Genomic DNA, 57671 nt, shown 5'->3' with positions numbered 1-57671 from the left:
ACTTTTGTCCAGAAGGACAAGAGTTAGTTTCAAGAACAACCATCTTACGATTCCCCTTCTCCGTCGTAACATAGAATAAATCGGCCCCACCCCAAAAGAAGTGCTTACACTGATACTTTAAAACTTCTTCAAGCTTCTTCTCATCAACTTGAGGATGTAAATGTCTATACCTTTTGATAATTCTCTTAGAGTCTAAATTTAAAAAATGACTGACCATAGGATGCAACTGAGAATTCAGCGCTTTTGGATAGAAGTGATCCTCTGCCTCAAAATTATCCGGTGACATAACTTCAATTTTTCTGCTCATAACTATTTTCCCTTACTCAGTAATTTATAACCTGGACCCTTATAACTCTTTTTAATAATCCCCCAAACATAGGTTTGGAATTCATCAAGTTCTCCTAAAACAACAACATCTTTATTTCTACAGATTCGATTCTTCGCAACTTCTGGAACAATAGTGAAGGCCAAGGCCTGTTCTGTTATCACCTGAAATAAGTCAATATCATCTCCCTCACCAATAACTCTTGGAGAAATGCCACTTTTTGAGAAAAATAAATCGATTTCGTATTTTAAAAATGTGTCATTAGTATAATTAAAAAAAGGAATTGAGTTAAGACATTTCGGAAATGTTTTTTTGCTATTTACGAAATCTTTATGTGCAATTGCAAAAGTTCGATTTACTCCAATTCTATAAGCATCCATATTATTAGTGAGACCTTCTTTTGAATCAGTAAAGACCATGTCAATTTTCTCTTCCTCTAAGTCTGCCAATAGAAGATGTCTTTCATTTTCCTTAACGTTGACAGACAACTCCTTACTCTTAAATAGAGGAAGAATCGAGTCATAAAGAAAGTAATGCCCCATCATATGGGTAATTCCAATATCTAAGGCCTTCTTCGGTCCTTCGACATTATTTCTAAGTCTATTTGTTAGCTCACTACCGAGATCAAAAATTTGCTGTGCGTATTTCAGAGCTAATTTTCCTTGTTCAGTGAGAAACAAAGATCTATTCTTTCTCTCAAAGAGAAGGCAATTAAAGTGCTCTTCTAGCAGCTTAATTTGATCACTGATTGTGGGCTGACTCACGTGTAGTTTTAAGGCAGCGTCCTTAATCGAACCTTCATTAGCAACAATGTAGAAATAGTATAAGTGATTGAAATTAAGTCGATCCATATCTTCCTCGCCTCTTTTTAGTTAGCTTTAAACTAATTATAATAGATAATAAAACGATTTTACTTAAATTCCAAGCTGAACGATAATTCTAATACGTTATGCGTTATTAGCAATTGAATACCGAGGGGTTCAAAATGAAAAATGTTCTACTTATTGCAAGCTTACTTTTACTTTCAACTGTTAACGTTTATTCAAATACAGAGTCTGAAGCAAATACTCAAGATACATCAGCTCTATATGAAACAGCATCAAATGACCAAGTTGCTCCAGTAGTCGACACGTCACTTGATAGTGAAGAAACAATATCAGAATCATCTCTAGAAGAAATTCCAGAAGATGTTAGTAGTGATACTGAAATTCAAACAACGTCATTCGACGACCTTTAATCAACTCCTGGTCCTAGTTCATCTAGGACCGTTTTATTTTATCTTTGATTCAACAAAATAGTCATTGGCAAATCCATTTTTTTTATTTGTAATAGAGTAAGTAATTAAAACGGATTTAATATGAAAAATAAGACTTCTTTCAATTTTGAGAAAGGAAGAATCGTTTCTTCTAAATATGAAATAATCAACAAGCTAGGACAAGGCTGGGAAGGCGAAGTCTATCTTGTTAAAGAAATTGATACTCATATTGAAAGGGCCGCTAAGTTTTTTTATCCAGAAAGAAATCCTAAGAACAAGACAGTTAAGGCCTATGCTAAGAAACTTCATAAGCTGAGGGCCTGTAACTCACTTATTAAGTATATTGCTAAAGATACTCTAGAAATCAATGATGAAGTGATCACTTATCTACTTTCTGACTTTGTAGAGGGATACACATTTGATACCTATATCAATAGTTGGCACCCAGAAGGAATGCCATTCTATCAGGCACTACACTTATTCTACAGTGTAGTGAAGGCACTTGAAGAAATTCATATAAATAAAGAGTGGCACGGTGATGTTCATTCGGACAATATTATCATTCAAAAAAGTAGTCTCTCCTATGATTTAAAACTCGTAGATGTCTTTCATTTGGCCCACGGTGAAAAAGGAAGTATACAGCAAGATGTCTACGATCTATGTTACCTACTCTACGACTCTATTGGTGGAAAATTAAACTATAAGTCGCAGCCTAAAATTGTTAAAGATATATGTTGTGGTCTAAAGAAAACTCTCATTAAGAAGAAATTTAGAAATGCCACTCAGATACGTGTCTTTCTAGAGAACTCTACCTGGGAATAGTTAGGGACAAGTTCCAATTGTGATTCTTGTTCCGAACTTACCTCTTGCGAAATGCCCCTTGGTTTTATGAACTTGCTTATAACGACTTTCATTACAAAGCTTTGAAATCTTTCTAATACATTCTATTTCATGTGTTCTCCCAATTGAATGATAGGGCCCTCGACCATCTGCATTTCTGATAGAACACTCTTCAATGATTCTCCCACTAGAGTCATACTCAATTTCTTTAGGAGCTTCTTTTGAACATGAGGATAGTAGAAGTAGAGTGTTAAAAATTATTAGATTCTTTAGCATCTTATTGACCTATTTGGTGTTGTCTGGCGCTAAATTCGAATAGATTATAGCTAAAGCTCCAGGCCGCATAAATTAAGGCCGCATTTCTAAACGCTTTAGCTGGATTATTCTTTCCCATACAGATTGTATTATAAATAAGTGCGGCGACACCAACATTAATAGAATGGTAAATAGGTGCAACCTCGGTAAAGAAAAACAAACGATCTTCACCTTTATTTCCAGTATGAATTAGAGTTGCTAGAGCATCATCTTTTTCATTCTTATCTTCTTCGTACATTTGCATAGTGATTGCTTTTAAAACGGCATCTCTTGCTTTGGGATCTTCAAGCTCTTCTATTGAGAGTTTTGAAATATCGATAAGCTCATCCTTTTCAGTAGAAAGGTTCAGCATAGAAGCTAGCGAGTTATAGATATTCCTTTTAAAGTTTTGATAAGTATTTTCCTTACTTAAAATTTCGTTTAAGTCCACGAGCATTTTCTGATAGTCTTCACTGTCTTTAAGTGTATTAAATCTTTTCAAAAGTGCATCATCAGATGCGGCAAAGATTCTATCATAAATAAGTGCATCAACTTTTATTAAACCTAAGTCAGAAGAAGCCCCCTTCCAGACCTTAGAAAAATAACTTCCCGTTGGCTCGGCCATAATTTTAGACAGGATCATATTTAGTGTAGACATAAGTACAACTTCATAACCTAACTTCTTCATCCAAGTCTGCAATCTCTCATTATCATCTTCTTCAAGAGAGTTCATAAGCTCTTCCCTATTTGCATAGGTAAACATAGACGCTGTACTAATTGGAGTAACCACTAGAGCAAATTTTTGAAACCTTACCCCAGCAACAGCATTGTCAGTAGTCTCTACTTTAGCACTACAAGCGTAACTCAGGTTTTCAAACTCCTTTCTTGCCTGTACGGCCTTAGAGCGACTAATTCTCTTAACTTGTTCAGAGCTATACTTACCTTCTGATTCAAGTTCTGTAACAAGTTTAGAATATTGCTTATCTTCGAATTTCGAAAACTTCTTTCGCGAGTTTTTGAATTTCTTATAATACTTACTTTTTTTAGACTTACCGGTCTTAACAAATCTTAAATCATCTAAGACTCTTTCTTTTTCCTTGGCATGAAAAGAGTTTGCATAGGAAAGATAAAGATAGAGCTCATCCTTTTTCTTATTTGTTTTTGGAAAAGATGGATATAGAGAAATTATTTTTCCAAATTGCTCATTGGAAAATGGCAAAGAAGAGAATTCCTTGTGTAGTGAAATAATTTGCTCTGAGGTTCTATTAGAATCATGAATCCAGCTGTAAATAGCTTCTTTAGTCTCAACCGAGGTAGACTCTACAGACTTCTTGGTAAAGGGGATTTTATCCATAACCTTATCTTTCCAAGAAACTTTCGAACTCATAAGAGATTTAATCGCTGAATTACAACTACTCTGCTCCTGAGCAATGGAGCTTGGAACCCTTATAAGAGTCGTTTGCCTTGAACAAGAACTAAGACAGAGAAGTAGAATAAGAGAAATAACCTTTATTAGCATTGTAAATTTATCGGCTTAAAAGGTCTTGTCCTAAAGGAAGGTAACCCTCTGAAAATACGAGGACCAATATCAATAGATAAAACCTATCGAACAAAAGAAACATTCTATTATCATTTATGAACTCAATCCATTAATCTATTTTTAGAAACAATAATTGCTAGGAGGCAAATTATGACTTTTAAAAATAGCGAAGGAAATCAAATTCCAAATGTAACGTTTAAGATTGTTAATGACAAAGGACTTAACGCAGTAACTACGGACGAGCTTTTCAAAAATAAGAAAGTAATCGTTTTTAGCTTACCAGGTGCTTATACGCCTACTTGTTCTTCTACGCATTTACCAAGATATAATCAACTTGCAAAAGTTTTTGAAAAAGAAGGCGTCGATGACATTATCTGTATGTCAGTGAATGACGGATTTGTAATGAAAGCATGGGGCGAGGCCCAAGAAGCTGCAAATATCACTTTAATTGCAGATGGAAACGGTGAATTTACTGAAGGTATGGGACTTTTAGTTGATAAGAGTGACATTGGATTTGGTAAGAGATCGTGGAGATACTCGATGCTTGTAAATAATGGTGTCGTAGAGAAGATGTTTATTGAACCAGACAAGCCAGGCGATCCATTTGAAGTAAGTGATGCTGATACTATGCTTGAATACATCAATAGTGATGCAAAGAAACCAGAAGCAATTTCGATAATCACTAAACCTGGTTGTCCATACTGTAAAAAAGCAAAGGAATTATTAACTTCGAAATCATTAGAGTTTGAAGAACTAATTCTAGGTAAAGATGCTACTAGTGTTTCTTTATTAGCTATGACTGGATCTGAGAAAGTTCCACAGGTATTCATAGCTGGAAAACTTATTGGTGGTAGTGACAAGCTCGAAGAATATTTTTCCTAGAAGCTAGACTTTCAATATCGCACTAACCCTAGTAAAATAGGGTTAGTGAACTTTTTAAAATCAAAATTATATTCTTATATACTCATATTTTTTCTAATATTCCAAGTATCTGCTAGTACTTTAAATCCATTTGATACTGATGGTTGCTCAATGGTTCCAGATGGGACTCCAAGAAATCCACAAATGTGGAAACAGTGTTGTCTCTGGCACGATATCGCCTACTGGAAAGGTGGAACGAGAAAGGATCGCAGAACTGCTGATAAAAACTTCAATCTATGTTTAAAAGAGTTTGGACCTAATTTTATAGGATTCATTTACTACTACGGAGTCAGAGTTGGCGGACATCCATCTGCTCGTCTTCCTTTTAGCTGGGGATATGGGTGGGAGTCCTATAGAGGTTACCGAGAACTTAATCAACAAGAACTAGAACAGGTTCAAAAGCTCACCCCTCTCATAGATCAATAAAAACTCTCCATGCCTACAAATTATAGACATGGAGAACTTTAGAAGCTTCCCCCCGGTAGCAACAACTCCATTTTAAAACAAGAATATGAATAAATAGTAAAGCATTTCCATCGGATTCTTCAGATTTTAAGCTTAAGATTAAAAGTAAAATAGTCGATATTTAATAGATGTTAAGAATTTTACTACTAACCCTTCTATTAAGTTCCTGTGTCGATGAACACTTCCCAAGGCATTCAAAACTTGGAGAAATTTCTCGTGAAGATATTTATGAATATCAACAGGCCCAGCTTGATTTAGGAAGTATTCAAAGAGAAACTGAGTTTAACCATATTCCAAGCTCAACTGAAGTTAATAACTACTTAAACACCCAATTATCAGCAAAAGTAAGTGATTGTAATAGAGAGGCCCCTATTTCAATGCCTGCTCCCAAGAAGTCCCCTGATAAACTATCCCTTGAAAATAGACTAAGAAAGAATCTTCTCCACCTTGGCGGTGATAGTAAATCGTTAACACAGGCCCTATGTTTTTTCAATAAGCACAAAGACTCTACTTTTCAAAAGAAAATAAATGGAACATATTCCGGTAGCACAAGTATAAATAATAAAGACTATATGGTTATTCAGGACTTCAACCTTCCGTCTTCTAAAAAAAGATTATTCCTTCTCAATATGAAAACAGGTGAAGTAGAAACCTACTTTTCTGCTCATGGCATGGGAACAAAGAACGGAATGAATAATAGCGCACTCAATGCACAATACTTTAGCAATAAGAGTGGAACCAACTTAACTCCTAGAGGATTTATGGTTTCAGCAGAAAGACGAGATGGTCTTAGTAGTGGTTGGAAATGGCATATGAAATTTGATGGCCTAGAAAAGGACAAGAATGACAATAGCCGTGATAGGCTCGTAGTTTTTCATCAAGGTGTTTCTAAAGACGGACAGAGAAAGATTGTTTGGGAAGGCAAGGCCAATTCCAATGAACAAGACCCACATCTATTCCAGCGTTCAAAATCTGGAAGTAGAAAGTATGAAAACTGGGCCCAAGGAATGACTTGGGGTTGTACCGCAGTAGCTTCAGAACATGCTGAAGAAGTATATGAAAAAACTAAGGGTGGAGCGCTCTTTTACAATTACACTGATCATGAAAAAAATGCTTCATACGACTACTGTGGAGAGAAGCCTCTTACCAAGAAGTCCTTATAAATTATCGGCCACAGTATTTACGACATCGCTATCAAAGTGATTACAGCTCATACCAGCGTCAATAAGAATACCTGTTGCATTTATCCCACTTGAAAGCTCACTTAATAGAAAACAGATGGTATTAGAAACTTCTGTTGTTTTTAAAGCTTTCTTTCTAAGTGTCAATTTTTCAGCAAAGATATAATTATTAATATACCCAGGTATTCCAGCAGATGCCGAAGTCTTTAGAGGACCAGAGCATACAGCATTACACCTCGCATTTGAAAAGCTACTTAGAGACTTTGCTAAGTACGCCACCGTAGCATCAAGTGAGGCCTTAATAGGTCCCATATAACCATAACTAGTTGCTCTTGTATCAGAAATAGACACCGTCACAATAGAGGCATTTTCATTTAACAAATCCTTAACTGAGTTTGTTAAAGAGACAAGAGAAAAGGCGGAAATATTCGTAGCTTGTAGATAATCTCTAAGCTTAGTTTCATGAAAAGGCTTTATTCCTTCAGAATAGTTCGCAAAGGCAATCGAGTGCACAATCCCATCAAAACGGTAACCTTCAGCACTCATTTTCTTTCCAAACTCTTCAATCGCTTCTTCGCTCTCAACGTCTAAGACATAAACTGGGGAGTCTGCAAATAGTTTCTTAACTCTTGCTTCATGCTCAGTAGATTGAACAGTAAAGACACATCTCGCACCGCTTTCGATTAAACTCTTTGCGCTGGCATAAGCAACACTTTTCTTATTCGCAACTCCAGCAATGAGAAAACATTTTTGTTCAAATTCAAAATTAAGCATTAGTATCTCCAACTAGAGCGCAAGTGAATTCAATGGCCATAACAACCTTACCTGCAACTTTAGACTTTGCTTTCATATAATAAGCATTAGAAACAACTTCAACGAGTTCAACATCCATTTCCAACAAATCCCCTGGTTTAACAAAGTTTTTAAACTTAGCATTTGAAACTTTTGCTACAACTCCAAGTCCACCATTACCTACACTTGCCATAAGCAAAGCACCTGATTGAAAGGCAGCTTCTTGCAGTAGAACTCCAGGCATGATTGGATTACCAGGAAAGTGTCCCTTAAAGAAATCCTCTTGTCCTGTTACTTGAAAAGAAGTGGAGATTTTCTTTTCTTCTCTTGAAACGACCTTGTCTACAAAGAGAAATGGTGGTTTTTGTGGAATTGACTCAAGAACCTCATTAGAAAACTTGCTCACTATAGACCACCTGAGATTTCTAAAGTTGTACCAGTGATATAACCACTTTCTTCAGAACTTAGAAAGAGAACAGCATTGGAAACTTCTTCAACCTTTCCAAATCTTCTAAGTGGTACCTGTTTCTTATATTCTTTAACTTGTTCAGCAGGAAGATCAGCAATTAGCTCGGTCTCAATAAAGCCAGGGCAAATATTATTAATCGTAATTCCTTTTTTTCCAACTTCCTTTGCAAGGGATTTTGATAAGGCAACTTGACCAGCTTTTGAAGCTGCGTAATTCGCCTGTCCGGCAAGACCGAGAGAGCCACCAACAGAGCTCATATTTATAATACGTCCAAATCTATTTCTCATCATCACCGGGATTGCTCCTTTGGACATGAGAAAAGTCCCTTTAAGATTGATATCCATTACACGAGACCAATCTTCTTCAGGCATAAGAGCAAGAACATTATCTTTACGAATTCCAGAGTTATTTACTAGAATATCAATTTTAGAAAAGCTCTGTTCAACTTCTTCATAGAAAGCAAGAACCTCTCCTTCTTTGGATACATCGAACTTTCTAAGAGCAAGCTTATCCCCAAACTGAGCTAGCTCTTCTTTAAATGCTTGGGCAGCGTTATCGTTAGAAGCATAAGTTGCAATGACAGTTGCTCCACTTTTTAAAAAGCTCTCAACAACTCCTCGTCCTATACCTCTAGTACCACCAGTTACGACAACAACCTTTTCATTAAAATTATATGTAATCATGTTAAATCCTTATTTTGATAAATATGTCTCTACTTCGTGTGATTGAATAACTCCATAATTTGCAGCTCCCAACCAACCCGACATTATGATTCCTACCGATCCAGAATGGAAGAGTCCCTTAACCTGCTTATGCATTTCCATACTGATAGGTAGACCTTCAAACTTTGTTCCAAAGCTGGCTCCCTTATTATGATGAGTATATTTCTCCACAGTCAGAGGAGTTGAACAATCTACGTAGTCAATTTTTTCACGAACACCTGGAATAAGTTTCTCTAAAGTTGAAAGGGCCTTTTCGGTGACCTGCTCTTTTCTTTTTTTATAGTCTTCTTCGCTTAGGCCACTCCAATCTTCATATCTGGCATTACTAGAAGAAACCACAGCATAGCGATTTGGCCTTTGAGGACGAATTTCAGGATAATAGACGGAGAAAGTTTGGGAACCTACTTCTGGAGACAGAATGAGATCAGTGTTAAATTGATCATCATCAGAATAGAAAACAAGTTCTCCAATATCAGGGATAGACTCCCCTTCTTTGATTCCCATAAAGACCTGACAACTAGAGGTATTAAGACGAACCTCTTGCGCCTTAGCTATATAGTCTTCATCAAAGTTCTCACTACCCGCTAATTTAAAAACAGTGCTTAATAAATTTGAATTCGAAAGAACAGACTTAGTTCTTACTAATGTCTCACCAATTTTTACGGCCTTGACTTCTCTATTTTCAATTTGAATATCATCAACTTTGGAATGAAGCTTAATATCAACTCCATTTTTAATAAGCTCATCTTTCATCATCGAAATAAGCTCGTCTGTTCCGCCTTTGAAGATATATACTCCCTTACTCATGAAGTTTGAAAAAACAATTCCATAAGTAATGGCAGGGTCTTCCAAAGTGGATCCATTAGCATAGACAATTGGCTCCATTAAAAAACGATGAACATCATTTCTATTTGGAAAGAACTTTTCGAAGAGTTCTCCATTGGTCATACCGCTATCATCATAGAAATTCATAGCAGCTAAGTAATCAAAGAACTCAACCACACATTTTTCATCTATTCCAAACTTATCTCTTAGAACACTTATATAATGTTCTTTCGTAAAGTCTGTCTCTATTTCAAATTGTGGGTTAACAAAGCGAACACTATGAACCTGAACAATTCGTTGTGCTATTTCTCTAGACCAGTACTTCTTGCATGTTTTAATCATTCCCACAGGAAAACCATGGAGAGAAACGTCAAAGATATGATCTCCCTTTTGTCTTTTAAACCAAGTAGCAAATCCACCTAATTTATTGTGCGACTCCAAAAGCAGAACACTTCTACCATTTCTGGCCAATTTATTAGCGGCCGTCATTCCCGCTAGTCCAGAACCAATAACTACAACATCATAGTCTTTTGTGATGATGTCTTTCTTTTTCAAAAGCATTAATATTAACCTTAAAATTGTGAGTAATCGCGAAGAAGATTACCAAGAAAGGGCCATAAAACCAATGAAATCTAATAATAGTCCACCTGCTTAATGCGTCATATTATTTAGATATTTGATCTATTCGCATAGCGTAATTCATAGTAGTATACGCAACAAAAAAAAGGATATGAAATATATGATTATTCACTCAAACTTTAATGAAGTATTTAAGGAAATTCGCGATTACGATAGTGTCGTCATACACGGAGGAATGGCCACTCCTACATCTCTTTTGGAGAGCTTTAAAGAATATGCAAAGGTACTAAAGGGCATAGAAATTATGCACTTACATACTCACGGGAATGCATTTTGGTGTAGTCCTGAGTATAAGGATTTTAGAGTTACAAACTTCTTCGTTGGTGCAAATGTGAGAAAGTCGCTAGACTACGACCGCGTTGATTACCTGCCTTGTTTTCTATCTGAGATTCCAAACCTCATAAGTAGTGGCGTTAAGAAAGTAGATATAGTCTTCATCCACGTATCTCCTCCTGACAAGCATGGTTATTGTACACTAGGAACAAGTTTAGACATTATGCAAGCGGCAACCTCCGCGGCCAGAGTTGTGATTGCTCAGATCAACCCCAATGTTCCTAAAGTTCATGGGGATGCATATATTCACGTCTCGAAGATCCATCATGCGATAGAGGTTACTGAAGAGCTGCACACTGTTAAAGAAAGTTCATTATCAAATGAAGAACTTCGCATCGGAAAGAATATTGCTGAAATTATTGAGGATGGGTCAACTTTACAAATGGGAATTGGCTCTATTCCTGATGCTGTCCTTAAGAGTTTAGACACCCATAAGGACCTTGGAATTCATACAGAAATGTGGTCTGACCAGGCCATGCATCTTATGAAAAAAGGCGTCGTGAATAATAAACTTAAAAAAGTTCATCAAGGAAAAACAGTAGGTTCATTTATAATGGGATCACAAGACGTTCTAGACTTTGTAGATGATAACCCTGAGACTATTCTTATTGGTGCAGACTATGTGAATAATCCAAGTATAATTAGAAGAAATCCAAAAGTGGTCGCTATTAATAGTGCTATTGAAATTGATCTCACTGGCCAAGTTTGCGCGGACAGTATTGGTCATAGTATTTATAGTGGTGTTGGTGGTCAGATGGACTTTATTAGAGGCGCCTCTCTAAGCACAGGAGGAAAGCCAATTATTGCGATTACTTCTAGAACTAAGAAGGGCACTTCCAAGATTATTCCAACTCTCAAGCCAGGAGCAGGTGTGGTTACAACTCGTGCCCACGTCCACTATGTTGCAACCGAGCATGGAGTAACTAATCTATACGGCCTGACTCTTAAGCAAAGAGCACAAGAGTTGATACGAATAGCTCACCCAGATGATAGAGAAACTCTCTCAAAGCAATGGCACGAGTTATTTAAAAAGAGGCCTTAAGAACAACTGTTCCAAGGTCTTTTTCTAATTCTTTAGTAAAGACCTTGGCCTGAAAAACAACTTCGTCTAATTCGTTAATTGTTAATCCGCCACCAAAACTAGGTCCCCTAGCGGCATGAATTTTAGCAGTTGTAATATCTGTATCGATTAAGTCACCGGCCTTCAAATAACTCTTAACAATCTTACCATCACTCCAAAAGATTCCTCTTTTGCCTTGGTCATCTATTGCCCTAAAGGCAATATTTCCAGAGGAGTTAATAGATGGTGCAAAGTACTCAAGTTGTTTAATTCCCTGCTTACCTTCTTCAACAATAAGTTCAAGCTTATTTCCGACGCTTCTATATAACGCTCTTGAAGAGTTTGAATTTGTCCCGATAAAAGCAAATTGTGAACTCTTAGCACTAGAGCCAATAGTATTATTAAATTGAATGATAGAAGATCGCTCATCCGAGTCTCGGTCCTCGGCCCTTACTACTCTATCCCCAGCAAAAGTCACTTGTGTAATGTGGTCTGGTTGTCTTTCGGTAACTTCTCCAGCAAGTCCTCTACGAGTCTTTAAAATAATAGAATCTTCATTCAAGAAATTTGCAGAGAAGATATAAGAAACTCCTACATCCTTAGAAGAGATAATAGTGCTATCAACACCATCTCTTTGATAAATAATACTTTTAACCCCTGCCTTATCTGAAGCTCTAAAGATTACTCCACCGTGACTATTAATTTTAGGATCTCTAATTGAAATAAATCTTTTATCAACTAGAAGTGATCTTACTTGATCAGTTGAGCTAGAGTATACGAATAGTCCTTGAACTTGGGCTTCATTATATTCAGCAAAAACGAGATCTCCACTTTCATTAAGACTTGGATCACTGAGGGTATTATCTTTTTTTGCTATGTGTATAATGCGTCCTTGCTCAGAATTCATAGGCGAATACCAAATACATGTTCTGACTTCATTATCGATAATTGCTACAAAACTAAAGGCCGTATCACCTTTACTATTATGAGTAACTGTAGCATTAGTAATATAGCTCACAAGTGGTAATCGATAAGACTGAAAGCTGTCTGCTCTTGCAATCAGCTCAATCTTCGCAGCATAAGAATTTTGTCCAAGCAGTAAAAATAAAAGTAATAATATTCTAGTCATGTTTAACCTTTTTGAAGAAGTATGCTCTTATATCGTGAAAGAAAGAGTACAAGCATGGAATCAGTATAAGTGTAATACCTGTGGCAATAAGTAATCCCCAACCCATTGTAAGCATCATTTCTGCAAGCATTGAATCATATCCAGCAATTCCATAGGCAGTCGGAAGAACCCCGGCAACAGTAGTTAATGTAGTCACAATAATTGGTCGTAATCTAGTTGAAGAAATCTCAGCGATCCCACTATCGGCATCAGTTCTTGTAAAATCTAGTTCTTGCTCTAACTTAGTAACCATAATAATAGCATCGTTTACCACAACACCGATCATACCCAAGGCCCCAACAGCGGCAAAAAATCCATAAACAGTCATTCCATGAAGCAGCAGAACATATACAACTCCGCTTAGGCCAAATGGAACTATTCCCATGATGAGTAGAGGTGCACCTAGAGAGTTGAACATGATTACTAAGATAAAATAAATCAAACAAATAACCATCAGTAAGGAAACAGCAAAATCCCCACTAGACTCTCTAGTATCCTTAACTTCACCTATGAAAGAAAGAACTGCCGTAGGATGGTCTTTTAAGATCTCTGTAAAAGTCGAAGACTCATGATTTTCTGCTACTTCAAGAGGAGTGAGTTTCACCCCATCTTTAATATTTGCATAAAGAATAGTAGTTCTTTTATAATCCTTTCTTTGAATATTAGATGGTTTTTTAAGCTCCTCGATTGATACAATCTTATCAAGAGTGATATATCCTCCAGAGCTATTTTCAATTCTAAGTTTTCTAAGAGTATTTAGGTCAAATTTAGATTTACGATCCACAGTTAGTCTAACTTCAACGTCTTCATTTCCTTTACTAATTGTATAGAGAATATTTCCTTCAATGAAAGCACGCAAAGAAGTCGTCACTTGCGAAGGCTGAAGATTAAATCGAACAAGTTTTTCCTGATCGATTTTAAAATTATATTCACGCTTTACTAGAGGCTTTTCAATTTCTATATCAACAAGCTTGCCAGACTTTTCAAATGCCTGCTTTACTTTTTCAGCAATGAGGTTCCGAGAGATATCGTCATTTTCTTGGATCTGAACTTCAAGAGCAGCACCACTATCTCTTCCCCATCTCGACTTAAGAAACTTAATGCTCTTAAACCCTTCTAGCTTACTAGTTGACGCTTCCCACTTCTTAATAAATTGATTGAGAGATAGTTCTCTATCTTCTTTTGCGAGAAGTTCAATATTTATACTTGCTTGATTTTCCTTAACACCAGAACCTCTTCTACTTTCACCAATAGTTGTCGTTACGGCAACAACCCCTTTGTCTAAGTCAGCTAAAATAATATCTTCAACGCTTTCAACTAATGCAGACATCTCAAATCTATTTAAATCCTCTTTGGCGATAACTTTTAAATGAGCTTCTTTACCTTCTTCTCTTGGGAACATAACAAATTTCATTTTTGTTTTAAACAGATAGCCAGAGACACCTAAGATTAACAATGAAAAGATAAGAACAATTGAACGAAAGCGTAACAATTTAAACAAGAACTTAGAATACTTTGCTTCATACTTTAAAAACCAAGATGTTGGCCTAGAAGAATCGTTCTTATTAAATTTCTTTCTATCCATTAAGTGCGAAGGTAAAATAGTCACAGACTCTAGTAAACTGGCCACTAGCATACAGATTACAACAAATGGAATATACTCGACGAACTTACCAAAGAATCCTTCAAAAAAGAGAAGAGGAATAAAAGCGACACAAGTTGTAAGGATACTACCAAAGACAGGTTTAACGATCTCAAGCGTCCCACCAACGGCAGCTTCAAACGGTGCAATACCTTGAATTCTCTTTCTAGAAATATTTTCTGCTACAACTATGGCATCATCAACCACAATTCCCATTACTATAATAATCGCAGCAAGAGTCATATTATTAACTGTATATCCAATAATGGTCATGCAAATAACTGTAAAACAAAGAGTGAAAGGAATCCCTAAACCAACCCATAGCCCTGATTTAAAATCTAAGAAAATAAAGAGAACTATAAAGATAAGGATAAAGCCTATAAGACCATTACTGGCAACAATCGAGAGCCTATTCTTAACATCATAGGACTCATCATCCATTAGAACGATCTTGAGATTACTCTTTGAATGAAGACGATTGAAATTTTCCACAAATTTTAAAACAATCTCTTGGGCCGTTAAAATATCTGTAGAAACATTCTTTTTAACATTTATTACAATTCCTTCATGACCTTGAATCTTATTTATGACTGTAGACTTTTCAAACCCATGAGACACAGTGGCGACTTCATTAAGTCTAACTCCCTTTCCATCATAGTTTCCCTGTACAAAGAGATTTTGAAGATCTTCTTTAGTCTCTAATTCATTAATAGCTGTAACTTTAGACTGTTCTCTATCTTCTAATGTTCCGAGTGGTACACGAATATTATTATTTTCAATAATGCTTACAAGTCTATCGATTGATAAGTCATTTCTCTCAATCTTTTCAGGATTTAGAAGAATATGTAACTCAGGTTCTAAATATCCTTTTTTTGTAACTCCACTAATTTCAGGAAGAACTTTAATCTGGCCTTCAAAATTTAAAACAAATTTTTGCAACTCCTCTCTTTGTTCAACACTTAAACTCTTGTGCCCTTCAAGATAGAAGCCTATATCGATGATCGCTTTTTCGGCGGACTTGAATTGCCTAAAACTAGGCGTCTTAACAATTCGTGGAAGAGATGCTCGCAAAGTGGCATCTTTAATATCTTGGACAACTTCCCTAGTATCTGGAAAATTTTCATCCAGAACAATCCTAAAAGATGAACTTCCAACCGATGAGGTGGAATAAACTTCTTTAATACCTGTCACTTCTTTAATTTCATCTTCAATAGGCTTTGTGACAAAGAGTTCAACATCTTCTGCTGAAGCTCCTGGATAGCTTGCTGAAATACGTATCCAGTTTGACTCAAACTCCGGGAGCTCTTCTTTCCCAATCTTCTGCCAACTAGCAATGGCCAAAATAAAGACACCAACAAATAAGACATTTGAAATTAGGTGATTCTTAGTAAAATAACTAACAATCCCTCTCATAGCTCACTCTTTTTAATGTGAAGATCTCGTTGAGGAAATGGAATAACAATATCTTGCTCTCTAAAATTCTGATCGACCTTGAATCTAATATCTGACAAGATTTTTCTTTGTTCCCATATGTCATCTATCCATACTGATAAGGAGAAGTCCAACGATGAATCACCAAATCCTTCAAAGAAGACTTTAGGTTCTGGATTTTTTAAGACATGTTGATTTGAGCGAGCAATATCCATGAGGATACTCTCTACTTTCTGCGTGTCGCTTCCATAGGCCACCCCAACATTCATATGCACACGCATCTTCTCTCCAGTAAAACTCTGATTTACAACCTGTTCAGAGATAAACTGACTATTTGGTACAATGATGGCCACATCATCTCTAGTATGTAGTAGAGTTGACCTTGCTCCAACCTCAGATACTCTTCCAGAAACGCCATTTACAGTGACGTGATCCCCAACCTTAATAGGCCTTTCAAATAAGATAATAAGTCCGGAAATAAAGTTTTGAGCAATATTTTGGAGACCAAAACCAATCCCGACCATTAAAACTGCACCAAGTGCCGTCAGAGAAGACAAAGAGATACCAACAGTATCTAAAGTGATTAAGATCCCCGTTGTTAAAACAACATACCTAGAAATTGTAGCGATTGATCCTCTGACACCAGACTCAAGCCCCTTATCTTTAAGAATCCTCAGCATAAATCTCTCAGTCATTTTCGCCAGTCGTGTCGTTAAAAAGAAAACAACACAAGCAAGTAAGACAGAAACCAAAGAAATTTTATTTCCACTAATTTCAAATAAGGGTGTCGATAGGTATTTTAAATTATCTTTAATCCAATTCATTTTATTCCTTTAAACAGATCATTCTCAACCGATCTGGATCAGTCGGAAGAGATTCACTTCTATGTGAGTACGGTATAAATTTTATCTTTTCATCAACTCGGAAGTAAACTATTTTTAAGCCACAGGCCTGGACAATTTTCTCTAATTCAAAAGTTGGCAGAATGACTCTATGAACGAGACCATTGTGACTCAGAGTGAATTGGTCTTCATCAAATAAATAACCTTCATCTACAACTAGCCGCTGAGGTTTAACCATACACTCTAGAAGAAAGTGTCCACCACAATTTAAAAGTCCACTCACCACTTCAAAGTACTTTTGCACTTCAGATACTGAACTTAGACAGTGAAGTAAGTGTGAATCAAATAAAATATCAAACTTACCACTACCTTGATAATCGAATATAGAACTACAAGTTATTCTCTCAGAGTGAGACAGCTCGGCCATCTCTATTGCTGCACTAGAGAGCTCAACTCCAATTGATCCTTCATTATAGAAATGAAGATATGGACCACAACCTAGTTCTAAGATTGAAGGTCTTTCATGAGTGTTAAAACTCTTTTTATAGAATTCACAGAACTCTATTAAAGAATCGGAAGGTGTAAAAGTATAACCCTTTGATTTTAGGTTACTAAAAGCCGTATCGTACTTATTCATGCTTCATACTAACAAAGTGTAACCCTATCTTAATTACATGATGCGTCAAAACTAATTTTATCTAGCACCAAGTCATGGCATTATCTTTGCTAAGTAATTAAATAACAAACCCAAAAGATAGTAATGGATAACTTCTAGGGCCAATAAGTAACTAAACTGGTTCAGTTTGAAACCAGTTAATGGAATTATTGTCTGAAGTGACACTAGTTTAATGAAGAGGAGAAAACAAAAATGAAGAAACTAAGGCCATCAATTACAACCAAGAAAATGTGTTCCCTAACCTTAGCGATCTTATTTTCCATCTCCCCCTCAGTTCTAGCGAATAATCCTGAATGGGCAAGAGACTATATAGGTAATTTAAATTTTCAACTTAAAGATGATCCAGATCTAGCACGTAGAATACAAAAACTAGATACAGCACAAAATGAGTTTAATAAAATAAGCGCTAAAGCATCAGTACTTAAAGATAAAGTAAAAAAACTAGATACAGAAAGAGATTCAATCGTTAGCTCTATTGACTCACTTGAAAAACTTATATCTAAAGAAGTCATTCAAAAAAATGGTCTAACGAATCAGAAAAAAGTTGCTACTCAAAAAAAACAAGCTGCAAAGTCTGAACTTGATCTTGCTAAAGCGGCACTAACTCAGGCCACAGCAGCAGCGACAGAGGCCCAAAACGCTGTAACAAATCTTGAAAAGAAACTTGCTGATGCAAAAACAGAATGTACGGCGTCCCCATCAGCTCAGTGCCAGAAAAAAGTTGAGCGCTTGACGCAGAAACTAGCACAAGCAAATAAAGAACTTTCAACGAAGAATGAGTTTAAAAGTACAGCTCAAAAAAATGTAAAGACTAAAACACAAATTCTTGCAAGAGTTGACGCTCAAATTGGAAAACTAACTGAAAGCATTGCAAAGCTTGATAACTCTATCTCTAGTAATGGTGTGAAGCTAGTTACTTTAAAAAATCAAAAGAAAACAAAGATCGAACAACTAAGAGTTGCCAAGCAAGAGCTTGCTCCAGTTGAGAAGCAATTAGAAAGTTCAAGAAATGTTCTCACTCTTGCTAAAGAAGATAAGCAAAAATACAGACAAAGACTTATCGCAAGAGTTTTAGATGTAAACCGAAGAGGCGCCCTTGAAGGAGCAGACGATGGACATTCTGATGGTCGTTTCTTAGCTGATAGACTTGGTTCGTACCATGGCTCTAGAGATGGCGACAGTGATGGGCAAAATGATGGTTTAAGAGAAGGTAGAGAAAGAGAACGCTCTATTGGTTATAGCAATGGTCAAGTAGATGGAGCAGCGCGAGCACTTAGCGAAGGATCTGAAGACGGAACAATAGATGGAACTCGTCAAGGTAATATTGATGCAGCAACAAGAATTGGAAAGGACGATGGAACAAATAGAGCAAATAGCTCAGATGCCGCATCTGTTGGTAGAAACCAAGGGAACCTAGCAGGAATGCAAAGGGCCATCAATACAGGAAATAGCCGTGGTTCACAAATTGGACAAACTCAAGCTATTCAAAAATTTGAGTCTGCTGCTCTAAAGAAAGTTCAATTAAATGGAGATTTTGCAGGAGCATTCGCAAGAGTCATTCCAAACTTCCCTGTCAATCACCAAGGAAGAAATTTTGATCCTAATGGAAAGTTCAATAGAAGAATCGTTAATAGTGCATTCTCTGATGGATACAAGGCAAGATACAGAAGAAGATTAAGAGCTTCTTACGAAACAAATATTACAAATATCTATAACTCAGTTTATGATACAAATTATAATGAGACTTTCGATGATTTCTTCAATAGATCATATCCTGATATGAGAAGAAGCGGTTATGAAGCCGGTGAAAGAGACGCTTATAACAGAGATTATCAAAGACACTTTGACAATGCTTACAATAGAAACCGTACGCAATTCTCGATGAATCCAAATAGAAACTCTAATGAGTTCAAGCAAACTTATGCCAAGGTTGAAGCTGATACTTACAACTCAGTTTATGAGTCTATTAGAAGAGCGAATTACGCAAGTGCTGAAGAGCAAACTTTCAACGCTAATATTGCAGCTCAAACAGAAATATTCAGAAGCAAGAGACACGCTGAAGTATCTAAAATCTACTCTGAAAAACCAGTTCTAAAATTTGAATCATCTTCTATCGAAGACGTAGGTATAAATGGTGTTGCTGCAAGAGATGGGGTTTTCCAACCAAGTGAGAACACTCTTCACTCAATTGTCATCACTAACTACGGAAAAGTAGATGCAACAAATGTAAAAGTTGTAATGGAAAATGGAAAAGAGTTTAAAGTTCCAACAATTCCAGCAGGCTCTACAGCAACAGTTAAAGGTGTTTCAAAGTCTAGTGTAATTGCACAAGACGGATCTGTTGATACGAAGATCATCACTGCCTACTCTCCTCTTAGTGCCGAAGTTGGTATTCAAGGTCGTCACTTTGCGAATCCTTCTCAAGGACAAATCAACGCAGGAGACAAGAAACAAAATAGAGTAAAGTTTCCACTTAAGCTTACTGCTCTATCTACAGCGAAAACTCCAATCATTGGACAGGCAAATAGTCTACAAGTAACAATGGTAAATGAGTCAAAGAGAAACTACACAGGAGAGATCAAAGTAACTTTAGATGTTAATTCTAACTCTAAGATCATCACTAAAGGATTTAATCCAGTAGCATCACTAGGAAAGTCTACGACTCTTAAAGATGCAACTCTTCTTATAAATGATGAATCAGATATCTTCACACCTCTAACTTTTAGAGCGATTATATCTAAAAATGGGGTTACTCTAGGTCACTTAGATTCGGCCTTCACGACTATGGCAAAAGCTCCTTATATTGAAAAAAGAGGAAAGCCAATCGTTGTAGCAAACTCAGAAACTTCAACTAGAGATCTAGTCGACTTATTATCAACGATGGGAGGTCTATCTGGAGCTTCTGTACTAGATGTTTCACTAGAGCAACTTAATCGTTCAGTACTAGGAAATGGTCTTAAGGGACAAACACTTCTACTGCTTGAAAAAGGTGCTTTAAAGCAAATTGACGGAATGCTTAAGAAGTCTGAAAACACATCAGTTGTTTTAATCGATGAGTTAAAAAATGGTACTTCAGGTTTAAGAAAAATCTCTACTTTTAAGGATGCCGAAGAGTTTGATTTCAACGTTGCAGGTTTAGGTAACGGAATTAAGATGATCTTTGCAAATCCAATGAGAGTTGGAGGATTAAAGAGTCCAGTGCCAGTAGCGATTGCATCAATGAATAACTACAAGAACTTCCTTTCTTTTTCTGAACTGATGAAGTTGAGCAATGATCAAATTCTTTCAAGAATTCAAACAGGTGTTAACACTAAGAGCTTCTTCAGTGCTAATCAAGATCAGAAACAACTTATGCAAATGGCAAATATAAGAGCAATTGATGAAGTAATGAGAATTAACAAGCACTACCAAGAAAGTGGTGGAGGTCTTTCAAGAGACAAGGACATTGCCGATCTAGTAAGAGATGATAATTCACTTCTTCACAATAGACTAAGTAAGCTTGTTGACGGAAAAACTAGAGATAATAACGCTTCTCTCTTTCTTTTTGCTCATGACTTCTACTATACTATAAAGAGTGCTCTAAGTGATTATGATCCGATTGAAGACAGACTTCAATTCGCAATTCACAACAGAATGTTTGGTGCACTATTTATCAAAGCCGCTTTAAAAGAAGTAAAGAAAAGTTACAAAGCGCTTAAGAAGTATGACAAGAACCTCTACAAGAAGGTTGAAGACTTAAAAGGACTTCATGCACCATTTGTTTACGTTGAAGATACTAACAATTCAAGAAGATAAGAATATTTATCAAAGAGTAGGACTTCTAGTCCTACTCTTCTTTATTAGTATCAACTCCCAGGCCAAAACTCTCACTGTGGCCATTTTAGATACAGCATTTTGTCCAACCAGTGAAAGGCCATCCCCTACAATACATATTAGAAGAGCAATTGATCTAACTAAGACTCACAATATCGATTGTAGCAAAGTTAGCGCAAAAGAGATTTCAAGCAATAGGCTCTTTCATGGTCAACTCGTTTTGAATAGATTTATTGAAGAACTCTCCAATGAAATAAAAGTAGATATTCAACCATTTCAAATTTTTGATAAAAATGGATTTACTAGGCCCAGCTACTGGGAAGATGCCTTGGTAGATAATAAAAAGTTCGATCTTTTCATTATCGCTGCTGGGGTAAAGGTTAAATCTGTTCATGTTTTAAAAGTACCTACACTTGCTTTTGTGGCAGGAGCTACTTTTGGTCGAGGTATTAATAAAACCACAAAACTTTGGCCCCAAGTGGACTTTAGAAAGAGCAATATTATTACTATTGGAAGTTATCTTCTCCCTGCGGATGGGCTTAAAGAAAGATCTGATCATACCCTAATACACCCTAAGCGCATGAAGTACTTCTTCGCAGCGGGGACTGATAGCGAGGCCTTAAAAGGCAGCAGCAGAGCAGTCGCTACGGCCGCAGCTCGTTCTATAAACACATGCCACGATCAGTTTGGAAAAGTGCAGTCAGTTATAGATTGTCTCGAAAAGAAAAAGAAAATACTAAACTTGGAAGCTAATAAACAAGTTCAGACCTACTAGAATAGTGAAAGTGCTGACTTCATAATCCAACTTGTTTCTGGAATTTGATCTAGAATAAGAAGAACACCAAAGATCATTTGTAAAAAGCTCATTAAAACTAAAAGGGCCACACCAACAAGACTAAAGAGTGATAATTTATGACTACGTTCATGAGACTCAATAAGAGCTCTTTGAGATTTAATTTGTTCTAAATTACTTGTGCCAAATACACTTACTGCGTGCTGAGATGAGATATTCATATCGATGTCCTTTTCCTTTGGGGTTGTCATATTAGCTCCTGTAGTTATTAAACGGCTAATTCAGACTTTGCTCAAGTAAAGTTATGGTTAACTAATTTTCATTTTCTTAAGAAAATCTATTTAGCTTCTATAGTTATGCGGCCAATAAGCTCTGATTTATACAGATAGACAAAGAGCTAAATCATCAGAGAACTTAAACTTAACCTTTAGTTAAAGGTAATCTCAATCTTTCCACCCTTACAAAATATTCCACACAGAATATCTTAAGATTGGTTAAGTTTATTAACTTTCTTCTTAACCTCGTTGAATATTTTTTCCAACTTTTCAGTTAGAATAGTCTTTATGACTGATTTAAAAGAAGTATTGGGTCAAACTCAGACCCACTTAATTCCTATAGAAACGACAACACACCTGGCCCATATTGAGACAGCTAAGGACTTTATGTCCCTAAAGGGTCTATGTGAAAAAGAAGGATACAACCTCACTATTCACAGCTCCTTTAGAAGTTATGAGACCCAGTTATCTATTTGGAATGCTAAGGCCAAGGGGAAACGGGCCCTTCTAGATCAGTATGGAGCTCCTCTAACTTTTAGTTCTTTGAGTGAAGAGGAAGTTCTCTTTGCAATACTTAGATGGAGTGCTCTACCTGGAATGAGTAGACACCACTGGGGAACAGAGTTTGATATTTATGATTCAAATTCATTACCGTGCTCGGAGTACTGTGTGGAGCTAACGCCAGATGAAGTGGCGCCACAGGGAATCTTTGGGCCTCTACATTGTTTTCTAGATCAGCTAATTGATCATGGAAGAAGTTTTAATTTCTACAGGCCTTATAAGGACGACCTTGGAGGTGTCTCCCCCGAGAAGTGGCACCTATCACACTACCCGACAGCGAATAAATTTCTGCAAACTCTTAGCTATGAAGTTTTTGAAAATTACCTATCCACCTTAAACCCTTCGCAGTTCGAACTTCTTGATCTTGTAAGAGCTCATAGTAAAGATATCTATGAGCGCTTTGTGATCAACATCCACCATCCTAAGTAGAACTAACTCTCAAAACCAATGGCCTCATTCCACTCTTTAGTCGGCAATAAGAGCTTTCTCTCTTTAAGGTCAAAGAGTCCAAAGCTTATCAACATAGTCGAAGCAACCTTTCCATCACTTTTAATCATCTGCTGTTCCATCTCCATGGCGTACTTATTTTTCATTCCAAGTACCTTTGACTTTATAGTGATCGTTTCACGATTTCTAAGTTCAGCTTGAAACTTTAAGTTTAAATCTAGAACCACAGGGCCTATTTTATGGGATTGAATTTCTTCTAAACTAAAGCCCCGCGAGGATATAATATCCCACCTCGCCTGCTCGTAGAGCTCCAGGTAAGTAGCATTATTTACATGGCCAAAAGTATCTAGATGCTTTTCAATAATTTGTAGTTGGTATTCAAATTCTTTCATCAATATTTACCTTATTTATAAAATGACTCATTTTGTGGTCACATTTTTATTTATTTAGTTCGTTATTTGTCTTATTTCTTAGTGACATTATTCAAGTTATTTCAGCGCTTTGTCTAGGAAATCACTAGATTGTCCCATTTGTATTCAAGATATTCATAAAAATAACCGACAAGTTTCGTATAATTTAGTTATTAAAACTAAAACTTTAGGTTACTTATGAAAAAAAGAATTTCAAAAAGCTCATCCATTATAATTATGAGCATTCTATTTAGCTACTCTCCCGTCGCTTTGTCAGATAATGCGTTCTTTACCTCAAGTGAAGAGACTGGAGCACTGGCAGATGACCCAGAAACAGAGGGAGTTGTCCTCAAGGGTGATGTTATTGAATCCTGTCAGGAGATTGCTAAAACCGGCTGGGGAGGAAAACTTAGCAAAGAAAGTTTTAATCCCTTCATTAGAAGAGAGCTTAAAAAAGCTCGAAGAAGAATGAATGAATCCCTAAGTGATTTATCTGGATCACAACAAGTATGGGAAGGCTGTTTTAAAAATGGTAGTCCAACAACTCCTTGCAACCCAGAAGCAGGAAAAGCTTCTGTGAGTAAAGATGATTTTGATAAATTTAAAGATCAAACCTATAACTCATATGCGACATATTCATCTAAAGTCACAAAATCTTTAGATAAAGTAAGAAAGTGCTTATCGCTGTACACAGTTATAAAGGGAGCCTCGTCAAAAAGAGAAATGCAAATATCTGAAGATAATAAATCAGCTACAGCAAGCTCATTTGATGGAAAACTACAGTGTTCATCCCAAGGTTATGAGACGCAGGACTTCAAAGGTTGTAAAGACTCAGTCATGTACTATGACGGCGTTTTCTTAGGTAGAAAAGCAGTTGAAGTCGCTCAGCAGTTTGATTACATGGATAGTAGCATGGATGTTCAATCTGATCTTGCAAAGAATGCTCAAACAGATGCCACAGCAGGTCTCAAAGCGCAAAGATCAGACATAAAAAAGAGAGCGGAAATGGCCAGAACTAGAGCTGCAACAGAAACAGCAGCTGTTATAGCTCTATGGACCTCAATGGAGAAGATCCCAAGTATAGATGATTTAACTCAAGAGTGTACTGACAGATCAAAGTCATATTTGGAAATATTCGCTTCAGCACACGAAGTAGCAAAAAAACATCATAGTCAAATTTTGGCGCAAGTAAAAAGAATCAAAGAACTTACGATAAATGTGCCTAAAACTGACGCGCAAGAAGCTCAAATACTTACCGGACAAGGCACCGCACTAGCTTCTCTCGAAGAGAATAAGAACCACTATGTTTCAAGCGAGCCCGATGAAGTCTATAGAAGCGAAGATGCGTGTAACAGCTATGTCTACGATCAAGAAAATGGTGCAACTCACGCTATGATTAACAACTCACACGCAAAAGAAGTTATTCAACAGGCCCTAATAGATGCTGGTGTAAATGTAGCCACAATGTTAGGAACAGCTGAAATTTTAGACAAGCAAGCAGGAAGAGTTTCTGATGCGATTAAATTAGTAGATGGACATAACCCTGAAACTCTAGAGTACGGTGGAGAAGATGTTCTTACTACTGAATGTCAGCTCAATCCAGGTTCTTCTGCTTGTGCAAATATTAATAGAAATGATGCCGTCGATTACTATAATCAAGGTATCAATGTAGATGGAATACAATTTGCGACCTCTGACTCTACTTCGCAAGAGCTAGATGAATTTGGAAACAGAGATGTAGACTCAAGTGGTGATACAACTAGAAATGGTTCTCCAACAGGTATAAGTGCAATTGCAGGCGCAGATAAAGGCTCAGGCCTTGCTGAAGGTCCTGCGGCGGCGGCATCTGTTAAATCAAGTGGTGGAAATGGAATAGGTTCCGGCCTTGGTGGCGGAGGTGGTGGCGGAGGCGGCGGTGGTTCCGCTCCGGCCAATGGTTCAGCTCAAACTGGTGGTCCAGGAGAGAAGAAGGCCTTCGTTGGAAGTGCTAAAAATATGAAGTTCAGTGGCGGTGGTGGTGCACTTAGATTTGGAAGTAGCTCATCAAAGAGAAAGACAAAAGAAAAAGCAAAGAACCCATTTGCAAACCTTTTCAAAAAAGGTGGCAAGAAAAAGGACGGTGTTCTTAACTTTAGAGGTGTTGCCTCTGTTGGTAAGAAGAAGGGATCTATCTTTAAAATGATCTCTAATCGTTACTCTATTGTTAACAAAGAGAAGAGATTACTAACTTATGAGTTAGAAAAAGTTAATGGAGACCTTCCTTAGAAGGTCTCATTCTATTCTTATAGAAATGTTTTCTCTAATAAACTAATTATTTCTTCTCTTGCAATTTTCTGCTTACAAGCTCCCTTAATAATTTCTACGTTAATCTCTTTTTTTAATTGCTCCATAAACTCTAGAAAATGCGCCCTCACCTTGCCCGCAAGCTTCTCCTGCGTCTCTTCATTTAGAAAAGTAACTACGAGGTTTATGATGTCACCTCTATGCTTTTTCCAATTCTTGGAATCTTCTTTTCTATTTTTGATTTCTAAATACGCTTTGGCCTTGAATGGAATAAGAGCAAAGGGGTTTAGAAGGTTAATCCCATCTTTTTCAACAGTATTTTTCTTCATTAAAGCGTAATACTCATCATCTAATAAAATTGCTGACAGTGATTCAACTTCAGTTGGAGTAGTTATTGGGATTATGTGCTGATCTTTATATAATTCAAGGCCATTGTCTGCTGTTGCAAATAGCTCAAGCATAATAGGAAACTCTTCATTCTTGGGCCCTAAAAATCTGTAGAAAATCGCTTGGCCATTATCGCCCTTTTGAACTTTATACTTCCCTTCTTTAATATAATTTATGAGAGTATTTAGAAACCCCTCTGATGGCTTCATCATAAGGACTATATCTAAATCTTTCGTCGGTCTTACTCTAGCTGCACCAGCTTCATCTAGTAAAACATAACTAGCAACCCCACCCACTAAGATGAAGTCATCCGAATAGTTTTTAAATCTTTCTCTAAAATGATCTAGCCCTCTAATCATCATCCCTACGTATTTCAAATCCAATTTTACCAAGAAGCTTTTCAAGCTCAATCTGCACTCGTTCGTCCCGATCGTCTTTATGAATTAGATATATATCTAATGGGTTAATGACACCTTTTTTTAATAAAATAGGCTCTCTATTCCATAATTGAATTCTTACTTTGGCAAAATCTTTGAATACAGAGACTTCTTGGTCGTACTTCTTAATAAATTCTTTCTTACTTATGGCATAAGTTGGAATGTCATCCTCGGCCAACATTGTTAACTTCGATAACGCGGAAATCCCAGAAAGAGGAAGGCCTTTTGGTTTTTTCTCAATTCCAATTTCCTCCTTGGCAGGACTTTCAACTTTGCGTCTCAAAAAATCCCATAGCTCGCCTCTAGAATAAAAACTCACCAATTTAGAAGTATTTTCCTTTTGTTCATAACAAAGGTCGTTGGCCAAAAGCCTATTAATTGCACGCCCCATAGTCATTTCGGTAACATTGAATTCTTTCGCTATATCACGTTTACTCTTACCAGAAATATCACCTTTTAGAATTTCTCTTATTAGGAGATTTTCTGCTAGACCATTTAATTTCTCAGTACTAACTTTCTTTTCTTTGTGCTTTTTTAGTGAAGTACCAATAATAGGCAGATGAACCTGCTTATTTTCAACTATAAAATTCTCACCATTTTGAATCATTCTTTGAACTTTATTAAAATGGAGCTCTTTGAAGTACCAAATAATCTGAAGATCAATGAAACTACTTATGATCTTCATGTGCTTTTTAAGCTCTCTAGGCCCATAGGCCTTATCTTTGAGCGTAACTAATAAATAAGACACCTTATTTATGATAATTTGACTGAACTCATACTTATGCTTAATAAAGACAGGAAGCCCCTTTATGAGAATCTCCTCTTGCTCGACACTAAGATTTGGTAAATATTCATTTAGTATTTTTATAGCTTCCATTCACATATTCTAACACATTTTTCGTGATACTAACATTTTTTTGTTAGTATCACGAAAACCATGTTAAAAGCTTTCTCTTTGTTAATTTATAAGAAAAGGGACTTAGAAAGTGGAAGTGGAAATAGCTGTGCCGAGAAATAATTGCACAGCTTCCTTTTTTTTAAATGTCCCAGTCGTCGCAAAGATCTTCTTTGTTTTTCCCAAAGTTAAACATAAACCACTTGTTGTAGATCGCTCTTCTTTCGGCTTTTTCAGCTCTGCTTCCATCGTCCCATACAACAGTAGCTATTCTGCAAGTCGGTAATACTCCTTGGGAGAATGCGATATCTAGAATTTTAGGGTTATTGATGTAAAATTCAGGAACTTGAGAGCTATTAAAGATTGGGTCATGATGGATTCGAGTGAAGTCAGCTCCATGTTTTTCAAGGATGGTTGCGATCTTGATGCTTTCTGCGACAAAGACCGGAAAGTATCCATTACTACTGGTGTGCTCAATGTTTGCACCATGATTTAAAAAGGCTTCTAAAAGTTCACAAAAGTCATCAATTTTTGGGTTATTGTCTTTTTGCGCCGCTAAAAATGTAACATAACTATCTCTGTTTCTTGAGGTAAAATATACATCATCAGGATTGTATCCTTCCGATAGTCTCTCTTTCATATATGAATAATTCTGCTGCTTGAATGCGTTGTAAAAATCCATTCTTTCCTGTTCGGTAGGCATGTATGCCTGTGCAATGCTGCTGAATATGAAAATAGAAAAAGCAATAATTTTTAACATAAGAGTTCCTATAACTAATTGTTGTGTTCACTAGTTTATACACAATAATTAGTTAATTGTGAAGGCCTGTGTAATTATGAAAGCGAGGATAAACACCATCCCCAATTGAACCTATAAAACTATAAACCACCAAAAATACGTAAAAAATACCCATAACCCAATGAAATTTTTACAAAATGCGCCACGCATAACTTTAGACGTGATATTTTAGTTCATATATTTAAAAGGAAAAGAAATGAAAAAAGCTATCTTTGCGCTACTTGCACTTACAAGTGTACACGCTTCTGAAATTGACCCTTTCGTAGGAAGAGATATTCAACTCACAGATGCTCTTGAGCTTGTGAATACGAAGGCAAATGTTCTTCTACTAGATGCTCTAGATAAGACCAATGCCAAAGACGACAGCTGTGATGAGAAAATTCTATATAAGCAATTACGTAAGAAGTTTAGAAATCACTATACTTCTGAGTTTGCAAAATGGGTTGTTAAGACTGATGAGATCGAAAAGATTACCACTAAGACAAGTGAGTCTATCTACAGAGACTTTAAATGGTATCAGGCAATTGTTCCAGGACTAATTGCCAAGATTAATGACCCTGCTGGACAGACAATGAGAGTCAATGGCGTCCTCATTGGTACAGATAAATTCGAACACTTTCTAGGCTCAGGCTTCAATTATTTCAAGAAGCACTTTATTAAAGGAAAGCCTTTAAAAGACGCTATGAAAATCGGCCTAAGTGCTGAAACAGGTCTTCTAGGAGCATATACGACAGGTGTGATGAGCTATGCTGATCTTGTTGCAAACTTCAACGGTATGAGGTTTTGGAACCGTATGCTGGCAAAGCACTTAGACCCATTAACAAATGAAGAAGTTCTTCCTTACTTAACTTGTAATGATGGAAAATGGGAACAGCTTCGCCCGATAGATTTTTCTATTTACATAGACCACGCTTGGGATGAGGCCATAAATTGCTCATGGTTTAGAACTGAGAGAATGGTTGAGAAAGTAAAAGAGCAACTTGAGCAGTACTCGCAGGATGCAGGCCATGAAATAACATGTCCGATGAATAACGAGCAACTCATTCAAGACGGACAGAAGTACTCTAACCTACCGCTTAATATTATTAACCTACGTGGACATCAATCTATTAAAGAAAATCGATAACTTAACTAAGTGTAGTGCCCTAAAGGCACTGCATTTTTTCATGGTGCCGTTCCGGCATAGAAATTTCCATAACTTAGACATTATTTTTTTGGCATCGAAATTGTACTAATACTCCTAAGGCAAGTGTTCAAAGGAGTAATTATGAACAAAACGAACCAATACAGAATACAAACAAGGACAAAGAGCATTGAGTGGAAGCTTCCAGCATTTGTTATCTCAATGAAATTATTCGCTTATTCAGTATTTGTGACCCTAGACTGGATGGCAAAATTTAATTGAACAAATAACCTACCAGACTTGCCAATGAGGCCTAATAACATATAGCATGGTCAAAGGAATGACACTTGAAAATCATCAAAGGAAATAACATTTCAATGGACGAGAACATTAAAATATTATTAACCAGTGAGCTACTTTGCGCCTGGTCATATTTCGAAAGGCTTGTTCACGCTGTGAATGACCTCTCTAAACTCTCTCAACTTCCTGAGTCTAGAGAGCTGACTCAAAAAATGAACTTTGATCTAGTCGAACTTCTTGAGACAAAGGTTTTTAAAAAAGAATTTATTAGCGAAAATGTAACTCAACTTTCTTTAAGTGATCTAAAACAAAAGTGTCACAATACGACTGAATTATTTGAGAAAATGATCAAGCTAGAACTTAATAGCGAAACAGTTCTTGAAGTTACTGTTGAGTATACAAACTTAATATATGAGTATGCTCATGAGTGGCATCACTTATGTTCAGACTTCACAGACCTAAGCATCCAACTTCCTAGAGTAAATCTAGCTGAGGCCATCTTATCTCCTGCTAGAAACTATGAAGATCTTAATGATGAAGACCTTTTAGATCTAGGACAAGAGCTCGAAGAAGAAATAGATTCTACTCCAAGAGTTCATACAAGTGGTCTATCAATTATAGATGGTGGCTCTAAGGTAGAGACAATCGAAGTTGAAGAAAGCTCTGAAGAAATGGATGAGCACAATATTAGTGAAGACGCGATCATTCCACTATTCAAGCTCGATCAAAAAAATATCAAAAGATTTGAATCTAATGGCCTAGGCTCAATTGGTTCACTTGAGTGGCAACGTGACAAAAAATATGATCACCTCATGCACGAAGGTCACGAAGCAGTATTTGATAAAGACTATGATAAGGCACTAGAGAAATTCACTAAGGCCCTAAATTATAAAGAAACAGCAGAGATTCTAACACTCGTTGGATGGGTTTACTCACTAACAGGTAGTCTAGATAAGGCCAAGTCCTACTGCTTAAAGGCCATCCAAAAAGATGGTGACTATGGTCCTCCGTATAATGACTTGGGTACATACCTTCTAACAGAAGGACAAGTTGAAGAAAGTTTAAAATGGTTTGAGCTTGCAAAGAAGGCCGTCAATTATCAAAACAGAGAGTATCCATATATAAACTCTGGACGCGCTCAGATGACTTTAAAGAACCTTCCTAAGGCACTTGAAGAGTTCTCTAAAGCACTTACTCTCGCTCCATATCATGAGGAACTTCACAATACGGTCGAGAGACTGAAGAAGTCTATTCATAAATCTGAATCAAAAGATTGGGAAGTAAACTGGCAAGGTGAAAATACTAAAAATGATTTTGACCTACCAGAAAATGACGACTCACCTCTAAATTAATGTTAAAATAATCGACATAGTTAAAACCTAAAAGGATTGGCCATGTCGATTAAATCTAAAGAGCTCGAAAAGTTTTTAAACTCATTACTAAATATTTACGAATTTTCAGACTACGGACCTAACGGTCTACAAGTTGAAGGTACTAAAGAAATTTCTAAAATAGCTTTTAGTGTTTCCGCAACAAAGTATTCGATCGCACAGGCCGTTCAATTCGGGGCCGACGCTCTTGTCGTTCATCACGGATTATTTTGGAGTTTTCACGGAACCAAACCAATTAAAGGCCCCTTTGCAAAGAGAGTCATTCCTCTTATAAAAAATGATATTAATCTCTTTGGCTATCACCTCCCACTAGATGCACATATGGAAGTTGGAAACGCTGCGACCATCGCAAAGAAATTAGACCTAATTGATTTGAACCCATTTGGAGACTACAAAGGCTCTCCCACCGGAGTTAAAGCGAAATTTAAAACTCCCCTAACAAGAGCTCAACTTGCTAAGAAACTAACAGATATTCTAGATCACGAAGTTATTTATTCAAAACCAGAAACTGAAGATGAAATTAAGTCCATAGGAATTATAACTGGAGGGGCCAATAGTGATTGGTACCTGGCCATGAAAAATGGTCTTGATGCTTACCTAACAGGTGAGATGAGTGAACATGATTGGCATGAAAGTGCCGAGTCGGGAGTAACGATGTTTGCAGGAGGACACAACGCTACTGAGCAATTTGGCGTACAGTCCTTAATGGAAAAAGTTCAAGAAAAGTTTGATGTGGAATGTACGTTCATATCAAGTGAAAACCCTGCTTAAGACTTTAAGGCCTTTGTAATAAACTCAATACACTCATGCATCGCCTTACTCATAGTTTTAGACTCGAGATAGGCCATGCTCAATGAGTTTAATAGCGCAGTTGTTTTTGCTCTAAAAACATGTAACTCCTGCCCACTTTCTTTTAGCTTATCAACAATGTGAATGGGTAAAATACCAACTCCCATGCCAAGAGTTATAAGCTGAGCAACCCCTTGGGCATTCAGCAAAGTTGCGCAGGAATTTATTTGCATATTTTGAAACTGATAGTGATGGGAAAACCAGGATCTAACTAGTGGGGAATCGTCCATATATGAGATAAATTTTAAAGATTCAAAAAAGCCCCTATCAATTCTAGAGCTTCCCTTGTTCTGATTCATATACTCACGGGAGCAACAAAGAACTAGTTCTTCACTAGAGAGGGCAACCGTTTTAATTTCCTTATCTAGGCCATAGCTATCAACAATGGCAAAATCAAGCTCTCCAGTGAGTAACATCTTATTAATACTTGCAGCATGGCCATAATGAATCTTATAGTTCACCTTTTCATACTTATTCGAAAAATCTTTTAGTATTGGTAGAATGATATTATTTCCATACTCGCTAGGTAGAGCGATCGTTAACTGACCTGCAAAGTCTTGCTCCTTACCCATTGTTCTAGCAAGTGCATCGTTGAGTCCATACAAATGGTCATGACAAGACTCATAAAGTTGATGGGCCTTATCAGTAGCGATTGGACGTTTCTTAACTCTATCAAATAAACTCACTCCCAACATTAGCTCGAGATTCTTTACATTTTGACTAACCCCAGATTGAGTCATATTGAGTTCAAACGCTGCTTTAGTCATACTCTTATTTCTGTAGACACTTTCAAAAATACGCAGCAAATTTAGATTAATAGTATCAATAAACATAATTTCAACACCTTGAAGATTAATAGAACTAAAGTCATTAGAATTTTATCATAAGTAGAGCTTATTAAAAATAAATCAATAAATAACTTTTAAAAACTTAAAATTAGGACTATAAACCGTTGAACTTTTTCTAGAGGACTCTATGAAACTAATGATAATGACTCTTGCCCTAGTGATGACTTTCACCGTAAATGCAAATGTAGCATTTACAGTAAACGGAAAACTTGTTCCTTACAACGGTTCGAGTGATCTCATTCACATGGTTCTACTTACTAAAGGTGGGAATTTTAATGTGGTTAGTTTCGATCATAAAATTCAAACTTGTGAAAATGGTGAATTTGAAATCGTTCAAAACTTCTATCCAAAGAATACATACTCACTTGTAGAAATCTATGACTGTAATGATAAAATAGATGATGGCCCGACCTACTGCCCTGAGGTCTATATGCCTATTTGTGGATCGATAGATCTTAAACAAAGAACTTTTGGAAACTACTGTGAACTGACAAGTTCAGGAGCAGACTTTCTCTATGCCGGACAGTGTGAAGAATAATTAAACACTCACTGAATTAATTATTAAAAAAGTCCATTGGAAGAGCTCCCATATGGTGGAGCTTATCCATATTCTTAGGGGTAATCCCTGTAGAAACAAGCTTTCCATCTTCATAAGTACAAATAGTTTGAGAAAGAATATTACTCCCTTCCATTCCTGTCACCTCTTGAACTGTCTTAAGAATTCTCTTCCCTTCACGGTCTCTAGAAATCTGTAAGATGAGATCAATTGCAGTACTCATCTGCTTTCTCACCACATGATAAGGAACATCATAGCCAGACATTAGAAATAGAGTTTCCATTCTGTTGATACATTCTGTAGCTGAGCTCGAGTGAAGAGAAGTCATACTTCCATCATGACCAGTATTCATCGCCTGTAGTAAGTCGAAGAACTCTCCACCACGAATCTCCCCTAAGATTATTCTATCAGGTCGCATTCTAAGAGTATTTTTTACAAGATCCCGTACTGATAAGTCAGAGGACTGAATCTTACTACCAGCTTCGAGCCTAACTATATTTGGGATATCAAGACTAAGTTCCAACGTATCTTCTATTGTTACAACTCTTTCGGCAGGACTTATTTCTTTTAATAGTAGATTCATAAATGTTGTCTTACCAACACCCGTTCCACCCGAGACAATTATATTCATTCTGGCCGATACGGCGGCCTTTAAAAACTCGATCCACTTCGGATCAATTCCAAATATTCCAGGACTTGAATCAAAGTCAACGATACTTCGAATATACTTACGAATAGAAATTGAAGGAAACCCACTTGCAAATGGTTCAGTTATAACGTTAATCCTAGAGCCATCAGGAAGATTTCCGTCTAATATTGGATTTTCCGCATTACAAACTTTCTTATTATATTCAGCAACTTCACTAATGAATTGATTGATGTCCTGTTTAGTTATAGTGAAATTTAATTGAATAAACTGACCACCTCTTTCGACAAAAATACTCTTTGGCCCATTAATAACTATCTCAGTTATGCCTTTTTTCGTATTTAAGTCACTAACTAATTTCCAAACCGTATTTTCTTTTTCCATTTACAAACCTAGACGTGATCAGAGATAAAAATATCTCTCTCATTGATTGATGCCCCATAGGACAGTAAGTTATTTATATAGATTTTCTTTTGATCGCTAGTAAGGAGTTCATAGATATCTTGGTATTTACCACCTGCTCTCACAAGTTCTAAAACCTCATCCTTTCCTAGAAATAAAATTAAATGTTGTATCAAAATGATTACCCAATCGATCTTAATTGTACGAGAAGTTGAAAGAGCAAGAACTTCAAATACATCATCAATATTAAGAAGTTCGCTACCTGAACTGTCACCGGCAATACTCAATTCAATCGATGCAATTTTAAAATAAAAGGCCAGCAGAAATCCTCGTGAGTAACCGCCGATACTAAATTTCTTAAGTCGATCTTCAAGTCCAAGAATTCCAAAACAATTTCCGACTTGGATATTCTTAGGGTATTCACCGTTAATAAGCTTCTCTATATAAAGACAAGCAAAACGATCTCTAACACCATGCCAACCTAAGCTCTTGATGACCTTATTTACATTGCCACCAGTATCGATATCTTTACTAATCATTTGGAAAAGTAAAAGAAGGCCTTTTCTTTCAGAAATATAATATTCTAAGTTACTAAAGTTCTTTCCAGAACTTTGCATATTAACTTTTAATAGCCGAACAAAATGATCCGGTAGATTTACAAATGGGTACTTCAAGTTTTTCCTCAACTTTAATCTTTTAACTATTTTAACCGCTTAGGCCATCGGCAACAAGTGATGTCTTAGATTTCCACTGGCTTATGATATAATTAGTTAATTATGAGAATTCCAATTTATGAAGAACTTATTTTAAATCAATACAATGTAGAATACCTGAGAGAAGAACTCGGAAAGAGCAAATTAGGACTCATTCCAATGTACACATCTCTACACCTTATAAGTGATAAAGAGCGTCCAACAGCGGCCATGAATATAGAGCAAGTTCTTAAAGAGCTAGAGATACATCCGCGCTATCCTTATCCATTCTACATAATTAGTGAAACTCCCATTAGAAGTATCTCTATCACTGTAGTTGAACACGTTCAAAACCTTCCTCTACACTACTTTAAAAAGGCCAAGAGATTAAAAAATAAAGAGCTTGCCCTGTTGAATAAGGCCACTCTACTTGCTGAAAAAGTGGTTAATAATGATCTTTATCAAAAAGAAATTGATTTAAAAGAAGGCTACACTCATCAAGTTCTTCTTTATAGAAAATCAAAAGAGTTAAACTTCTATGAAAATGTTCTTGAAGAACTAGACCAAAAGGAAATTAGAGATGGTCAAAAAAAATAAAGTCCTGCCTAAAGATAAAATAGACCAAATCAAAGGTTTTGAAGAGATTATGGATTTAGTTCTTGATGAACAGGAACAAATTCAAGCTGAACAAAAGAAAAAAGAGCTAGAAAAATATAACGATACCTATCAACTTTATAACTTCTTAGAGAATGAAGTTATACGTCTAGAGAAGTTCTCACAGTTCTTTGGAACCAAGCTTAAAAACTATAAGAAATTTAATCAAACTCAATACATCGCAAAGAAACAAACAATAATCTGCGACGAGGCCAAGGAAAAGCTAGTTAAGAGAATGTTACCAAGTGACAGTCATCTTAATAAGCAACTAGAGAGCTTATTCAACTCTCTGTTCTAATTTGAGTAATTCAATTGTTGCACTACCGTCTTTCTGTAAACATGTCAGAAGTAAAGTTGACTCATCATTAGAGTTTAACGTATCAACATGCTTACAATTGGCCGGAACCTTAAAACTAGAATAAATTGGTGATGAGAATTCTCCGTTGTCATAAACCATTGCATATAGCCTATCACCATAAATAAGGCTTGAATCAATAAGAAGTGCTGAAGAGTTCCCCTCTGAATTAGAGACCTTAACTTGCTTGATCGTTTCAGAGAAATTTACACCAGGAAAACTACTTTCTCTATTAATAGGTAGCTTCGATTTTACGCCAGTATTTGTTGCGAGATGTATAAAGTAGCGACTTTCAATGAATAGAGCTTTACTAAATAAGTTCTGTGAGAGATTTAGAACATCAATAATTAAGTCTCCCCAACTTCCAGTATCAAATTCAAGAACATCACCAGTCTCAATATTATTCCAAAATTGAACTCTTAACTTCTGTCTGTCTATTAAAGCAAAAGATGCTCTCTCATTTGAAAGAAGGTCATCATTGATAAGAGTTTTATTTGACTCGAGACTTCTACCCCATAAACCTATTTCTTTAACTTCGTATTCACTTGTATTTGAAAAAACCACTTCATAATAGCGCTTGGCAAATTCTCTACCCGTAATAACAATCGCAGAAAGTTTCGCGTCCTTAGCAGCATTTAAATTTTGCGTTATAATTGTGTCAAAATATAATTCATCTCGTGAAGATACATTAAACTTCTTTTTAAAGTCCTCTAAAAACTTGTAAGAAGAAAGAGTTCTAATATCTAGGACAACCTTCCCGTCAACTAGCTTAGGTAATAAGTAGTAAGGTCTCTTCGTCGCAAATTCAGAGTCAATTCGATCAAGAGGGTCCAAAGTATTGTCGGCCTCAGGCATCTTCCAAGTTTTCATAAATGTTGGAACTTTAACTGCTCCCATAAAGCTAGTCTCTACTTTCAAAAAATCAAACTTAATTTCATTATTAAAGAAAGGTAATCCTTCAAAGCCTGAAATAGGGAAAGTCCAATGAGAGTATTCATTAAATAATGGTGCCCCATCATTTGTGAGGTAGCTAAGAATGAGGTTTTCACTCTTCTTGCCTAATGAATAAATCATATAGTCATCTATTCCATCAAAGTTAAAATCATTCTTTACTATATTTAAAATCTTTCCAACTTTAGGAATAGTAAAAACACTTTCAAGAACATCTGTACTTGATATTTTAGCAATCTGTACCTTTGTATCTGGACTACCAATAATTTCATAGAAGTAATCAAAAGACTTAGAAGCATAATTTGTTGAGATTACTTTCTGAAGCCTTGAGAACTTACGTCCAGACTGAATTGTAATAAGGTTCTTTGCAGGAAGATTAGTTGTAAGAGTTACTTTATTATCAATCTTGTCGACTTCTCTAACGAAAGCAAGTTCATGAGTAATTGATTTTTCATTAAATTCAATCGTCATTGGAATATGAGAATCAATTGAAAAATTATCTAAAGTACCAGTAACACGAATCTCTCTATGCTTTGAGTTTAAAACTTTTACTTTATCAAAGCTCTGTTCAAATAAGGTATTACCCTGATGACCTAGAGTTACTTTAAAATTAAGAGAAGGAATATCTTTAACAAGTGCCCTTACAGGTAGACTAAAAGAAAAACGACCATCTTCATTAATAACAACTTCGCTGAGACCTTTTAAATTAAACTCAGGGTGTCCGTCTTCTAAAACAACAGACTCATAGCCAGTAAAAGAAACCTTTCCATACTTGATAATTTTTTGTCCTTCGATTTTTCTTGCTCCAGTAAAGAGACGTTGCTTAATCTCATCAAGAGAGAGATCAGAATTACGAGACTTATCCAGAGCGATTAGCCCCGATACATATGGTGCCGCCTGAGAAGAACCTTTTTTAATTTCATAACCAGGGATTCTAAGCAATCTCGATTCTAAGTTTCTAGGATATGTACTTATGATACCCTCACCAGGAGCGATGACATCTACCTTCGCACCAAAATTAGAAAATTCAGGAATATTTCCCTTATTGTCCATTGCTCCGACACAAATGACTTCATCATATGCGCACGGATAAACTGGAATCTTCTTATTATTATTTCCAGAAGCGACGACTACGGCAATATTCTTAGCAATGGCCTGATCAATAGCAAAGCGAACCTTCTTAGTATGAATTAGTTTTGGCCATCCTAGAGATAAGTTAATAACTTGCGCGCCATTTTTAATCGCATAGGCAATCGCATCTGCAATGATATTAGTAATAACCTTCTTATCATAAACGAAGCTATTTACTTTAGGATTAAGAATCTTAAGAGGCATTATTAATGCATTTTGAGAAGCGACCCCTTTAATACCAATTCCATTATTAGAAGTAGCAGCGATTATCCCCGCGACATGTGTCCCATGTCCTATTTCATCAATTAAATCATTATTTCCGTCTAGGAAGTTCCATCCATGACAATCTTGATCAGCTCTTTGTTCAAGAGTTAACTCATTACACTTAGGATTAGTCCAAATATTATCTTTAAGGTCAGGGTGCTCAATATCAACACCAGAATCAATAACCGCAACGATGGTCTTATTCTTTGTTAAAACCAAATCTTTTGGTAAATCAAGGTCTTCACCCTTAACTCCTCTAACAAACTCACGTGTTAGTTCACCAGTTGATCTAAATATTGGTTGAGCATTATTTTCAAGCGCCCACTGAAGAGATGACAAAGGATCATTTGCAAAAGTCTGTAGCGATAATAGACATAGAATAAGGGTTTTCTTCATTACATATTCTCCCTTAACCATGATCCGTTAAATTCATTGGATTGCATCTCAATTCGAGTTCTAAGTTCTTCAACAGGTCCGTTCCAATACTTCCCACTGACTTGTCCTTCAGTATTTCCATTTATTGGAGTCGATAGAATATCACTTTCCTGTCTATAGCCTGTTATTTTTCCATTTAGGTAAGTATTACTCTTACCAATAATACTAATGAAGTCTTCATAATTTAATAGTCTCTTATACATCATCGTAAGATCTACTAAGCAGGCAACACCATCGTATTCATCTTTTTTCATTTTCTTAACACAGCTCTCTCTCTTATCAACGAAAGGCTGAAACTTACCACAAAGAATTCTCTTAGAGATAGGAGCTCTATTTAAACGAGTTGTTGAACAGTGTCTTCTATCGTAATACTTCTTTCTATATTCCCTTCCAAGCTCTAGAATTTTATCTTCATTAAAATCTAAAATATTCCACACACCTTTTTCGTAGATATTTAAATTTACTGAGACTGAATATAGCTTCAATCCTGTTGCATCATTTATATCTGAATCAGAAAAAATCTTTGTTCCAAACTCTTCGTTAATCTCAGAGATCATCTTCTTTAGCTTAGATTCTTTTATCTTCCACCCTTCCTTTAAGATTTCTAGGGCCATGAAAGTATCAGGAAATTGTGCTCTACCTTTTTTAGTTTCATCATAACGAGACTCAAACCTTAGTCCTTCTACTGCATTTACGCCGTAAAATGTTTGAGATGGCCTTTTCCAAGTTTCATTTCTAAGTGTTATATACTCAGTAATCTTACTTAAGTAATAGTTCGCCACATCTCGAGCAAAGGCCCAATTATTAAGACCAATCATTTTTTGATAAGTATACTTAAAAAACTTAGCTTCATAGTTTTCTGGAGTAAAGACAGAGAACTGTCCTCTCTTTTTCAATTTCTTCATTCTCCAATTAAGAAAAGCATACTTAGAGCTCTTATCTAGAAAACTATTCTTAATTTTATAAGGACTTGTGTAGCTACCTAGTAGCTCTTTAGACCCAGAATCGAGTAAGGAGTAGATTGCGTTAACCCCAGAAAATAGTTTCGGATTCAGGTCTGGATCAGAATTAATATTTACATTATATAATTCAACATTAAAGTTACCCTTTGAAACGCTGAAGTTTAGTTTTGTTACAGGGATATAACTATCAAGCTCTATTGAAACACCTACTTCTCCAAGCTTTCCGTTATCAACATAAACCTGGACAGTATCTGCATCCTTACGATAAATATGCACTCTCTTCATCAAAACTGAGTTTGTGTCGATAGCAAGACTTAATTTAGTATTGGCCCAAGAATATCCGCCCTTTACAAGAAAAGATGGAGTTAATCTTTCAGATATTATAAGTGATTCACCTACTCCTAAGTTCTCGTTAATCTCATCTGCTATTAGTTGAATACGTTCATTACGATTTTCTTGATCCTCCACTTCTCCAAGCTTAGAAAGTTCAAGCAAGCGCTTTTCTAGGTTTTTCTTTAACAGTGAAACAATCATATTCTTATAAGGCTCTTTTAAAGAGGCCTTTAATGAGCGGACAGGTTTTAAGTGAGAGAAGGTTTTTAAATAACTTACCTGACCTCTAGCAAGGGCAGTGTAACCAGCTGGTAATCCCTCAATTCCAACATTTGCACCTAGAGAAACTCCGTATCCAAAAATATCCGATGTTTGAACAAGATTATCACTTCCTTGGTAATTACCGACAACGACGTCACGAGAGAGGATAATATTTCCATTAACAATTGGAGATACCCAAGTACCAACTTTTTGCTCTAGAAACTCTCCCGTTTCAATATAATGATTCAATCCTGTTTCAAATTGTTCTTTATGATAGTCGAGTCGTGCATCGTTAACATCAAAAACAGATAGCTTTGAATTTGCTTGCCTAATCAGAGAATCAATCGCATCGGACTGAAGCTTACTCAAAAGAGAATACTTAAGTTCTCTAAATGGAGAATCTGGATCACCATAGGCAAAGCGAGATGCATAACCATCATAATTCTCTTTAAGAAGTCTTCCGTTTTTTAAATTTTCACCATAGCTAATCTTTGGATTAAATTCAATTGGAGTAGAATCGATAGCAAAGAGTTCTAATAAATTATTTCTTCTAGCAATAAGTTTTTCAACTAGTAGCAATGAAACTTCATAAGGAAGATGAGAGTTCTTAACAATTTGCTCAAAGTCTTCTCTAGAAAAGTCTTTCATTCTACCTAGAATCCACTTTGCATCATCTTGAGTTGTATTCATATCTGCAAGCGTGAAGTGACTTAGTTCAATGCTATTTGCTTCTTTTCTTGCGGCCTTAAAGCTAAAAGTATTAATAGCTTCATCAACGTCTAAAAGAGAGTAAGGAACAATGAGAGATCTCAGAGTTCTACTGGTCAAAGTCTTAGGAGGAACACCAAAGGCTAAATTATAATGATCACCATAGCGAGGTAGCATTACAATCACATCTTGCAGATCAATTGTTACTTCAGAGTCTGCAACCATCCATCTAGACGGTGCTCCAAATGTATTTTCAGGAATGACCCTTTCTAAGAAGTGATTCTTTTCCTCTAAGCTGCTAAATGCAACTTTAACTTTTTTCTTATACTTCATCGATGGAACAACATATCCAAGTTTACGCAGTAGATTCTTTCTTAGTAATAATGTATGAAGGTTCTTATCGAGAACAATATTTAGAATATTACCTGTAGTATTATCTAAAACAGTGAAGCGTAGGGTTCCAGATTGAGAGCCTAAGACACCTAGAAAGACTAGCTCTGTTTGCGAAGAAACTTGGATTTCATCAATATCACTATTTGCTAGAGTTTGATCTGTATTCTTCCATACTTCACTCTCTATTGGATTTAATAGTGATAAGTCCAATCCAATATTTGAATCGTTTTGTAATTGCCATGCTTGTTCTGAGCTAAGCTTACCAAGCTCTGGGTGAAGAAGGTCGTTACTAGGAATTCTTGTTGTATCAAGAGGAATGTACTCTACCTTTGCATTGGTATTAGCAAATAATAGGGCCCCAACAAGGGTGATCATTATTAGATTAAATAATTTTTGCACAGTATTCCTCTTTTTATTAATAGTCATTTATAACACAGCGCGGCTTCCCACCTAAGTCACTGTGTAAATAAAACATGCATGTTTAATTATCTAACTAGCTGAAATTAAAAAGGGCCTATAAAGGCCCTTTGGTATGTATTACTGAGATTCTATTAACTAAAGGTCAATTCCGAATACTTCTGGAAGTAGTCTGTTTTCTAAATTATCAGCATTTGTTCCAAGTTTAGCTGCGATTTTTGCAACAAGATCTTCTTTAAGTTCTGTATTATTTGCAGCTTCATTAAATTCTGAATAACTAGCTCCTGTAACTTTTTCGATATCTGTCACTAGTGCAAGCTCATCTTCTTTTGTTAACTGCTCACCTTTTGAGCGATCAAGCATTTTCTCTACTTTAGACCCTAGAGTTACAAGCGATAGAGAAGTTTTCATATCGATTGAATATGCAAAAGATACGTCTGCAGCTTTTTTGTAGAAGGCCGCTTTTTCTTTATCAGCTGCCATTAAAGATACGTCAGTAGTTTCTTCTGAATCTTCATATAAGAAACCAGAATCAAACCCTACATAGTAATCTTCTCCCCAAGCATCTGTGTAGTCATAATCAACAATTTCGTAATCATCACCATAACCATCTCCGATTAGACCATCAAAGAAGTCATGATCATCTTGAATATCTCTAAACTCTGAAGCTAAGTTATTATTTGACGAATAATAATCATAATAAGTAATTGCTCTTATATATTGTAAAGAGACAGCTACATACTCATCATACTCTCCATCATAGATAACGAAGAAATCTTCAGAATCCCAACTAGATCTAACTGTATCCCATTCAGACTTAACAAGTTCGTTATCGCTATAGCCGTCAACGCTATTAAGTGAGTTTACAAAACTCTGCGCCGAGATATAAGGACTACTATAAGCACCGTAAGTTGAAGATGAACCTCCACCACCGCTGCTGCTACCACCACCGCCTCCACAGCTCGCAAGTGTTGCAAGTGCTGTTAAAGCTAGTAACGATTTCTTTGTTGCATTCATTAATTTACTCTTCATTCTCTCTCTCCCTCTTGTGTTTTTAAACTCTCTGTGTAACGCTTAGCATTGATATAGAAAACAACTCTTATTGTTAAGGGTCATTTTCAATCCATGAAAATCTTTCACTTTAAAAATGGTATTGCGAGAAGCGTGCCAAGTTTTCAGCACTAAACTGGTGTAATTTTGTCTACTTTGATAAAGGTTTGGATCAAAGAGCACCTTGCGCAGAGTCAACAAGGTGTCTAGCTGGCCCTATTGATCTTGAAGGATTAGAGGTCCACCAACATGTTTAAACTCGCTAGAGTCTAGTTCCTCTAAATCGTAACCTGAAAGATGGTATTTAATAATATCTTCTATGTAGTTTTCAAAACCATCAATGACACTAAGTCCAAAAGTATTCTTAAACTCAATGGCCTTAGACTGAAGTATAGCTTCTTGTTGAATAAATCTTTTTGAGAAATCTCTAAGCTCACTAATTGTGACACCAATTTTCATTCCTGAGTTTTCTTGGATAGATTTATTACAGAAATTTATAAAGGTGCTAAGTATCAAGGACTCAAAATCGATATCTGCCACATCAAAATTTAAATAGTAGTTATCCATTAGTTGGCCAGCTTCTTTTAGCTCCTGAAAGGTCTTATAGAAGCTTTGAATAAAAGGAAGTGTAGAGTTTAGTAGTTGAACTTCTTTTTCCCAACTTAGGAAGCTAGAGTAACTTTCAACTAAAGTACTCTTATTTTCAATTCTATTTTCGATATACTTCACTTCTCCATAGAAAGAATTTTCAATAGTCGTAGAAAAAATCTCTCCAAGAAAAGCATCATTATCACTATTGAAGCCACTTTGAGCATAGGACTTCTTTATTGTCTTCTGTGTTAGATAAATTAATGATCTTCCAACTCTATAGATATCGACAAAGTCAAATTTAGAAAATACCCCTTGCTCACTTTGCTCGGACAAATTCTTAATATAGTTAAGGCCAAGTTTTATTGTGTTAGCAGTTTCGCGTCCCACTCTTGTCATGGCAACACTACCATCTTTTAAAGCATCGCTTAGAGTGAGCGTCGCATTTATTAAACGAGTAAAATTAAACTGCAGAAAATCTACACGTTTTTCATTCTTCAATTTCGACAGCTCATCAGAGATAGAATCAAAGTTATTCTTAAAAGCAATAACAGCATTTTTATCAAGACATTGATTTAAACTCTCTGCTTCTAGCTCCCCTGTAATTTCAACCTTACTCTTTATGAAGTGATCAACATGGGACATACTAGGAAAGGAATTATTCATCTCAAGGGCATCATAGTAGTCAACGAAACCTAAGTCATTTAATCTGTGCTTTTTAAAGCGGTACTCGTCTTCTTGCATAGACAAGAAACCGTCGGAGACAATCATAAATAGATGCTGATAAGCAGCTTCAACACCCTTTTCGGAATAGATATCTTTAATAAACTGCTTAAGCTCTCCCACATAAGGATAGTCTTCTTCAAACTCAAATAAGAGTAGACTGTCTTCTGTTAAAAAGTAATTATCATGATCAGGATACATTGGATCTTCAACATCAAAGGTCCAAACACTAAGTCTTCCTTTTATAAAAATTGAAAATTCAATACTGTTTAAAAATTCATTCTTGAGCTTTTCATCTGTGACTTTAGAGTAAGTCTCAATCCAAAAATGGAAAGATTCAGGATCAATATCATCTTTTTTCCAAAGGTCTAAATCTAGAAATACTTGTCTTTGTTCAGAGCTAAATTTTCCAAGAGCACTGGCCACAACTTCAGTTGGAAGTGACTTTAATGCAACATAGAGAGGTTGAGTTGGTAAGTTTGAAAGGTCCTGTCCTTGTTGAATATAAGATTCAATGATCTCAAGGCTTGAATAAGATTCCGCCTCACTTAAAATGCTCTGAATAAGTCTAGATCCATCACTTGTCATATATTCTCCATATCTCAATTCTTGATTAAGAGCTTATAGCAAAAATTAGGACTAATGGCCATTAAGTATCTGAAAGTTGGTGACAATAACTCTAAATAACTTGAACCTATTTCCGATAAGTTAGCTAATGAAAAATAGATTTCAAATGAAAACCCTCAGCACAATCCTTTACTCTTTTGTATTTTTAATTACAAATTCATCAGTATGGGCAACTTATCAAGAAATAGAAAACCTGACTTCTTATCAAGCGATGTTGCTAGACGGGACAGGCTCTCAAAAATTAAATGATCAATACTCACAAAAAGTTATCAATCAAGTTAATGCATATATTAGAAACCCGTCGAATAAGACTTTTCTTAAATCTCCAAAGGGGTCACACTTACTTGAGAATCACCAGAAGTTAGTCAACTTTAAATCTTTAAAAGATAATTTAGAAAATTGTTTGAGTGATGATGAAGACAATCTAATGTTAAGGCAGCGAGTAATTGACGCTGCAGGAAAGTCATTTGATATTCCAGTTCCCTGTAGAGCTGATATAACAAAGTATGATGAACTAAATGGTTTTGTTCAATCTATCATGAGTCCTACAGATAAGTATCTTGAAAATAGCTTTGAGGCGCAGTTAAATAATAATGCAATCAAAACCACTTTAAAAACTCTCTTAAGTGTCTTGTATAAGTACGATCCTTCTTTTATGAAAAATGGAACTCTTTCAAAGAGTCAATTAAGTCGCCTAACAAATAGAGTCTGTAAAAAATCTAATATATGTAAAAATACAAAGTTTAAAAATGAGCTTGAAGAGGAGCTTAAAAGTTCTGCAATGGAACTCGCTAAGAACGAGAAAAAACGATCTATAGATGAGGTTGAAAAGAATCTAAATGGTAAGATTGATCTCATTAACAAAAAATTATCGAAAATATCTTTTGAAGCAAAAGAGCGCTGGTACTGGAGTGACTATGCGCAAATGGAAGATACCAATCAAAAAGTTAACTTTCAAAACTATATAAAAACTTATCTACAGGAAGCTTCCCAGGGCGACGGAGCTCTACTACTAACAGATAAGATAAAAGATAATGATGGAGGATTAAAATCTTATAGTGACGATTCTTCGAATATTGAGCAAGTCGGAGATAAATTCGTTTATAAGAAACATAAGAGAGTAAAAAAATCTCACATTCGAGCATCGATTAAAGAAGTAGAAAAGAAGATTTATGAACAGATTGACTCACTCAATAGTTACAGTATCGAAAGAGAAAAAGATCAATCGTTACTTAAGGAAAGTAAATCTATTGGTCGCGCAGCAATGGCAAATCAATATAAGAAAAAGAGGTTTAAAAGTAATAGACTGGAATCTATCGAGGATCTTATTAAGAGAAACCCAATTGTAGCAGGACAAACATTATTGCAAAATCCTGAGTACTCGTCTTTGGCCTGTAAAGCTATTGCCAATATTAATAGTGATAAAGAAAGTGATGAAAATATTCACAAGGCGGCCATTCTCATAGGTGCCATCGGTGGAGGACTTCTCATTGCAACAGGAGTTGGAGCAGTGGCCGGTGGTTGGCTTCTTACGGGATCACTATCTGCAGGAGTTGCAGCTGGAACTGTTGGAGGAACTGTACTTGCTGCTACGACAACAAGTGCACTTATCTTAGGAGGTGCCGAGTCTGCCTACTTTAGTAATAAGGCCTACAATAATTATTCCCAGGCCCAGGCCTTAGACAGATCTATAATGGCACAAACATCTGATCAGACTAATATAATAGAAAGAAGAGACGAAGTAATTGCTTTTAAAGAAGCACGTTTTGAGGCCGCCTTGGCCCTTGGATTCTCGGCACTTGATCTAGGAGCAATGAAAGGCATTGGCCATCTTGCAAAAGGTAGTAAATCTCTTGTACTTAGTGCCAACCAAAGAAGAAATTTAAAAAACCTCTACGAAGGGATCAATGATCCTAATTCACTTTCTGTAATTAGAGATGCTATGGATAAAATGGGAACGAACTCCTCAAGTGAGTTTGATAACTTCCTAGGTTTGCTCTCAACAGGCAATAAGAAATGGCAAGATCAATTCTTAAGTCAACTAAAAGATGGAAAGCTCGATGCAGACAAGCTGTCACTATTAGCTAAAGAGAGTCTTGAAAAATCAAAGCAATGCATTAAGTAGCCGATTCTATTTGATAAATTATTCTTAAAAGAAGTTAACTTTCGTGGCCAAAGAAAGTGTACTGGTATAGTATTTCCTATAAATAAATTATTGAATTCATCTCTAATCTGAGATGAGAGAGGAAGAAATGATGAAATCTCAAACGAAATGTGAGAGCTGTCCATCTAACGGTCAAGGTATCTTTTGCGAACTTGAAGAGCTCGCCCTATCTGATATTGATAAGCACAAAGTCACTAATAAGTACAAGAAGGGACAAACCCTCTTTGTACAAGGAAATCACCCATTTGGAATTTACTGTATTTCAAAAGGTAATGTGAAAGTTACCAAAGTTGGTCCTGATGGTAAGGAATCTATCGTTAGAATTTGCCAAGGTGGAGATATCCTAGGTCATAGATCTCTATTTACTGAAGAGCACTACACTGCAACTGCAACGGCCATGGAAGAAAGTGAAGTTTGCTTTATTGATAAGAAATATATCCTAAAAATGATTGAAGAAAAACCAACTGTTTCTCTTAATATCATCAACAAGCTATCTAAAGATATGGGTTCAGCTGAGACAAAGCTAAGCTCTTTTCACCAGAAAAATGTTAGAGAAAGACTAGCAGAGCTACTACTTGTTCTAAAAAAGACTCATGGGACAGAATTAGCCGATGGAAAAGTGAAGCTAGATATTAAGCTTACTCGTGAAGAAATGGCCACTATGATTGGAACGGCAAACGAAACTCTAATTAGATTTATTTCTGAATTTAAGGACGAAGGTCTAATCGAACAAGACGGCAAGACTCTAATTATAGTTAAAGAAGAAGAACTTCTTGAATGGGCAAACTTGTCATATTAATTACAAAAACATGATCTAAAACATATTACATGCAGAAATTTTATTTTAAGATTTCTGCATGAATACTAAAGATGATTACCTTAAAATTTCAAAAGAACTCATAACTAAGATTAAGAAAATTAGTAGCCCACACTGCTACTCAACCCAATCAAAGCTTTTCTATGAAGGGCAGACCCCAATTGTCGCTTACTTACTTCTAAACGGATATATTCACCTTACCAAGAATAATAAAATAAAAGGAATACTTGACCCGGGGACTCTACTTGGGTTTAAAGAATTAATGAATAATGAAGCAGTAGATATGGACGCTGAAATTCTTCCTAATACTGAAGTTTGCTTCTTAGATCGCAGTACAATACTAGAAATTCTCAATCACAAAGAACAAGATGATGAATTACAAGAATTCTTTAGTAGTCTCATTGCGGTATAAACTCAATATTTCAATAAAATTAATTAATTAACTAGCATTATCTTACCAATTTTAGGTAAAATCATGACCTATATCAGGTTTTATTGAAAACAAAAAAGTTATTATAATTTCATTATTATAAAAGGAATTCTAGCATGAAAAACGTCGTAATTTGCTGCTCGCTCGAAGATGAGAATATTGAGCTTATTAAAACTCTAAAAGGGAATCCTTTACTAGAAAATGCGAAGCTTCACTTCGTACATATTTTCGAGATTCATGTCTATACGTCTGACTTTTCTCCTTATATTTTTCCTTCGGAAGATAAATATCCAGAGATAGAAAAAGCAACAAAAGAAATTCTCTCAGGTGTCGCAAAAGAAGTTTGCACTGCCGATGAACTAAAGAACTCACAAATAGAGAACTACTTTGCTTATAGTCCAAAACAAAAAATTAGTGACTACCTAACTGAAGTCGACGCTGATCTAGTCATTGTTGCTTCAAAACAAAAACATGGAATCGAAGGACTATTTTCAAGTTCTTTTACAGACCACTTAGTTAAATATTCGGCATGTGATATTCATGTACTAAGACCACCGAGAAGCTAATGCCTAAAGAGTCTATTAAAGACATTTCTAGCAAGCTTAGCTCAAAGTGTACCCACTGCAATGAAGTTACTAATAACCCTATTCATGACGGTGATGTGCTCTTTTGCTGTTACGGTTGTCAAACTGTATATCAGGCCCTAAAGGAAAAGAACCTCCTCACCTATTACAAGCTTAGAGAACAATCTGGAGATAATACAGCATCTCCAGTTCCAAACACTCAAAGTATAGACTTTAATTATCTCAACGAAGAAAAATTTCAGTCAGAGTTTTTAAAAGCTACACCTCAGGGTCTTGAAGCAAAGTTCTATTTAGAAGGAATTCACTGTATCGCATGTGTTTGGCTACTTGAGAAAACACCAACATTTATAAACGGAATTCTCTCTTCGAGAGTACAATTAGGTTTATCCACAGTTGATCTTGTCGTTGAGCCCGGTGCTGATCTAGCAGAAATTGCTCAAGAATTTGTAAAGATGGGTTATCGCCCACACCCAGTTAAATCTAGTGATGAAATTACGAAACTTCAAAATAAAGAAGACCGTCTAAAGCTAATTCAAATTGGCGTTGCAGCCGCTTGTAGTGCAAATATTATGCTCTACTCAGTTGCCATCTACGCAGGGGCCGGAGAAATTTTTAGCGGTTTGTTTGGTTGGGTGAGTTTCTTTCTATCTTTACCAATACTACTTTTTAGCGCTATTCCATTTTACAAGAGCTCAATCTCAGCTCTTAAATCAAAGTCTGTAAATATTGATATTCCTATATCCACGGCAATTATTATTGGAACATTTTCTGGACTGTACAATCTTGCAGTGGGAAGTAATCACTTCTATTTTGACTCTATAGCCATCCTAGTCTTTCTACTTTTATCCTCTAGATTTGTTGTTCACAAAATTCTACAAAGTGGACTTAACACACGAGGGCTTAAGTCACTTTTTAACCAAGGACCTGTCCTTCGTCTAAACTCAAAAACGAATAAATATGAAAGTGTTCATAGTGATTATATCGTTACAAATGATATTTTATTAATAAAGAAATCTCAAAGCATTCCTTGTGACTCTATTATTTTAGAAGGATCAAGCTTTATAAATAACTCCCTCATCAATGGAGAAAGTAGACCAGCTGAAGTCAATCAAGGTCAACTTGTTTATGCTGGCGCTTTGAATATAAGTGATGACTTAGTCATACAAGTCAAAAAAGAATTCGCTCAAAGTACCCTAGGAAAAATTATTGAGAAAGTAGAGTCGACTGCAGGTGAAAACCTAGACCTTCACTCTCTTACAAGTAAGCTTAGTAAATGGTTTGTTGCAGGAGTATTCTCGCTTTCAATCGTTTCATTCTTATATTTCTTATCATACTTCAATCTTCATATCGCAATTGAGAGAACATTAGCACTTATTATCATTTCATGTCCTTGTGCTCTAGGCCTAGCTTCACCTCTTGCGCTAGCTAAGGCCATGAATAGTGCAAAACGAGGCGGCATTATTATTAAGTCTGAAAAATCTTTAGAAGAGCTGGCCCGTGCAAAAGAAGTATTCTTAGACAAGACCGGAACATTAACTAAAGGAAATTTTGATGTTGTAAATGTTAAAGTTCTAAAAGAGATTAAGAATATCAATGAATTGGTTTACTCAATAGAGAAGCACTCTGCTCATCCGATAGCCCAGTCACTTGTAAACTGGTCAAGAACAAATACTGAATTAGTAGTTTCAGACCTCATTGAAATAGCAGGAAAAGGTATCACTGCTTCTATAAATGAACATAAATATAGAATCGAAAAGGATTTAACAAATAGTTCAACAAACTCTACTGTAAACTTTTTTGAAAATGATGAGCTCTGCTATGTATTCACTTTAAAAGATGAACTAAGAGAAGATGCTCCTAGGCTTATTAAGTTTCTCAAGAATAATAAAGTAACCCCAACTATACTCTCCGGAGATAATCTTTCGTGCGTAAGTAATATTGCAGCGGAAATAAATCTGCCACGAAGTAGTGCTCTTGGAGACCTAAGTCCTGAACAAAAGTCTGAAATAGTTAAATCTAAAAAAGGTACTGTCATGGTTGGCGACGGTGCTAATGACGCTATTGCGATGAGAGAAGCACATGTTTCAATCTCTCTACGAGGAGCAATGGATATAAGCCTTAGAGCAAGTGATATCTATCTCACTAAAAATCCAATGCTCGGCCTAATAGAGCTTTTCTCATTGGCAAAGAGAACATATTCTTCAATAAAGATTAATTTGTTCATCTCTTTGGCGTATAACGTACTTGGTGTAACTCTTTCTTTAATGGGAATAGTAACTCCTTTATTTGCAGCGATACTTATGCCAATTAGCTCTCTAAGTGTGGTTCTTGCCACTCTATATAATCTAAGGGAGTTAAAAAAATGAATATCATATATCTACTAATCCCATTGGCCCTTATTTTAGGAGTCTTCTTTGTTGTTTCATTTATTTGGGCAACATCAAAGGGACAATTTGATGATCTCGACACTCCAGCAACAAGAATTTTATTTGATGATGATAATACTAATATTAAAACCGAAGAGAACTTAGGTGATCTTCTTAACGAAAAAGGAAAGAAACATGAATGACTCTCACTTAGAGCGTTTTAAGTATGACGACGCTCTATCTAAGATGTTTATTTTCGCGACCGTTATTTGGGGTTTTGTAGCACTTCTATTAGGTGTTACAGTGGCCTTTCAATTAGCAAGTTGGAAAGTAAATCTTGGATTAGAATGGACAACATTTGGTAGACTAAGGCCATTACACACGAACGCAGCTATTTTTGCCTTCGTAGGAAATGCAATGTTTGCTGGTATTTACTACTCTACTCAAAGGCTTACTAAAGCTCGTTTATTCAACGATATCCTAGGAAGAATTCATTTTTGGGGTTGGCAATTAATTATTGTTGCGGCAGCAATCACTCTACCACTAGGAATAACTACTGGTAAGGAATATGCTGAGCTTGAATGGCCAATTGATATTTCTATTGCAGTAGTATGGGTTGTTTTTGCGATCAACTTCTTTGGAACTCTTGCAAAAAGAAGAGAGAAGCATATCTATGTTTCACTTTGGTTCTATATTGCGACGATAGTAACTGTTGCAGTTCTTCACATAGTTAACTCAATTTCATTGCCAGTTGATCTTATGAAGTCTTATCCAGTTTACGCTGGTATTCAAGATGCACTAGTACAGTGGTGGTATGGACACAATGCTGTTGCATTCTTCTTAACAACACCATTTTTAGGAATTATGTACTACTTCATTCCAAAAGCTGCGAATAGACCAGTTTACTCTTATAGACTTTCTATTATCCACTTTTGGTCACTAGTATTTCTTTATATTTGGGCCGGACCTCACCACCTTCTTTACACTTCAGTTCCTGATTGGGTTCAGACGACAGGGATGCTCTTTTCTGTAATGCTTTGGATGCCTAGTTGGGGGGGAATGATTAACGGTCTACTTACTCTTAGAGGTTCTTGGGATAAAGTAAGAACAGATCCAGTTTTAAAATTCCTTGCAACTTCAGTTACATTTTACGGGATGGCAACTTTTGAAGGTCCACTAATGGCCATTAAATCAGTTAATGCTCTTGGGCACTATACTGACTGGGTTGTTGGACATGTACACTCAGGAACAATTGGGTGGAACTATATGATGATCGCTGGGATACTATACTTCCTAGTTCCTAAAATTTACAACACTACTCTTCACTCTGTGAAGCTTGCAAATGCTCAATTTTGGGCGGCAACAATTGGTCTAGTACTATACATGATGTCTATGTGGACAGCAGGTATTACTCAAGGACTAATGTGGAGAGATATCGATGCTTCAGGTAAGCTAGTTTATCCTAACTTTATTGAAACTGTTGTTAGAATTGTTCCAATGTACTGGGTACGTGCATTTGGTGGTGTTCTAGTCCTAGGTGGTTTTGTTCTAATGATGTACAACCTTTGGATGACTATCAAAAATGCAAAAGCACAGGATGACGTAGAGTTCCTAGCTCCTGCAATTGATCATTCTTCAGATGCACACGAAACAGGTCATAGAAAATTAGAAGGACTACCTACTCTATTTACTATTCTTACAACTATTGCGATTTTAATTGGTGGTATAGTTGAGATCACTCCATCACTACTGAGTAATACTTTTATTGAGAAAGATCCTGAAATCAAGCCATACTCTCCACTAGAGTTAGAAGGTAGAGATATCTTCATTAAAGAAGGTTGTTACACTTGTCACTCTCAACAGATTCGTCCAATGGCAGATGAAACTCTAAGATATGGAGCTCCTTCAAGGGCCAGTGAGTCTGTCTACGATAGACCATTCCAATGGGGTTCTAGAAGAATTGGTCCAGACATCGCAAGAGTTGGTGGTAAATACAATCATATGTGGCACTACAGACATATGTGGGACCCAAGAGAAGTTACTCCTAAGTCGATTATGCCAGAGTATAAGTGGCTATTTAAAAAGAAGTGGAACATGAAATCTCTTCCTAAGAAACTTAAAGTGATGAAAGCACTAGGAGTTCCTTATACTGATGAAGATATTAAAATGGCCGTTACTTCTGCTCAAAAACAAGCATTTGAAATCACTAAAGCTCTTAACAAAGACGGTGTTGAAATGAAAATGCAAGACAAAGAAATCATCGCTCTAATTGCTTACCTACAAAGATTAGGTGTTGATGGTGCAAGAAGTGATGCGAAGAAAAAGGAAGGTAAGAAATGATTAAGCAAGTATTAATGAATTTCAATCACCCTTGGTTACCAACACTTGGTGTATTAATTTTTATTACTCTCTTTGTTTCAATGTTAGTTTGGATAAATAGAAGAGGGTCAGATCCATATTACGCAAAGGCAGAAAATCTGCCTCTTGAGGAGGGGGTAAGAAGTGAGCGATAACAATGAAAAACTACACGTTCTAGATGATGAGAAAGACCTTCTCTTAGATCATGACTATGATGGTATTCAAGAGCTAAATCACCCACTACCTTCTTGGTGGGTGTGGATGTGGGCAGCATCTATCGTTTTCTCAATTCCATACTTCATGTATTATCACATGGCAGGTGGACCAAGCTTGGCCGAGGCCCTTGAAAAAGATATGGTTAAAATTAATGAGCTCAAGGCAGTTGCGGCCAATGATCTTAGCAAATTTGATATTGAGCACTACAATACTTGGGTTGAAAATAATGACGCCAAAGCATTAGCGGCAACAGTATGGGAAGAAAATTGCCTAAGCTGTCACGCTGCTGATGGTGGTGGTGATATTGGTCCAAACTTAACAGATAACTACTGGTTGAACATTACTGAAAGAACTCCACAAGCGATCTTTAAAGTAGTAAGAGATGGAGTAGAAGATAATGGTATGCCAGCATGGGGAGAAGTTCTTAGCAAAGAAGAAATCTATGCGGCGATCACTCAGGTTATGGCATTCAAAGGAACTACTCCTGCTGAGCCAAAAGAGCCACAAGGTGAAAAAATAGAGTAATTTTTTATAAGCGAAGAGGTATTGTCCTCTTCGCTATTTTAAGGATAGAAGATGTCAGACAATCCATTTGATTTACATGAAGAAAGACTTGCTACAACTGATGCTCAGGGGCATAGAGTCTATCTCTATCCTGAAGATGTAAAAGGAAAATGGAGAAATCGTAGGAACTTAGTTTACTACTTTCTTATCGCTTTATATCTAATTTTACCTTGGGTAAATATAGGCGGAAAACAGGCGATTCTTCTAGACATCGTTAAAAGGGAATTTACTTTCTTTGGTATGACTTTCTATAGTCATAACGCACCTATTTTAATTTTTGTATTCTTAGGTTTCGTTTTTTCCATTGGTTTTATAACAAGTATCTGGGGAAGAGTCTGGTGTGGTTGGGCATGTCCACAAACAGTTTTCATAGATGCAATTTATCAAAAGATAGAAATTTTAGTTGAAGGTAATGCCCGAAAAAGAATGAAGCTCGACAAGGCCCCTTGGAGTGCTGAAAAAATCATAAAGAAAATCATTAAGTGGACACTCTTTACAGTAGCGTCCATGCACATTGCTCACTCCTTCATAGGGTACTTTGTTGGAGCAAGAGAATTAATAGATATTACCCTACAGTCACCTTTTAAAAATCTAACACTCTTTGGTGCGACCTGGACTACGACAGCTATCATATTATTTGACTTTGGTTGGTTCAAAGAGCAGTTCTGTCTCATTGCCTGTCCGTATGGAAGATTTCAATCAGTCATGATGGATCAAAGCTCAATGATTATCGCCTATGACTATAATCGAGGTGAACCTAGAAGAAAGAAAGGACAAGCAAAAGATGAACACGCAGATTGCATTGATTGTTTTGCCTGTGTAAAGGCCTGCCCTACAGGTATTGATATTAGAAGAGGTACTCAATTAGAATGTATCGCTTGTACAAATTGCATTGATGCTTGCGACGATATAATGAGAAGAGTAGGAAAACCAGAAGGTCTAATTAGATATGACTCAGAACTTGCTCTAGAGGGAAAGAAGGTTAAGCATTTAAATATGAGAAATTTAATCTATCTTCTCGTATGCCTATCTATGCTAGCAGGACTTATTTATAATTTGACAAAAATCACTGATCTTGATGTTGTTCTTCTTAGAGGAAGTAAGACTCCTTATACTATTTCTAGAACGGAGCATACTGAGACAGTTAATAATCATTTCAAAGTTGTCTTTGACTATAGAGGCTCTGAGTTTGAATCTGTTTTCCTAGAAGTAACAGATTCTGACAATGTTCAGCTTGTTACTCCTAAAAACCCAGTGCCATTGAAAGATGGTATGACTCATACAAATGTGTTTATGAGATTTAAGAAAGATCACTTAAAAAAAGGAACCCTTAAAGTATTTATGAGAGTCTTACATCCAAAGACAAAGAAACTTATCAAACAAGTGGAGGTCACTCTTGTTGGACCAACTAACTGAGATACAGTCAGCTCTTCCTGTCTTTGCTCCAATGTTTGCTTTTATGATTGGGCTAACCGGTAGTCTCCACTGCATTGGAATGTGCGGTGGATTAGTAATGAGTGTTGGAAATGATTTCAAAAGTAATTCCTCTTATCAGTTAGGAAGACTCAGTGCTTATCTAATCATGGCCGTGATCGCAATGCTTACGTCTTCACTCATTCAAACAACGGGCATTGGCCAATACATACCTCTTGTTGGAGGTGTTTCTATTGGACTTCTATTCTCGTTTTGGGGACTTCAGTCTATGAGAGGAAAGAAGTTTGAAGTAAAACTTCCTGGAGCACTAAACTCACTTTACAAGAGACTCTTTTCTAGATTTACTCAAAATAAGAATTCTAATATTCTTAAAGGATATTCAGTTGGGGCCTTATCTCTTATGCTTCCTTGTGGATTTCTCTACGCTGTAGTAATTACGCTTATGACATTTCAATCCCCTTTAATTGGATTTCTTGGGGTTATTGGTTTTTGGTTAGGAACTCTTCCGGCCATGGTCTTTGCTCCTACACTTATTCACCAAATTGTTAAACCTGTAGCAAGGTACGCACCTAAGCTTTCAGGTTTTCTACTAATATGCTTAGGACTCTCTACTGTCTCCTATCGACTATGGACTTTCTACACTGTTGGCCCAAATTGCCACTAGGACTACTTATGAAAAAAAACATCGAAAAAACAGCAACTTCTAGAGAAAAAGTAACACTTGAGGGACGTTTATTTGATATCGCCTTCTGGTCATTTCTCACAATTATTCCACTTGGTAGTGCCGGGGCCATTTTATACTTTTCATCAAAGTGATTTGTTGATTTATTGTAAAAAAGCCCATACTCTTTAGCACAACAAAGTGAGTCAATATGAGTGATATGAAGTATCGTAAGCTAGGTAACTCTGGACTATTTCTAAGTAGTTTTTCTCTAGGGTCTTGGGTTACATTTAAAAATCAAATTAATACAAAGTCAGCGGTTGATATGATGGCCCTAAGCTATGACAAAGGAATTAACTTCTTTGACAACGCCGAAGTATACGCCGATGGTGAATCTGAAATTATTATGGGCGAGGCCCTAAAGAAACTTAAATGGAGCAGAGATACTTATTGTATTTCTTCCAAAGTTTTCTGGGGTGGCGACAGACCTACTCAACGTGGTTTAAATAGAAAGCATGTTATCGAAGGATGTGAAAACGCCCTTAGAAGACTACAACTTGATTACTTAGATCTCTACTTCTGTCATCGTCCAGACCTAGACACTCCGATTATCGAGACAATCCGAGCAATGGATACTCTTGTTAAACAAGGAAAGATCCTTTACTGGGGAACAAGTGAGTGGTCTGCTGAGCAAATAACAGAAGCTTATACAATTTCTGAACGGTATCATTTAACTCCACCTACAATGGAGCAACCACAGTACAACCTACTGCATAGAGAAAGAGTTGAAAAAGAGTACTCATCTCTATACTCAAAGTATGGAATGGGAACTACAACTTGGTCTCCACTAAGTTCAGGAATACTTACAGGTAAGTATTCAGCGGGTATACCAGATGGT

The 57671-nt window shown here is 36.3% G+C and carries 54 protein-coding genes (2 of these 54 running past the window's edge); 30 read left to right on the top strand and 24 right to left on the bottom strand.

Annotation, left to right across the window (positions count from 1 at the left end):
* Positions 1-307, bottom strand: partial view of a hypothetical protein gene (locus DPQ89_RS05545; protein WP_127715923.1) — the start only. The gene continues 1124 nt to the left of window position 1, outside the view; only the first 307 of its 1431 coding nucleotides appear in the window; its start codon is at positions 305-307; its stop codon lies off the left edge, out of view.
* 2 nt (positions 308-309) lie between these two features.
* A complete protein-coding gene (locus DPQ89_RS05540) occupies positions 310-1176 on the bottom strand; it encodes a LysR family transcriptional regulator (RefSeq protein ID WP_127715922.1) in 867 nt (288 codons plus the stop codon).
* A gap of 134 nt (positions 1177-1310) precedes the next feature.
* On the opposite strand from DPQ89_RS05540, the gene DPQ89_RS05535 reads away from it, so the two are divergent.
* Positions 1311-1562, top strand: coding sequence for a hypothetical protein (locus tag DPQ89_RS05535; RefSeq protein WP_127715921.1), 252 nt, complete (start codon positions 1311-1313; stop codon positions 1560-1562).
* Positions 1563-1682: 120 nt separating this feature from the next.
* Complete coding sequence (locus tag DPQ89_RS05530) at positions 1683-2402, top strand: protein kinase (protein ID WP_127715920.1); 720 nt, start codon at positions 1683-1685, stop codon at positions 2400-2402.
* Here the strand turns inward: DPQ89_RS05530 and DPQ89_RS05525 are convergent, their stop codons facing one another.
* Positions 2403-2696 (bottom strand): hypothetical protein, encoded by a 294-nt coding sequence (locus tag DPQ89_RS05525; RefSeq protein WP_127715919.1) that lies wholly within the window; start codon positions 2694-2696, stop codon positions 2403-2405.
* A gap of 1 nt (position 2697) precedes the next feature.
* Positions 2698-4233, bottom strand: coding sequence for a hypothetical protein (locus DPQ89_RS05520; protein WP_127715918.1), 1536 nt, complete (start codon positions 4231-4233; stop codon positions 2698-2700).
* A gap of 171 nt (positions 4234-4404) precedes the next feature.
* On the opposite strand from DPQ89_RS05520, the gene DPQ89_RS05515 reads away from it, so the two are divergent.
* The 3 genes from DPQ89_RS05515 (at position 4405) to DPQ89_RS05505 (ending at position 6803) form a co-directional block, all read left to right on the top strand.
* Entirely contained in the window at positions 4405-5136 is a 732-nt protein-coding gene (locus DPQ89_RS05515; protein WP_127715917.1) for a glutathione peroxidase, read from the top strand.
* Between the two features lie 45 nt (positions 5137-5181).
* On the top strand, positions 5182-5601 hold the full coding sequence (locus DPQ89_RS05510; protein ID WP_127715916.1) for an FAD-binding oxidoreductase: 420 nt from the start codon (positions 5182-5184) through the stop codon (positions 5599-5601).
* A gap of 167 nt (positions 5602-5768) precedes the next feature.
* Positions 5769-6803 (top strand): murein L,D-transpeptidase catalytic domain-containing protein, encoded by a 1035-nt coding sequence (locus DPQ89_RS05505; protein ID WP_127715915.1) that lies wholly within the window; start codon positions 5769-5771, stop codon positions 6801-6803.
* Here the strand turns inward: DPQ89_RS05505 and DPQ89_RS05500 are convergent.
* Genes DPQ89_RS05500 through DPQ89_RS05485 form a run of 4 tightly spaced genes read right to left on the bottom strand, consistent with a single transcriptional unit; the run spans position 6798 to position 10190 of the window.
* On the bottom strand, positions 6798-7595 hold the full coding sequence (locus DPQ89_RS05500; RefSeq protein WP_127715914.1) for an enoyl-ACP reductase: 798 nt from the start codon (positions 7593-7595) through the stop codon (positions 6798-6800). The two genes, DPQ89_RS05505 and DPQ89_RS05500, sit on opposite strands and share 6 nt — an antisense overlap.
* Positions 7588-8019 carry a 3-hydroxyacyl-ACP dehydratase FabZ family protein gene (locus DPQ89_RS05495; RefSeq protein WP_164848274.1) on the bottom strand — a complete coding sequence of 144 codons (432 nt, stop codon included), beginning with the start codon at positions 8017-8019 and terminating at the stop codon, positions 7588-7590. The genes DPQ89_RS05500 and DPQ89_RS05495 overlap by 8 nt, the downstream gene beginning before the upstream one ends.
* Complete coding sequence (gene fabG, locus DPQ89_RS05490; RefSeq protein WP_206611138.1) at positions 8019-8765, bottom strand: 3-oxoacyl-ACP reductase FabG; 747 nt, start codon at positions 8763-8765, stop codon at positions 8019-8021. The genes DPQ89_RS05495 and fabG overlap by 1 nt, the downstream gene beginning before the upstream one ends.
* Before the next feature lie 9 nt (positions 8766-8774).
* On the bottom strand, positions 8775-10190 hold the full coding sequence (locus DPQ89_RS05485) for an NAD(P)/FAD-dependent oxidoreductase (protein WP_127715912.1): 1416 nt from the start codon (positions 10188-10190) through the stop codon (positions 8775-8777).
* A gap of 178 nt (positions 10191-10368) precedes the next feature.
* On the opposite strand from DPQ89_RS05485, the gene DPQ89_RS05480 reads away from it, so the two are divergent.
* Positions 10369-11643, top strand: a complete 1275-nt coding sequence (locus tag DPQ89_RS05480; protein WP_127716459.1) for an acetyl-CoA hydrolase/transferase family protein — start codon at positions 10369-10371, stop codon at positions 11641-11643.
* On the opposite strand, the gene DPQ89_RS05475 is transcribed toward DPQ89_RS05480, so the two are convergent.
* Genes DPQ89_RS05475 through DPQ89_RS05460 form a run of 4 tightly spaced genes read right to left on the bottom strand, consistent with a single transcriptional unit; the run spans position 11627 to position 17381 of the window.
* Positions 11627-12790 (bottom strand): hypothetical protein, encoded by a 1164-nt coding sequence (locus tag DPQ89_RS05475; protein ID WP_127715911.1) that lies wholly within the window; start codon positions 12788-12790, stop codon positions 11627-11629. The genes DPQ89_RS05480 and DPQ89_RS05475 overlap by 17 nt on opposite strands.
* Positions 12783-15884, bottom strand: coding sequence for an efflux RND transporter permease subunit (locus DPQ89_RS05470; protein WP_127715910.1), 3102 nt, complete (start codon positions 15882-15884; stop codon positions 12783-12785). The genes DPQ89_RS05475 and DPQ89_RS05470 overlap by 8 nt, the downstream gene beginning before the upstream one ends.
* Positions 15881-16726 carry a mechanosensitive ion channel family protein gene (locus DPQ89_RS05465; RefSeq protein ID WP_127715909.1) on the bottom strand — a complete coding sequence of 282 codons (846 nt, stop codon included), beginning with the start codon at positions 16724-16726 and terminating at the stop codon, positions 15881-15883. Before DPQ89_RS05465 ends, DPQ89_RS05470 begins: the two co-directional genes overlap by 4 nt.
* 1 nt (position 16727) lies before the next feature.
* A complete protein-coding gene (locus DPQ89_RS05460) occupies positions 16728-17381 on the bottom strand; it encodes a trans-aconitate 2-methyltransferase (protein ID WP_127715908.1) in 654 nt (217 codons plus the stop codon).
* A 231-nt stretch (positions 17382-17612) separates the two neighbouring features.
* On the opposite strand from DPQ89_RS05460, the gene DPQ89_RS05455 reads away from it, so the two are divergent.
* A complete protein-coding gene (locus tag DPQ89_RS05455) occupies positions 17613-21215 on the top strand; it encodes a hypothetical protein (protein ID WP_127715907.1) in 3603 nt (1200 codons plus the stop codon).
* A complete protein-coding gene (locus DPQ89_RS05450) occupies positions 21187-22008 on the top strand; it encodes a hypothetical protein (protein WP_127715906.1) in 822 nt (273 codons plus the stop codon). The genes DPQ89_RS05455 and DPQ89_RS05450 overlap by 29 nt, the downstream gene beginning before the upstream one ends.
* On the opposite strand, the gene DPQ89_RS05445 is transcribed toward DPQ89_RS05450, so the two are convergent.
* Positions 22005-22277, bottom strand: a complete 273-nt coding sequence (locus tag DPQ89_RS05445; protein WP_127715905.1) for a hypothetical protein — start codon at positions 22275-22277, stop codon at positions 22005-22007. The genes DPQ89_RS05450 and DPQ89_RS05445 overlap by 4 nt on opposite strands.
* A gap of 312 nt (positions 22278-22589) precedes the next feature.
* On the opposite strand from DPQ89_RS05445, the gene DPQ89_RS05440 reads away from it, so the two are divergent.
* Positions 22590-23291, top strand: coding sequence for a M15 family metallopeptidase (locus DPQ89_RS05440; RefSeq protein WP_127715904.1), 702 nt, complete (start codon positions 22590-22592; stop codon positions 23289-23291).
* A 2-nt stretch (positions 23292-23293) separates the two neighbouring features.
* Here the strand turns inward: DPQ89_RS05440 and DPQ89_RS05435 are convergent, their stop codons facing one another.
* Positions 23294-23701: a thioesterase family protein gene (locus DPQ89_RS05435; protein ID WP_127715903.1), complete on the bottom strand. Its 408-nt coding sequence runs from the start codon at positions 23699-23701 to the stop codon at positions 23294-23296.
* A 216-nt stretch (positions 23702-23917) separates the two neighbouring features.
* On the opposite strand from DPQ89_RS05435, the gene DPQ89_RS05430 reads away from it, so the two are divergent.
* On the top strand, positions 23918-25984 hold the full coding sequence (locus DPQ89_RS05430; protein WP_127715902.1) for a hypothetical protein: 2067 nt from the start codon (positions 23918-23920) through the stop codon (positions 25982-25984).
* 17 nt (positions 25985-26001) lie between these two features.
* On the opposite strand, the gene DPQ89_RS05425 is transcribed toward DPQ89_RS05430, so the two are convergent.
* From DPQ89_RS05425 to DPQ89_RS05415, 3 genes are all read right to left on the bottom strand, one after another.
* Positions 26002-26766, bottom strand: a complete 765-nt coding sequence (locus tag DPQ89_RS05425) for a hypothetical protein (protein ID WP_127715901.1) — start codon at positions 26764-26766, stop codon at positions 26002-26004.
* Positions 26741-27703: a hypothetical protein gene (locus DPQ89_RS05420; RefSeq protein ID WP_127715900.1), complete on the bottom strand. Its 963-nt coding sequence runs from the start codon at positions 27701-27703 to the stop codon at positions 26741-26743. Before DPQ89_RS05420 ends, DPQ89_RS05425 begins: the two co-directional genes overlap by 26 nt.
* A 160-nt stretch (positions 27704-27863) precedes the next feature.
* On the bottom strand, positions 27864-28403 hold the full coding sequence (locus DPQ89_RS05415) for a hypothetical protein (RefSeq protein WP_127715899.1): 540 nt from the start codon (positions 28401-28403) through the stop codon (positions 27864-27866).
* A gap of 313 nt (positions 28404-28716) precedes the next feature.
* Between DPQ89_RS05415 and DPQ89_RS05410 the strand changes: the two genes are divergently transcribed.
* From DPQ89_RS05410 to DPQ89_RS05400, 4 genes are all read left to right on the top strand, one after another.
* Positions 28717-29646 carry a hypothetical protein gene (locus DPQ89_RS05410; RefSeq protein ID WP_127715898.1) on the top strand — a complete coding sequence of 310 codons (930 nt, stop codon included), beginning with the start codon at positions 28717-28719 and terminating at the stop codon, positions 29644-29646.
* 141 nt (positions 29647-29787) lie between these two features.
* Entirely contained in the window at positions 29788-29925 is a 138-nt protein-coding gene (locus DPQ89_RS18450; protein WP_164848273.1) for a hypothetical protein, read from the top strand.
* Positions 29926-30020: 95 nt separating this feature from the next.
* Positions 30021-31295: a tetratricopeptide repeat protein gene (locus DPQ89_RS05405; RefSeq protein WP_127715897.1), complete on the top strand. Its 1275-nt coding sequence runs from the start codon at positions 30021-30023 to the stop codon at positions 31293-31295.
* Between the two features lie 42 nt (positions 31296-31337).
* Positions 31338-32105 carry a Nif3-like dinuclear metal center hexameric protein gene (locus tag DPQ89_RS05400; protein ID WP_127715896.1) on the top strand — a complete coding sequence of 256 codons (768 nt, stop codon included), beginning with the start codon at positions 31338-31340 and terminating at the stop codon, positions 32103-32105.
* Here DPQ89_RS05400 and DPQ89_RS05395 read toward each other — a convergent pair.
* Positions 32102-33016, bottom strand: coding sequence for a LysR family transcriptional regulator (locus tag DPQ89_RS05395; RefSeq protein ID WP_127715895.1), 915 nt, complete (start codon positions 33014-33016; stop codon positions 32102-32104). The genes DPQ89_RS05400 and DPQ89_RS05395 overlap by 4 nt on opposite strands.
* A 142-nt stretch (positions 33017-33158) precedes the next feature.
* On the opposite strand from DPQ89_RS05395, the gene DPQ89_RS05390 reads away from it, so the two are divergent.
* On the top strand, positions 33159-33569 hold the full coding sequence (locus DPQ89_RS05390; protein ID WP_127715894.1) for a hypothetical protein: 411 nt from the start codon (positions 33159-33161) through the stop codon (positions 33567-33569).
* A 16-nt stretch (positions 33570-33585) separates the two neighbouring features.
* Here the strand turns inward: DPQ89_RS05390 and DPQ89_RS05385 are convergent, their stop codons facing one another.
* Positions 33586-34617: a CpaF family protein gene (locus tag DPQ89_RS05385; protein ID WP_127715893.1), complete on the bottom strand. Its 1032-nt coding sequence runs from the start codon at positions 34615-34617 to the stop codon at positions 33586-33588.
* 8 nt (positions 34618-34625) lie between these two features.
* On the bottom strand, positions 34626-35309 hold the full coding sequence (locus DPQ89_RS05380; RefSeq protein ID WP_127715892.1) for a hypothetical protein: 684 nt from the start codon (positions 35307-35309) through the stop codon (positions 34626-34628).
* 102 nt (positions 35310-35411) lie between these two features.
* Here DPQ89_RS05380 and DPQ89_RS05375 point away from each other — a divergent pair, with 102 nt between their 5' ends.
* Together DPQ89_RS05375 and DPQ89_RS05370 are read left to right on the top strand one after the other, a co-directional pair.
* Complete coding sequence (locus DPQ89_RS05375; RefSeq protein WP_127715891.1) at positions 35412-35924, top strand: hypothetical protein; 513 nt, start codon at positions 35412-35414, stop codon at positions 35922-35924.
* Positions 35908-36279 carry a hypothetical protein gene (locus tag DPQ89_RS05370; RefSeq protein WP_127715890.1) on the top strand — a complete coding sequence of 124 codons (372 nt, stop codon included), beginning with the start codon at positions 35908-35910 and terminating at the stop codon, positions 36277-36279. The genes DPQ89_RS05375 and DPQ89_RS05370 overlap by 17 nt, the downstream gene beginning before the upstream one ends.
* On the opposite strand, the gene DPQ89_RS05365 is transcribed toward DPQ89_RS05370, so the two are convergent.
* From DPQ89_RS05365 to DPQ89_RS05350, 4 genes are all read right to left on the bottom strand, one after another.
* Entirely contained in the window at positions 36259-39078 is a 2820-nt protein-coding gene (locus DPQ89_RS05365) for a S8 family peptidase (protein WP_164848272.1), read from the bottom strand. The two genes, DPQ89_RS05370 and DPQ89_RS05365, sit on opposite strands and share 21 nt — an antisense overlap.
* Positions 39078-42173: a hypothetical protein gene (locus DPQ89_RS05360; protein ID WP_127715888.1), complete on the bottom strand. Its 3096-nt coding sequence runs from the start codon at positions 42171-42173 to the stop codon at positions 39078-39080. The genes DPQ89_RS05365 and DPQ89_RS05360 overlap by 1 nt, the downstream gene beginning before the upstream one ends.
* A 156-nt stretch (positions 42174-42329) precedes the next feature.
* A complete protein-coding gene (locus DPQ89_RS05355) occupies positions 42330-43223 on the bottom strand; it encodes a hypothetical protein (RefSeq protein WP_127715887.1) in 894 nt (297 codons plus the stop codon).
* Positions 43224-43457: 234 nt separating this feature from the next.
* Positions 43458-45140 carry a DUF6178 family protein gene (locus DPQ89_RS05350; protein ID WP_127715886.1) on the bottom strand — a complete coding sequence of 561 codons (1683 nt, stop codon included), beginning with the start codon at positions 45138-45140 and terminating at the stop codon, positions 43458-43460.
* Positions 45141-45267: 127 nt separating this feature from the next.
* Between DPQ89_RS05350 and DPQ89_RS05345 the strand changes: the two genes are divergently transcribed.
* From DPQ89_RS05345 to DPQ89_RS05290, 13 genes are all read left to right on the top strand, one after another.
* Positions 45268-47304: a hypothetical protein gene (locus DPQ89_RS05345; protein ID WP_127715885.1), complete on the top strand. Its 2037-nt coding sequence runs from the start codon at positions 45268-45270 to the stop codon at positions 47302-47304.
* A 130-nt stretch (positions 47305-47434) separates the two neighbouring features.
* Entirely contained in the window at positions 47435-48142 is a 708-nt protein-coding gene (locus DPQ89_RS05340; RefSeq protein WP_164848271.1) for a Crp/Fnr family transcriptional regulator, read from the top strand.
* 58 nt (positions 48143-48200) lie between these two features.
* A complete protein-coding gene (locus DPQ89_RS05335; protein ID WP_127715883.1) occupies positions 48201-48572 on the top strand; it encodes a cyclic nucleotide-binding domain-containing protein in 372 nt (123 codons plus the stop codon).
* Between the two features lie 134 nt (positions 48573-48706).
* Entirely contained in the window at positions 48707-49156 is a 450-nt protein-coding gene (locus DPQ89_RS05330; protein ID WP_127715882.1) for a universal stress protein, read from the top strand.
* Positions 49156-51540 (top strand): heavy metal translocating P-type ATPase, encoded by a 2385-nt coding sequence (locus DPQ89_RS05325; RefSeq protein WP_127715881.1) that lies wholly within the window; start codon positions 49156-49158, stop codon positions 51538-51540. The genes DPQ89_RS05330 and DPQ89_RS05325 overlap by 1 nt, the downstream gene beginning before the upstream one ends.
* The gene (ccoS, locus tag DPQ89_RS05320) at positions 51537-51743 is read left to right on the top strand and encodes a cbb3-type cytochrome oxidase assembly protein CcoS (protein ID WP_127715880.1); all 207 of its coding nucleotides are present in this window, start codon (positions 51537-51539) and stop codon (positions 51741-51743) included. Before DPQ89_RS05325 ends, ccoS begins: the two co-directional genes overlap by 4 nt.
* A complete protein-coding gene (gene ccoN, locus DPQ89_RS05315; RefSeq protein ID WP_127715879.1) occupies positions 51736-53880 on the top strand; it encodes a cytochrome-c oxidase, cbb3-type subunit I in 2145 nt (714 codons plus the stop codon). The genes ccoS and ccoN overlap by 8 nt, the downstream gene beginning before the upstream one ends.
* A complete protein-coding gene (locus tag DPQ89_RS05310) occupies positions 53877-54053 on the top strand; it encodes a cbb3-type cytochrome c oxidase subunit 3 (protein ID WP_127715878.1) in 177 nt (58 codons plus the stop codon). Before ccoN ends, DPQ89_RS05310 begins: the two co-directional genes overlap by 4 nt.
* A complete protein-coding gene (locus DPQ89_RS05305; protein ID WP_127715877.1) occupies positions 54043-54639 on the top strand; it encodes a cbb3-type cytochrome c oxidase N-terminal domain-containing protein in 597 nt (198 codons plus the stop codon). Before DPQ89_RS05310 ends, DPQ89_RS05305 begins: the two co-directional genes overlap by 11 nt.
* 51 nt (positions 54640-54690) lie before the next feature.
* Complete coding sequence (gene ccoG / locus DPQ89_RS05300; protein WP_127715876.1) at positions 54691-56094, top strand: cytochrome c oxidase accessory protein CcoG; 1404 nt, start codon at positions 54691-54693, stop codon at positions 56092-56094.
* Positions 56075-56776: a sulfite exporter TauE/SafE family protein gene (locus DPQ89_RS05295; RefSeq protein ID WP_127715875.1), complete on the top strand. Its 702-nt coding sequence runs from the start codon at positions 56075-56077 to the stop codon at positions 56774-56776. Before ccoG ends, DPQ89_RS05295 begins: the two co-directional genes overlap by 20 nt.
* 8 nt (positions 56777-56784) lie before the next feature.
* Positions 56785-56928: a hypothetical protein gene (locus tag DPQ89_RS18445; protein ID WP_164848270.1), complete on the top strand. Its 144-nt coding sequence runs from the start codon at positions 56785-56787 to the stop codon at positions 56926-56928.
* Between the two features lie 65 nt (positions 56929-56993).
* Positions 56994-57671, top strand: partial view of an aldo/keto reductase gene (locus tag DPQ89_RS05290; protein WP_127716458.1) — the 5' portion only. The gene runs 321 nt beyond the window's last position; 678 of the gene's 999 nt are visible here — the first part of the coding sequence; the start codon lies at positions 56994-56996; its stop codon lies off the right edge, out of view.

The sequence above is a fragment of the Halobacteriovorax sp. HLS genome (genome assembly GCF_004006665.1).
Taxonomy (GTDB): Bacteria; Bdellovibrionota; Bacteriovoracia; order Bacteriovoracales; family Bacteriovoracaceae; genus Halobacteriovorax.
Note: the sequence above shows the minus strand (reverse complement) of the source record. Positions and strands in the feature narration are given on the sequence as shown.

What these genes read in the sequence shown, in the direction of transcription:
- DPQ89_RS05540 (WP_127715922.1), bottom strand. Translation starts at nt 1,176, where the DNA reads ATGGATCGACTTAATTTCAATCACTTATACTATTTCTACATTGTTGCT.
- DPQ89_RS05535 (WP_127715921.1), top strand. Translation starts at nt 1,311, where the DNA reads ATGAAAAATGTTCTACTTATTGCAAGCTTACTTTTACTTTCAACTGTT.
- DPQ89_RS05530 (WP_127715920.1), top strand. Translation starts at nt 1,683, where the DNA reads ATGAAAAATAAGACTTCTTTCAATTTTGAGAAAGGAAGAATCGTTTCT.
- DPQ89_RS05525 (WP_127715919.1), bottom strand. Translation starts at nt 2,696, where the DNA reads ATGCTAAAGAATCTAATAATTTTTAACACTCTACTTCTACTATCCTCA.
- DPQ89_RS05520 (WP_127715918.1), bottom strand. Translation starts at nt 4,233, where the DNA reads ATGCTAATAAAGGTTATTTCTCTTATTCTACTTCTCTGTCTTAGTTCT.
- DPQ89_RS05515 (WP_127715917.1), top strand. Translation starts at nt 4,405, where the DNA reads ATGACTTTTAAAAATAGCGAAGGAAATCAAATTCCAAATGTAACGTTT.
- DPQ89_RS05505 (WP_127715915.1), top strand. Translation starts at nt 5,769, where the DNA reads ATGTTAAGAATTTTACTACTAACCCTTCTATTAAGTTCCTGTGTCGAT.
- DPQ89_RS05500 (WP_127715914.1), bottom strand. Translation starts at nt 7,595, where the DNA reads ATGCTTAATTTTGAATTTGAACAAAAATGTTTTCTCATTGCTGGAGTT.
- fabG (WP_206611138.1), bottom strand. Translation starts at nt 8,765, where the DNA reads ATGATTACATATAATTTTAATGAAAAGGTTGTTGTCGTAACTGGTGGT.
- DPQ89_RS05485 (WP_127715912.1), bottom strand. Translation starts at nt 10,190, where the DNA reads ATGCTTTTGAAAAAGAAAGACATCATCACAAAAGACTATGATGTTGTA.
- DPQ89_RS05480 (WP_127716459.1), top strand. Translation starts at nt 10,369, where the DNA reads ATGATTATTCACTCAAACTTTAATGAAGTATTTAAGGAAATTCGCGAT.
- DPQ89_RS05475 (WP_127715911.1), bottom strand. Translation starts at nt 12,790, where the DNA reads ATGACTAGAATATTATTACTTTTATTTTTACTGCTTGGACAAAATTCT.
- DPQ89_RS05470 (WP_127715910.1), bottom strand. Translation starts at nt 15,884, where the DNA reads ATGAGAGGGATTGTTAGTTATTTTACTAAGAATCACCTAATTTCAAAT.
- DPQ89_RS05465 (WP_127715909.1), bottom strand. Translation starts at nt 16,726, where the DNA reads ATGAATTGGATTAAAGATAATTTAAAATACCTATCGACACCCTTATTT.
- DPQ89_RS05460 (WP_127715908.1), bottom strand. Translation starts at nt 17,381, where the DNA reads ATGAATAAGTACGATACGGCTTTTAGTAACCTAAAATCAAAGGGTTAT.
- DPQ89_RS05455 (WP_127715907.1), top strand. Translation starts at nt 17,613, where the DNA reads ATGAAGAAACTAAGGCCATCAATTACAACCAAGAAAATGTGTTCCCTA.
- DPQ89_RS05445 (WP_127715905.1), bottom strand. Translation starts at nt 22,277, where the DNA reads ATGACAACCCCAAAGGAAAAGGACATCGATATGAATATCTCATCTCAG.
- DPQ89_RS05440 (WP_127715904.1), top strand. Translation starts at nt 22,590, where the DNA reads ATGACTGATTTAAAAGAAGTATTGGGTCAAACTCAGACCCACTTAATT.
- DPQ89_RS05435 (WP_127715903.1), bottom strand. Translation starts at nt 23,701, where the DNA reads ATGAAAGAATTTGAATACCAACTACAAATTATTGAAAAGCATCTAGAT.
- DPQ89_RS05430 (WP_127715902.1), top strand. Translation starts at nt 23,918, where the DNA reads ATGAAAAAAAGAATTTCAAAAAGCTCATCCATTATAATTATGAGCATT.
- DPQ89_RS05420 (WP_127715900.1), bottom strand. Translation starts at nt 27,703, where the DNA reads ATGGAAGCTATAAAAATACTAAATGAATATTTACCAAATCTTAGTGTC.
- DPQ89_RS05415 (WP_127715899.1), bottom strand. Translation starts at nt 28,403, where the DNA reads ATGGATTTTTACAACGCATTCAAGCAGCAGAATTATTCATATATGAAA.
- DPQ89_RS05410 (WP_127715898.1), top strand. Translation starts at nt 28,717, where the DNA reads ATGAAAAAAGCTATCTTTGCGCTACTTGCACTTACAAGTGTACACGCT.
- DPQ89_RS18450 (WP_164848273.1), top strand. Translation starts at nt 29,788, where the DNA reads ATGAACAAAACGAACCAATACAGAATACAAACAAGGACAAAGAGCATT.
- DPQ89_RS05405 (WP_127715897.1), top strand. Translation starts at nt 30,021, where the DNA reads ATGGACGAGAACATTAAAATATTATTAACCAGTGAGCTACTTTGCGCC.
- DPQ89_RS05400 (WP_127715896.1), top strand. Translation starts at nt 31,338, where the DNA reads ATGTCGATTAAATCTAAAGAGCTCGAAAAGTTTTTAAACTCATTACTA.
- DPQ89_RS05395 (WP_127715895.1), bottom strand. Translation starts at nt 33,016, where the DNA reads ATGTTTATTGATACTATTAATCTAAATTTGCTGCGTATTTTTGAAAGT.
- DPQ89_RS05390 (WP_127715894.1), top strand. Translation starts at nt 33,159, where the DNA reads ATGAAACTAATGATAATGACTCTTGCCCTAGTGATGACTTTCACCGTA.
- DPQ89_RS05385 (WP_127715893.1), bottom strand. Translation starts at nt 34,617, where the DNA reads ATGGAAAAAGAAAATACGGTTTGGAAATTAGTTAGTGACTTAAATACG.
- DPQ89_RS05375 (WP_127715891.1), top strand. Translation starts at nt 35,412, where the DNA reads ATGAGAATTCCAATTTATGAAGAACTTATTTTAAATCAATACAATGTA.
- DPQ89_RS05370 (WP_127715890.1), top strand. Translation starts at nt 35,908, where the DNA reads ATGGTCAAAAAAAATAAAGTCCTGCCTAAAGATAAAATAGACCAAATC.
- DPQ89_RS05365 (WP_164848272.1), bottom strand. Translation starts at nt 39,078, where the DNA reads ATGAAGAAAACCCTTATTCTATGTCTATTATCGCTACAGACTTTTGCA.
- DPQ89_RS05355 (WP_127715887.1), bottom strand. Translation starts at nt 43,223, where the DNA reads ATGAAGAGTAAATTAATGAATGCAACAAAGAAATCGTTACTAGCTTTA.
- DPQ89_RS05350 (WP_127715886.1), bottom strand. Translation starts at nt 45,140, where the DNA reads ATGACAAGTGATGGATCTAGACTTATTCAGAGCATTTTAAGTGAGGCG.
- DPQ89_RS05345 (WP_127715885.1), top strand. Translation starts at nt 45,268, where the DNA reads ATGAAAAATAGATTTCAAATGAAAACCCTCAGCACAATCCTTTACTCT.
- DPQ89_RS05340 (WP_164848271.1), top strand. Translation starts at nt 47,435, where the DNA reads ATGAAATCTCAAACGAAATGTGAGAGCTGTCCATCTAACGGTCAAGGT.
- DPQ89_RS05335 (WP_127715883.1), top strand. Translation starts at nt 48,201, where the DNA reads ATGAATACTAAAGATGATTACCTTAAAATTTCAAAAGAACTCATAACT.
- DPQ89_RS05330 (WP_127715882.1), top strand. Translation starts at nt 48,707, where the DNA reads ATGAAAAACGTCGTAATTTGCTGCTCGCTCGAAGATGAGAATATTGAG.
- DPQ89_RS05325 (WP_127715881.1), top strand. Translation starts at nt 49,156, where the DNA reads ATGCCTAAAGAGTCTATTAAAGACATTTCTAGCAAGCTTAGCTCAAAG.
- ccoS (WP_127715880.1), top strand. Translation starts at nt 51,537, where the DNA reads ATGAATATCATATATCTACTAATCCCATTGGCCCTTATTTTAGGAGTC.
- ccoN (WP_127715879.1), top strand. Translation starts at nt 51,736, where the DNA reads ATGAATGACTCTCACTTAGAGCGTTTTAAGTATGACGACGCTCTATCT.
- DPQ89_RS05310 (WP_127715878.1), top strand. Translation starts at nt 53,877, where the DNA reads ATGATTAAGCAAGTATTAATGAATTTCAATCACCCTTGGTTACCAACA.
- ccoG (WP_127715876.1), top strand. Translation starts at nt 54,691, where the DNA reads ATGTCAGACAATCCATTTGATTTACATGAAGAAAGACTTGCTACAACT.
- DPQ89_RS18445 (WP_164848270.1), top strand. Translation starts at nt 56,785, where the DNA reads ATGAAAAAAAACATCGAAAAAACAGCAACTTCTAGAGAAAAAGTAACA.